The organism is Streptomyces sp. NPDC022910, assembly GCF_055561075.1.
This window is the reverse complement of sequence record NZ_JBVHHL010000058.1, coordinates 1-51,607: the sequence shown is the minus strand read 5'-3', so window position 1 is coordinate 51,607 and position 51,607 is coordinate 1. Positions and strand designations below refer to the sequence as shown.

50 protein-coding genes and 9 pseudogenes are annotated in these 51,607 nt (G+C 69.3%); 28 read left to right on the top strand and 31 right to left on the bottom strand.

The window, feature by feature from the left end:
• The first annotated feature begins 65 nt into the window (after positions 1-65).
• The 4 genes from ACZ3TS_RS34930 to ACZ3TS_RS34915 all read left to right on the top strand — a co-directional run bounded on the left by ACZ3TS_RS34930 (position 66) and on the right by ACZ3TS_RS34915 (position 5,989).
• Complete coding sequence (locus tag ACZ3TS_RS34930; protein WP_467625833.1) at positions 66-956, top strand: IS630 family transposase; 891 nt, start codon at positions 66-68, stop codon at positions 954-956.
• 1,739 nt (positions 957-2,695) lie between these two features.
• A complete protein-coding gene (locus ACZ3TS_RS34925; protein WP_467625831.1) occupies positions 2,696-3,619 on the top strand; it encodes an acetamidase/formamidase family protein in 924 nt (307 codons plus the stop codon).
• A 322-nt stretch (positions 3,620-3,941) separates the two neighbouring features.
• A complete protein-coding gene (locus ACZ3TS_RS34920) occupies positions 3,942-4,091 on the top strand; it encodes a hypothetical protein (protein WP_467625830.1) in 150 nt (49 codons plus the stop codon).
• 101 nt (positions 4,092-4,192) lie between these two features.
• A complete protein-coding gene (locus ACZ3TS_RS34915; RefSeq protein WP_467625829.1) occupies positions 4,193-5,989 on the top strand; it encodes a gamma-glutamyltransferase family protein in 1,797 nt (598 codons plus the stop codon).
• A 79-nt stretch (positions 5,990-6,068) separates the two neighbouring features.
• Here ACZ3TS_RS34915 and ACZ3TS_RS34910 read toward each other — a convergent pair whose 3' ends face one another.
• From ACZ3TS_RS34910 to ACZ3TS_RS34875, 8 genes are all read right to left on the bottom strand, one after another.
• A complete protein-coding gene (locus tag ACZ3TS_RS34910) occupies positions 6,069-7,079 on the bottom strand; it encodes an ABC transporter ATP-binding protein (RefSeq protein ID WP_467625828.1) in 1,011 nt (336 codons plus the stop codon).
• The gene (locus ACZ3TS_RS34905) at positions 7,076-8,122 is read right to left on the bottom strand and encodes an ABC transporter ATP-binding protein (RefSeq protein ID WP_467625826.1); all 1,047 of its coding nucleotides are present in this window, start codon (positions 8,120-8,122) and stop codon (positions 7,076-7,078) included. The genes ACZ3TS_RS34910 and ACZ3TS_RS34905 overlap by 4 nt, the downstream gene beginning before the upstream one ends.
• Complete coding sequence (locus ACZ3TS_RS34900) at positions 8,119-9,027, bottom strand: ABC transporter permease (protein WP_467625825.1); 909 nt, start codon at positions 9,025-9,027, stop codon at positions 8,119-8,121. Before ACZ3TS_RS34900 ends, ACZ3TS_RS34905 begins: the two co-directional genes overlap by 4 nt.
• Entirely contained in the window at positions 9,024-9,980 is a 957-nt protein-coding gene (locus ACZ3TS_RS34895) for an ABC transporter permease (RefSeq protein ID WP_467625823.1), read from the bottom strand. The genes ACZ3TS_RS34900 and ACZ3TS_RS34895 overlap by 4 nt, the downstream gene beginning before the upstream one ends.
• Before the next feature lie 11 nt (positions 9,981-9,991).
• A complete protein-coding gene (locus tag ACZ3TS_RS34890; protein ID WP_467625822.1) occupies positions 9,992-11,605 on the bottom strand; it encodes an ABC transporter substrate-binding protein in 1,614 nt (537 codons plus the stop codon).
• Positions 11,606-11,739: 134 nt separating this feature from the next.
• Positions 11,740-13,347, bottom strand: coding sequence for an amidase family protein (locus ACZ3TS_RS34885; RefSeq protein WP_467625821.1), 1,608 nt, complete (start codon positions 13,345-13,347; stop codon positions 11,740-11,742).
• A 136-nt stretch (positions 13,348-13,483) separates the two neighbouring features.
• Entirely contained in the window at positions 13,484-14,146 is a 663-nt protein-coding gene (locus tag ACZ3TS_RS34880) for a hypothetical protein (protein WP_467625836.1), read from the bottom strand.
• 638 nt (positions 14,147-14,784) lie between these two features.
• The gene (locus ACZ3TS_RS34875; protein ID WP_467625819.1) at positions 14,785-16,563 is read right to left on the bottom strand and encodes a PucR family transcriptional regulator; all 1,779 of its coding nucleotides are present in this window, start codon (positions 16,561-16,563) and stop codon (positions 14,785-14,787) included.
• A gap of 194 nt (positions 16,564-16,757) precedes the next feature.
• Between ACZ3TS_RS34875 and ACZ3TS_RS34870 the strand changes: the two genes are divergently transcribed.
• The 7 genes and pseudogenes from ACZ3TS_RS34870 (at position 16,758) to ACZ3TS_RS34840 (ending at position 22,077) form a co-directional block, all read left to right on the top strand.
• Positions 16,758-17,198, top strand: coding sequence for a YflT domain-containing protein (locus ACZ3TS_RS34870; RefSeq protein WP_467625818.1), 441 nt, complete (start codon positions 16,758-16,760; stop codon positions 17,196-17,198).
• Positions 17,180-17,401: pseudogene (locus ACZ3TS_RS34865) on the top strand (hypothetical protein); the annotation flags it as partial. The gene ACZ3TS_RS34870 and the pseudogene ACZ3TS_RS34865, both read left to right, overlap by 19 nt.
• Positions 17,398-17,853: pseudogene (gene trxA, locus ACZ3TS_RS34860) on the top strand (thioredoxin); the annotation flags it as partial. The pseudogenes ACZ3TS_RS34865 and trxA, both read left to right, overlap by 4 nt.
• A 9-nt stretch (positions 17,854-17,862) precedes the next feature.
• On the top strand, positions 17,863-18,123 hold the full coding sequence (locus ACZ3TS_RS34855; RefSeq protein ID WP_467625834.1) for a UBP-type zinc finger domain-containing protein: 261 nt from the start codon (positions 17,863-17,865) through the stop codon (positions 18,121-18,123).
• Entirely contained in the window at positions 18,123-19,904 is a 1,782-nt protein-coding gene (locus tag ACZ3TS_RS34850) for an FAD-dependent oxidoreductase (protein WP_467625816.1), read from the top strand. Before ACZ3TS_RS34855 ends, ACZ3TS_RS34850 begins: the two co-directional genes overlap by 1 nt.
• Positions 19,905-19,951: 47 nt before the next feature.
• Complete coding sequence (locus tag ACZ3TS_RS34845; RefSeq protein ID WP_467625815.1) at positions 19,952-20,449, top strand: Hsp20/alpha crystallin family protein; 498 nt, start codon at positions 19,952-19,954, stop codon at positions 20,447-20,449.
• A gap of 68 nt (positions 20,450-20,517) precedes the next feature.
• A complete protein-coding gene (locus tag ACZ3TS_RS34840; protein WP_467625814.1) occupies positions 20,518-22,077 on the top strand; it encodes an FUSC family protein in 1,560 nt (519 codons plus the stop codon).
• Here ACZ3TS_RS34840 and ACZ3TS_RS34835 read toward each other — a convergent pair.
• Both ACZ3TS_RS34835 and ACZ3TS_RS34830 read right to left on the bottom strand, forming a co-directional pair.
• Positions 22,051-22,587 carry a phosphate-starvation-inducible PsiE family protein gene (locus tag ACZ3TS_RS34835; RefSeq protein WP_467625812.1) on the bottom strand — a complete coding sequence of 179 codons (537 nt, stop codon included), beginning with the start codon at positions 22,585-22,587 and terminating at the stop codon, positions 22,051-22,053. The genes ACZ3TS_RS34840 and ACZ3TS_RS34835 overlap by 27 nt on opposite strands.
• A gap of 86 nt (positions 22,588-22,673) precedes the next feature.
• A complete protein-coding gene (locus ACZ3TS_RS34830) occupies positions 22,674-23,036 on the bottom strand; it encodes a MerR family transcriptional regulator (protein WP_467625810.1) in 363 nt (120 codons plus the stop codon).
• Positions 23,037-23,173: 137 nt separating this feature from the next.
• On the opposite strand from ACZ3TS_RS34830, the gene ACZ3TS_RS34825 reads away from it, so the two are divergent.
• Positions 23,174-23,929, top strand: coding sequence for an SDR family oxidoreductase (locus ACZ3TS_RS34825; protein ID WP_467625809.1), 756 nt, complete (start codon positions 23,174-23,176; stop codon positions 23,927-23,929).
• 295 nt (positions 23,930-24,224) lie between these two features.
• On the opposite strand, the gene ACZ3TS_RS34820 is transcribed toward ACZ3TS_RS34825, so the two are convergent.
• On the bottom strand, positions 24,225-25,088 hold the full coding sequence (locus ACZ3TS_RS34820; protein ID WP_467625807.1) for a helix-turn-helix transcriptional regulator: 864 nt from the start codon (positions 25,086-25,088) through the stop codon (positions 24,225-24,227).
• A 150-nt stretch (positions 25,089-25,238) separates the two neighbouring features.
• On the opposite strand from ACZ3TS_RS34820, the gene ACZ3TS_RS34815 reads away from it, so the two are divergent.
• Both ACZ3TS_RS34815 and ACZ3TS_RS34810 read left to right on the top strand, forming a co-directional pair.
• Positions 25,239-26,207 carry an SDR family NAD(P)-dependent oxidoreductase gene (locus tag ACZ3TS_RS34815; RefSeq protein WP_467625805.1) on the top strand — a complete coding sequence of 323 codons (969 nt, stop codon included), beginning with the start codon at positions 25,239-25,241 and terminating at the stop codon, positions 26,205-26,207.
• Positions 26,208-26,463: 256 nt separating this feature from the next.
• Entirely contained in the window at positions 26,464-26,658 is a 195-nt protein-coding gene (locus ACZ3TS_RS34810; RefSeq protein ID WP_467625804.1) for a hypothetical protein, read from the top strand.
• A gap of 219 nt (positions 26,659-26,877) precedes the next feature.
• Here ACZ3TS_RS34810 and ACZ3TS_RS34805 read toward each other — a convergent pair.
• Positions 26,878-27,527: pseudogene (locus ACZ3TS_RS34805) on the bottom strand (MBL fold metallo-hydrolase).
• Positions 27,528-27,597: 70 nt separating this feature from the next.
• On the opposite strand from ACZ3TS_RS34805, the gene ACZ3TS_RS34800 reads away from it, so the two are divergent.
• Positions 27,598-28,023 carry a MarR family winged helix-turn-helix transcriptional regulator gene (locus tag ACZ3TS_RS34800; RefSeq protein WP_467625803.1) on the top strand — a complete coding sequence of 142 codons (426 nt, stop codon included), beginning with the start codon at positions 27,598-27,600 and terminating at the stop codon, positions 28,021-28,023.
• A 227-nt stretch (positions 28,024-28,250) separates the two neighbouring features.
• Here the strand turns inward: ACZ3TS_RS34800 and rpsN are convergent, their stop codons facing one another.
• Positions 28,251-28,556 (bottom strand): 30S ribosomal protein S14, encoded by a 306-nt coding sequence (gene rpsN, locus ACZ3TS_RS34795; protein WP_467625802.1) that lies wholly within the window; start codon positions 28,554-28,556, stop codon positions 28,251-28,253.
• Positions 28,556-28,759: a large ribosomal subunit protein bL28 gene (locus ACZ3TS_RS34790; RefSeq protein WP_467625801.1), complete on the bottom strand. Its 204-nt coding sequence runs from the start codon at positions 28,757-28,759 to the stop codon at positions 28,556-28,558. Before ACZ3TS_RS34790 ends, rpsN begins: the two co-directional genes overlap by 1 nt.
• Here ACZ3TS_RS34790 and ACZ3TS_RS34785 point away from each other — a divergent pair.
• Positions 28,728-29,267, top strand: a pseudogene (locus ACZ3TS_RS34785) (CobW C-terminal domain-containing protein); the annotation flags it as partial. The gene ACZ3TS_RS34790 and the pseudogene ACZ3TS_RS34785 sit on opposite strands and share 32 nt — an antisense overlap.
• A 20-nt stretch (positions 29,268-29,287) precedes the next feature.
• Positions 29,288-29,524: a 30S ribosomal protein S18 gene (gene rpsR / locus ACZ3TS_RS34780; RefSeq protein WP_467625800.1), complete on the top strand. Its 237-nt coding sequence runs from the start codon at positions 29,288-29,290 to the stop codon at positions 29,522-29,524.
• Positions 29,525-29,610: 86 nt separating this feature from the next.
• Here rpsR and infA read toward each other — a convergent pair whose 3' ends face one another.
• From infA to ACZ3TS_RS34765, 3 genes and pseudogenes are all read right to left on the bottom strand, one after another.
• A complete protein-coding gene (infA, locus tag ACZ3TS_RS34775) occupies positions 29,611-29,835 on the bottom strand; it encodes a translation initiation factor IF-1 (RefSeq protein ID WP_467625798.1) in 225 nt (74 codons plus the stop codon).
• A gap of 73 nt (positions 29,836-29,908) precedes the next feature.
• Complete coding sequence (locus ACZ3TS_RS34770; RefSeq protein WP_467625797.1) at positions 29,909-30,706, bottom strand: GNAT family N-acetyltransferase; 798 nt, start codon at positions 30,704-30,706, stop codon at positions 29,909-29,911.
• A 251-nt stretch (positions 30,707-30,957) separates the two neighbouring features.
• A pseudogene (locus ACZ3TS_RS34765) lies at positions 30,958-31,137 on the bottom strand (GTP-binding protein); the annotation flags it as partial.
• 6 nt (positions 31,138-31,143) lie between these two features.
• On the opposite strand from ACZ3TS_RS34765, the pseudogene ACZ3TS_RS34760 reads away from it, so the two are divergent.
• Positions 31,144-31,513, top strand: a pseudogene (locus ACZ3TS_RS34760) (cation efflux transmembrane domain-containing protein); the annotation flags it as partial.
• 35 nt (positions 31,514-31,548) lie between these two features.
• Here the strand turns inward: ACZ3TS_RS34760 and ACZ3TS_RS34755 are convergent.
• From ACZ3TS_RS34755 to ACZ3TS_RS34725, 7 genes are all read right to left on the bottom strand, one after another.
• On the bottom strand, positions 31,549-32,007 hold the full coding sequence (locus tag ACZ3TS_RS34755; protein WP_467625795.1) for a Fur family transcriptional regulator: 459 nt from the start codon (positions 32,005-32,007) through the stop codon (positions 31,549-31,551).
• A gap of 13 nt (positions 32,008-32,020) precedes the next feature.
• Positions 32,021-32,899 (bottom strand): metal ABC transporter permease, encoded by an 879-nt coding sequence (locus ACZ3TS_RS34750; RefSeq protein WP_467625794.1) that lies wholly within the window; start codon positions 32,897-32,899, stop codon positions 32,021-32,023.
• Positions 32,896-33,807, bottom strand: a complete 912-nt coding sequence (locus ACZ3TS_RS34745) for a metal ABC transporter permease (protein WP_467625792.1) — start codon at positions 33,805-33,807, stop codon at positions 32,896-32,898. The genes ACZ3TS_RS34750 and ACZ3TS_RS34745 overlap by 4 nt, the downstream gene beginning before the upstream one ends.
• Positions 33,794-34,735, bottom strand: a complete 942-nt coding sequence (locus ACZ3TS_RS34740) for a metal ABC transporter ATP-binding protein (RefSeq protein WP_467625791.1) — start codon at positions 34,733-34,735, stop codon at positions 33,794-33,796. Before ACZ3TS_RS34740 ends, ACZ3TS_RS34745 begins: the two co-directional genes overlap by 14 nt.
• A 9-nt stretch (positions 34,736-34,744) precedes the next feature.
• Complete coding sequence (locus tag ACZ3TS_RS34735) at positions 34,745-35,722, bottom strand: metal ABC transporter solute-binding protein, Zn/Mn family (protein WP_467625790.1); 978 nt, start codon at positions 35,720-35,722, stop codon at positions 34,745-34,747.
• A 313-nt stretch (positions 35,723-36,035) separates the two neighbouring features.
• Positions 36,036-36,428, bottom strand: a complete 393-nt coding sequence (locus tag ACZ3TS_RS34730) for an SCO5389 family protein (RefSeq protein WP_467625789.1) — start codon at positions 36,426-36,428, stop codon at positions 36,036-36,038.
• A gap of 135 nt (positions 36,429-36,563) precedes the next feature.
• Positions 36,564-37,523, bottom strand: a complete 960-nt coding sequence (locus ACZ3TS_RS34725) for an ATP-binding protein (protein WP_467625787.1) — start codon at positions 37,521-37,523, stop codon at positions 36,564-36,566.
• Positions 37,524-37,690: 167 nt separating this feature from the next.
• On the opposite strand from ACZ3TS_RS34725, the gene ACZ3TS_RS34720 reads away from it, so the two are divergent.
• The gene (locus tag ACZ3TS_RS34720) at positions 37,691-38,071 is read left to right on the top strand and encodes a hypothetical protein (protein ID WP_467625786.1); all 381 of its coding nucleotides are present in this window, start codon (positions 37,691-37,693) and stop codon (positions 38,069-38,071) included.
• Here ACZ3TS_RS34720 and ACZ3TS_RS34715 read toward each other — a convergent pair.
• A pseudogene (locus tag ACZ3TS_RS34715) lies at positions 38,064-38,431 on the bottom strand (ArsR/SmtB family transcription factor). The gene ACZ3TS_RS34720 and the pseudogene ACZ3TS_RS34715 overlap by 8 nt on opposite strands.
• Before the next feature lie 104 nt (positions 38,432-38,535).
• Here ACZ3TS_RS34715 and ACZ3TS_RS34710 point away from each other — a divergent pair.
• Positions 38,536-38,736, top strand: coding sequence for a hypothetical protein (locus tag ACZ3TS_RS34710; protein ID WP_467625785.1), 201 nt, complete (start codon positions 38,536-38,538; stop codon positions 38,734-38,736).
• A 261-nt stretch (positions 38,737-38,997) separates the two neighbouring features.
• Here the strand turns inward: ACZ3TS_RS34710 and ACZ3TS_RS34705 are convergent.
• Positions 38,998-39,309: pseudogene (locus tag ACZ3TS_RS34705) on the bottom strand (GNAT family N-acetyltransferase); the annotation flags it as partial.
• Between the two features lie 216 nt (positions 39,310-39,525).
• Complete coding sequence (locus ACZ3TS_RS34700; protein WP_467625784.1) at positions 39,526-41,211, bottom strand: ribonuclease J; 1,686 nt, start codon at positions 41,209-41,211, stop codon at positions 39,526-39,528.
• A gap of 364 nt (positions 41,212-41,575) precedes the next feature.
• Here ACZ3TS_RS34700 and ACZ3TS_RS34695 point away from each other — a divergent pair, with 364 nt between their 5' ends.
• From ACZ3TS_RS34695 to ACZ3TS_RS34675, 5 genes are all read left to right on the top strand, one after another.
• A complete protein-coding gene (locus tag ACZ3TS_RS34695) occupies positions 41,576-42,223 on the top strand; it encodes a transposase (RefSeq protein ID WP_467625783.1) in 648 nt (215 codons plus the stop codon).
• A gap of 323 nt (positions 42,224-42,546) precedes the next feature.
• Positions 42,547-42,750, top strand: coding sequence for a cold-shock protein (locus tag ACZ3TS_RS34690; protein ID WP_467625782.1), 204 nt, complete (start codon positions 42,547-42,549; stop codon positions 42,748-42,750).
• A gap of 339 nt (positions 42,751-43,089) precedes the next feature.
• Entirely contained in the window at positions 43,090-44,583 is a 1,494-nt protein-coding gene (locus ACZ3TS_RS34685; RefSeq protein ID WP_467625781.1) for a DEAD/DEAH box helicase, read from the top strand.
• Between the two features lie 46 nt (positions 44,584-44,629).
• Positions 44,630-45,034: a CBS domain-containing protein gene (locus ACZ3TS_RS34680; RefSeq protein ID WP_467625779.1), complete on the top strand. Its 405-nt coding sequence runs from the start codon at positions 44,630-44,632 to the stop codon at positions 45,032-45,034.
• 50 nt (positions 45,035-45,084) lie between these two features.
• A complete protein-coding gene (locus tag ACZ3TS_RS34675; RefSeq protein ID WP_467625778.1) occupies positions 45,085-45,393 on the top strand; it encodes an SCO5918 family protein in 309 nt (102 codons plus the stop codon).
• Between the two features lie 104 nt (positions 45,394-45,497).
• Here the strand turns inward: ACZ3TS_RS34675 and ACZ3TS_RS34670 are convergent, their stop codons facing one another.
• Positions 45,498-45,857, bottom strand: a complete 360-nt coding sequence (locus ACZ3TS_RS34670; protein WP_467625777.1) for a hypothetical protein — start codon at positions 45,855-45,857, stop codon at positions 45,498-45,500.
• Between the two features lie 46 nt (positions 45,858-45,903).
• Positions 45,904-46,277: pseudogene (locus ACZ3TS_RS34665) on the bottom strand (ATP-binding protein).
• Between the two features lie 994 nt (positions 46,278-47,271).
• Here ACZ3TS_RS34665 and ACZ3TS_RS34660 point away from each other — a divergent pair.
• Complete coding sequence (locus ACZ3TS_RS34660; protein ID WP_031144137.1) at positions 47,272-47,610, top strand: MerR family transcriptional regulator; 339 nt, start codon at positions 47,272-47,274, stop codon at positions 47,608-47,610.
• A 243-nt stretch (positions 47,611-47,853) separates the two neighbouring features.
• The gene (locus ACZ3TS_RS34655) at positions 47,854-48,057 is read left to right on the top strand and encodes a cold-shock protein (protein WP_467625775.1); all 204 of its coding nucleotides are present in this window, start codon (positions 47,854-47,856) and stop codon (positions 48,055-48,057) included.
• A gap of 414 nt (positions 48,058-48,471) precedes the next feature.
• On the opposite strand, the gene ACZ3TS_RS34650 is transcribed toward ACZ3TS_RS34655, so the two are convergent.
• Both ACZ3TS_RS34650 and ACZ3TS_RS34645 read right to left on the bottom strand, forming a co-directional pair.
• Complete coding sequence (locus ACZ3TS_RS34650) at positions 48,472-49,104, bottom strand: SCO2400 family protein (RefSeq protein WP_467625774.1); 633 nt, start codon at positions 49,102-49,104, stop codon at positions 48,472-48,474.
• 608 nt (positions 49,105-49,712) lie between these two features.
• The gene (locus tag ACZ3TS_RS34645) at positions 49,713-50,066 is read right to left on the bottom strand and encodes a hypothetical protein (protein WP_467625773.1); all 354 of its coding nucleotides are present in this window, start codon (positions 50,064-50,066) and stop codon (positions 49,713-49,715) included.
• Positions 50,067-50,339: 273 nt separating this feature from the next.
• Here ACZ3TS_RS34645 and ACZ3TS_RS34640 point away from each other — a divergent pair, with 273 nt between their 5' ends.
• Positions 50,340-51,509 (top strand): protein kinase domain-containing protein, encoded by a 1,170-nt coding sequence (locus tag ACZ3TS_RS34640; RefSeq protein ID WP_467625772.1) that lies wholly within the window; start codon positions 50,340-50,342, stop codon positions 51,507-51,509.
• The last annotated feature ends 98 nt before the right edge of the window (positions 51,510-51,607 follow it).

Genomic DNA, 51,607 nt, shown 5'->3' with positions numbered 1-51,607 from the left:
CACCCCGACGACATGACCACGGATCCTGCCGCACCCACCCGCGACCTGTCACATCGTCAGGAGCCATGCAGGTCACCGACCTTCTGAATGCTTACACTCAGGTGCCGCCGCAGGTGCGGGCCCGGGTAATCGCTTTGACGAGGATGTCCCCGCCGGCGGAATCCGGCCTGTCGCACTGGTCGACGCGGACGCTGGCTGACCATCTGAAACGGCGGGAAAGCGTCTCGATTTCCTGGCATTACATCGCCCGCATCTGGCGTGAGGAGAGTCTGAAGCCGCACCGCTCGGGCACCTTCAAGATCTCGAAAGACCCGGCGTTCGCGGAGAAGGTCGCCGATGTCGTCGGTTTGTACCTGGCCCCGCCCGGTGGCGCCGTGGTGCTGTCGATCGACGAGAAGACGCAGGTGCAGGCCCTGGACCGGACCCAGCCAGTGCTGCCGGTGGCCTTCGCGGCCATCGAGAAGCGCACCCACGACTATGTGCGGCACGGCACCACGAACCTGTTCGCCGCGCTGAACGTCACGACCGGTGAAGTGCTGGGCGAGTGTAAACCGAACCGGAACGGAGCGAGCTTCCTGGCGTTCCTGAAGAAGGCCGTCAAGCCGCATGCGGGGAAGGAAATCCATGTCGTCCTGGACAACCTCTCCACGCACACCACTCCGGACGTGAAGGCTTGGCTGGCAAAAAACCCACACGTCCACTTCCATTTCACCCCCGTCGGATCCTCGTGGTTGAACCAGATCGAGATCTGGTTCGGGCTCATCACCCGACAGTCCATCCGCCGCGGCACGTTCGCAAGCGTCAACGTCCTGGTCAAACAGATCCGCGACTACATCAACTCCTGGAACGAGAACCCGAGACCCTTCATCTGGACCGCCACCGCCGACGAGATCCTCGCCAAGGTCCAACTCGTCCAGACCAGCGTGAAGAAACTCGTCAATAACAACTCGAAGTAACGCAATCAGGATCACGAGACACTAGTCCGTACGTGATGCCGGGAAGGGCATGAACGTAGGGGAGTGGCGAGTCGTGAGTGACTTTAGGTCCGAATAAGATCTTGCGGAAGTTCTCCGAAAGGAGCTTCTTTGGTGTCCCGGGAGCGAGGTCGTTGTTATTTCGGACGAGTTCCGAGGAGGTGAAGTCCAGGCCCTCGGCAAATGGGGCGAGTGTTCTTCAAGCCGTCGTAGTTGCACGGGGTTTGACGACGCTCGCCGTCAGTTGTGAGGTACTTGAAATGTAAAATCAACACGAGTGAGCGTCTCAGCCTGCGCACGGCAAACCAGAATAAATACTCCCGGGCAGGACGTCGCGGAGCATTTGGCTCCTCCCGTTTTCGGGTCCACTGATGCATTTTATTTGCTTTCGTTTCCATCTCTTTTCCCTCCCTGTACTGAGCCTTTGTCTGCACCGAGGCCGGTACGGTGCTGACGGGGCGTCAATCTCGATCTTGCATGAGGGGCCGTCAGCTTGCTGACGGCCCCTTTCTGCTCATTCAGAGCGGAGATTTCTGCTGGTGGGTAGGTCGAGGGCCCGGCTGTCACCACGGGTGGGCGCCGGGTTCCACGGCTCCGGGGTGGTGCTGCTCGCAGGGGCGGGACGCTGCTGGTCAGCCAGGGTCGGGAGGGCATCGAGCCGGGCGAGGGCGCTTGTGATGTCGTCGGTCCAGGGCCAGCGCTGTGCCAGGCGGAGGATGCGACGGTGGCCGCTGGTGACGAGCTGGGCAGCGGCGGAGAACAGCCGTCAACGCCAGCTCAGGGTCGCGCCGGAGACGGTCTTGGTTTCAAAGAAGTCTGCGGCCAGGATGGCATCGGCCTGGGAGCGGAGGAAGGCGGCCCAGGACTTCCGCATCCTTGGCCACAGGACCGCGCAGCACGGCAGCGGGCACCTTGGTCAGATTCCGGACGAGTGCGGTCACGATGGACAGCAGTATCGAAGGATCATCCCAGACGCCGTGCGAGCCCTGGAGTTGGCTGGGGAGCTGCAGTCAGACCCAGAACCGTATTTTCGAGCGGGACAAGGCCAGACGCGGCAGCACGGCACATCATGGTGCCGCCCGCGCCCTGCCCACGTGAAGACGGCGAGGGAAAGATCCAGATCCGGGGCCTGTGATCGACGATCAAGGCGCCTACCTGGCCGCTCCGGCTGCCGTGACGCCCAGTCCGACGATCACCGGTAACAAGGCGTTGACATGGCAGAAAAAGACAGGAGTCTAAATGGGCCAGGCGCCTGGCACTGAGCGGGGAGCCAACCTCGGACCATTGGATCGGAGCCATGGCACAGTCGCAGGAGCACGGCGGAGACCCGCGGTGACCGCCGGCCTCGCCATTCACCCACGCCCACGACTCCGCCGGACCTCCCGGCCCGGAGCCCGGAACCGCCAGGCGACCTCGGCTCCCGCCCCGTCACCGCGGACGGCCTCCAGGTGACCGCCGGACACCGCGAACCGGCGCACGGCAGCGCGAACGACCCGCTCGCCGGTCCACGCCGCCGGAACACCGCGGCATCACCGGCGCCGAGTTCCCCTCCCGATGCCGGTCCGGCGCCCGGCCGCGGCCTGCGCGCCTCCGCGCCACCGAAGACCTGCCGCTGGTGACGACCGGATGCCGCCAGGGGTATGAACCGCTCTCGCCGGCAGCCCGTCGGCCGAGGGAGGCAGCCCACCGCATCCCGACTCCGCTCGAAAGGTACTCCGACCTTGGCCGAATACCGACTGGACCCGACACCGGAGACGGTGACCGACGTCTTCTCCCACGAACTCTCCCCGGTGTTGAGCGTCGACCCGGGGGACACGGTCGTCGTCCGTTCCCTGGACGCGCACGGCTATCTCGAACGCCAGAAGACCCCCGGCGAGGCCCGGCCGAAGATGTTCGACGACTCGCGCGGGCACTGCCTGGCCGGACCGATCGAGGTGCGCGGCGCGCGACCCGGGACGGCCCTCGCGGTGCGCCTGGAGTCGCTGACCCCCGACGAATGGGGCTGGACCGTCGCCGCCGCGCACGACACCCCGCTGAACCGCCGGCTGGGGATGGGCGGCACCGACCCGTCCTGGCTGCTGTGGGAGCTCGACACCGAGCAGGGCACCGGCACCAACCAGTACGGACACACCGTCGGCCTGGCACCTTTCCTCGGCGTCATCGGGGTGCCGCCCGCGGAGCCGGGCGAGCACTCGACCGTCCCGCCCCGGGTGTACGGCGGCGGCAACATCGACTGCCGCGAACTCGTCGCCGGCTCCACCCTCTTCCTTCCGGTCACCGTGGACGGCGCGCTGCTGTGCGTCGGTGACGGCCACGCGGCCCAGGGCGACGGAGAGGTCTCCGGGACCGCCATCGAATGCGGCATGACCACCCGCTTCACACTGGACCTGGAACCCGCCCCGCCGGTTCCCACCGTGCACGCGGTGACCCCGACGGGCCGGATCACCTTCGGTTTCAGCGAGGACCTGAACGAGGCCTCCGCTCAAGCCCTGGACGCCATGCTGATCTGGATGCAGGCGTCCTACGGTCTGGAGCGGGCTGCCGCCCTGGCCCTCGCCAGCACCACCGTCGACCTGCGGGTCACCCAGGTGGTCAACCAGGTCTGGGGTGCCCACGCGATACTGGCGAACGGAGCTGTGCGGTGACCTGGAGGCCGGTTCTCCGCCGAACCGGTCGCCGCGGGACGGGCGTTCGCGTATGTCTACGCCGACTGGGGCTGAGCCAGGACTTCTATCGCCAGGGACTGCACCTGTCCGCGCTGGGGGCGCCGGATCTGGACACCTGCCTGATGACGGACCGGCAGGACAGGTTCGGCGCGCACGCGGTTCCCGACCTCCACGCGCAAGTGCTGACCTCGTTCCACGCCGACATCAGCGACAACCCCCAGTACGGCGGGGACCTGACCGCCGCGCTCAAGGCGATCAGCGCGAAGGTGCTGCTGCCGGGCGAGACCGACCCGTACTTCCGGTGGCCGACAACGCCGCCGACCTGCCGTACCTGGCTCACGCCGAACTGTGGCGCGTTCCAGCATCTGGCCACTGCGTGGGGAACCCGGCAGGCATTCCCGAGGACTTCGCCTTCCTGCGGGACCCCGTGCGCGACTGGCTGGACCGCTGACACATCCGGGGCGGCGCGGCACCCTGACCCGCCCCAGGGTTCGTCCGCCGCCGCCCGCCGGGGGTGCGCAGCCAGACCTCTACGAGAAGGAGGCTTTCCCCTTGTTCACCACCCGTCCCACCCTGCAGGGCACCTTCGGCATGGTGTCCTCCACCCACTGGCTGGCCTCGTCGGCGGCCATGGCCGTCCTGGAGGACGGAGGGAACGCGTTCGACGCCGCGGTCGCGGCCGGATTCGTCCTGCATGTCGTCGAGCCGCATCTCAACGGTCCCGGCGGTGATCTGCCGCTCATCTTCGCACCGGCCGGCGCCGAACCGACCGTGATCTGCGGTCAGGGCCCCGCGCCCGCCGGTGCCACCATCGCCCACTACGCAGGGCTCGGCCTGGAACTGGTCCCGGGCACCGGCCCGCTGGCCGCCGCCGTGCCCGGCGCGTTCGACGCCTGGATGCTGCTGCTGCGCGACCACGGCACCAAGCGCCTCGCCGACGTGCTCGAGTACGCGATCGGTTACGCCGAGGAGGGGCACCCGGCCGTCGAACGGATCGGCCTGACCGTGGAGTCGGTGCGCGAGCTGTTCGAGAACGAGTGGACCACCTCCGCCGAGGTCTATCTGCCCGGCGGCAGGTCGCCCGCGGCCGGCGCGCTGTTCAAGAACCCGGCGCTGGCGGCGACCTGGCGACGGATCATCGCCGAGGCGGAGGCCGCCGGATCCGGCCGGGAGGCCCAGATCGACGGGGCCCGGCGCGCCTGGCGGGAGGGCTTCGTTGCGGAGGCGCTGGCCGAGTTCGCCGCCAAGCCCGTCATGGACACCTCGGGCGAGCGGCATGCCGGCACCCTGACCGGCGAGGACCTGGCCGGCTGGTCGGCCGGCTACGAGTCCCCCGTCACCTACGACTGGAACGGCTGGACGGTCGCCAAGGCCGGTCCGTGGAGCCAGGGTCCGTCGTTCCTGCAGCAGCTCGCCCTGCTGCCCGAGGACGTCCCGGCGTACGGCAGCCCCGACTACGTCCACACCCTCATCGAGGGCACCAAGCTGGCGATGGCCGACCGTGAGGCCTGGTACGGCGACGCGGCCGACGTCCCCCTGGACGACCTGCTGTCGGACGACTACAACGCCGCACGGCGCGCCCTGATCGGTGAGACCGCTTCCAGAGAACTGCGTCCCGGCAGCCCCGGCGGCCGGGACCCCCGGATCGCCAAGTACGCGCTGCACGCGGCCCTGGGCGGGGCCACCATCGCCGGTCCGGCGGCCGTGGGCGCCGGTGAGCCGACCGTCGCCAAGGACGGCTCGACCCGGGGCGACACCTGCCATCTGGACGTGGTGGACCGCTGGGGCAACATGATCGCCGCCACCCCGAGCGGCGGCTGGCTGCAGTCCAACCCGGTCGTTCCCTCCCTGGGCTTCCCGCTCGGCACCCGGCTGCAGATGAACTGGCTGGAGCCCGGTCTGCCCAACTCCCTGACGCCGGGACGCCGCCCGCGTACCACGCTCTCCCCCTCGATGGCACTGCGCGGCGGCACTCCGGTGATGGCGTTCGGCACCCCGGGCGGCGACCAGCAGGACCAGTGGAGCTTCCACTTCTTCCTCGCGGTCGCGCTGCGCGAGCAGGTGCGCGGCGGGCTGGATCTGCAGGGCGCCATGGACGCGCCGAACTGGCACACCGACAGCTTCCCCAGTTCCTTCTACCCCCGGGGCACGCAGCCGGGCGGTGTGACGGTGGAGGAGCGGATCGGCGAGGCCGTGATCGAGGACCTGCGCCGCCGGGGCCACGATGTGACGGTGGCCGAGCCCTGGTCGGAGGGGCGTCTGTGCGCCGTCGCCCGGGATCCCGAGCAGGGAGTCCTGTCGGCCGCGGCCAACCCGCGCGGCATGCAGGGCTACGCGGTCGGCCGGTAACGGCAGTCGCGAACACGACACGAGGGGCCGCCCCTGCGGGTGGCCCCTAGTGTCGTGGGCTGCGGGATGCTGCCCGGGATCAGCCGGCCACGGCGGACGATCCCGGCTCCGCCGCCTTTTCCTCCTGCGTACCGGCCGGATTGACCAAGTGGCAGGCGACCGCGTGGCCGGTGCCGAGGAGTTCCGGCGACCGGGTGCGGCAGATGTCCACCGCGACCGGGCAGCGGGTGTGGAACCGGCAGCCGGCCGGCGGGTCGATCGGGCTGGGGATGTCGCCCCCGAGCACGACCCGCTCCCTCCGGCGCTGTTCGGCCGGGTCCGGCACCGGAGCGGCGGACAGCAGGGCCTGGGTGTACGGGTGCTGCGGATCGCTGAAGATCTGCTCGCGGGGCCCGGTCTCCACGATCTTGCCGAGGTACATCACCGCGATCCGGTCGGCCAGGAACTCCACCACCGACAGGTCATGGGTGATGAACAGGCAGGAGAAGCCCATGTCCTGCTGGAGGTCGCTGATCAGGTTGAGCACCGACGCCTGGACCGACACGTCGAGCGCGGAGACCGGTTCGTCGGCCACCACCAGTTTGGGCTCCAGCACCAGCGCGCGGGCCAGGCCCACGCGCTGGCGCTGCCCGCCGGACAGCTCGTGCGGGTAGCGGGTCCGCATCTCCGCGCGCAGGCCGACGCGTTCCAGCATCGTCGCGGCCCGCTCGTCCGCGTCGCGGCCCCGCGCCACCTTGTGGGCCAGCAGTGGTTCGCTGACGATCCGACCGATCATGAAGCGCGGGTTGAGCGAGGAGAACGGGTCCTGGAAGACCATGTGCATGTCGCGGCGGAGCGGCAGCAGCATGCGGCGCGACAGCCGGGTGATGTTGCGTCCGTCCAGCGCGACGGTGCCCGAGGTGGGGTCGGTCAGCCGCAGGACGCACTTGCCGATGGTCGACTTCCCACTTCCTGACTCCCCCACCAGGCCCAGCACTTCGCCCCGGCCGATGGTCAGCGACACACCGTCGACGGCGTGCACGACCTTGCCGCGGCCGCCGGCCGGATAGTGCTTGACCAGGTCCGTCACTTCGAGGACGTTCCCCTTCACCGGCCACCTCCTGGAGCGGGTACTTCGGTCACCTCGGGACCTTCGAGTGGTTCTGGCGCGGCGGATTCGCGTGTCACCGGGTGGAAGCAGGCCGCCAGATGACCGTCCCCGTGTGCGGTGAGTTTCGGCCGGGAGGCGGCGCAGTCGTCCTGCGCGGAGGCGCAGCGCGGGCGGAAGGCGCACTCGTCCGGGTCGGCGAACGGCCGCGGAACCATGCCGGGGATCTCGGTGAGGCGCCGTCGGCCGTCCGCCGCGGTGGTGGCGGCCGACGGGATCGCGCCCATCAGGCCGACCGTGTACGGGTGCCGCGGCCGGCTGAACAGCTCCTCGACCGGGGCCTGTTCGACGGCTCGGCCGGCGTACATCACCACCGCCCGGTCCGCGATGTCGGCGACCACCCCGAGGTCGTGGGTGATCAGGATGACGGCGGTGCCCAGCCGGTCCCGCAGATCGCGGAACACGTCGAGCACACCAGCCTGGATGGTGACATCCAGGGCGGTGGTCGGCTCGTCGGCGATCAGTACCCGGGGCGAACAGGCGACGGCGATGGCGATCACCACGCGCTGCCGCATCCCGCCTGAGAGCTGGTGCGGATACTCCTTGATCCGCCGGCCGGGGGCCGGTATGCCCACCAGGTCGAGCAGTTCGACGGCGCGGTCACGGGCTGCCGGCCGGGACAGGCCCTCGTGCCGGCGCAGCACCTCGGCGATCTGGAAGCCGATGGAGAAGCCCGGGTTGAGGGACGTCATCGGTTCCTGGAAGACGACCGAGACGTCCTTGCCCCGTACCTCCCTCATCTCCTTCTCGGTCAGGTCCGTCAGCTCGCGTCCAGCCAGCCTCACCGAGCCGGACAGCTTGGTGGACCCGGGCGGCAGCAGCCGCGGTACGGAGAGCGCGGTGACGGACTTGCCGGACCCGGACTCGCCGCAGAGCGCGAGGATCTCTCCCTGCTCCAGCTCCAGCGAGACCCCTTTGACGGCATGGACGTCTCCGTCTTCGGTGTCGAAGGACACCTTGAGGTCGGCGATTTCAAGGAGGCTCATCGGCCACTCCTGGGATCGAGGACGTCCCGCAGGCCGTCCCCCAGCAGATTGAATCCGAGGGTCGTGATCGCGATCATGACACCGGGCCAGACGGCGAGCCCCGGCGCCTGGTCCAGGAACTGCTGGGCGTCGGTGAGCATGACCCCCCAGGAGGGCGTCGGAGGCTGTACGCCGAGGCCCAGGAAGGACAGGGTGGACTCGCCGATGACTGCGGCCGGGATCCCGACGGTGGCCTGCACGATCAGCGCGTCGGCAGCGCTGGGGAGCACATACCGGTACAGGATTCCCATGTCGCCGACGCCGTCCACGACGGCCGCCGCCACATAGTCGGTCTCGCGGGCGGCCAGCACCTCGCCCCGGGTGATCCGGACGATCCCGGGGATCTGGGCGACCCCGAGCGCGATGACGACGTTGCGCAGCGAGGGCCCCAGGATGGCGGCCATGCCCACGGCGAACACCAGCGCGGGGAACGCCAGCACCACGTCGACCAGCCGCATCACCACCGGGTCGAGGACCTTGCGGTAGAAACCGGCCACCAGACCGACCGGCACGCCGACCACCATCGCCAACGCGGTGGAGAAGACCCCCGCCTCCAGCGAGGTACGCGCGCCGTGGGCGATCCGGGCCAGGACGTCGCGGCCCAGGTCGTCGGTGCCCAGCGGATGGGCGCCGGAGGGCGGAGCCAAGGTCGCCGCGTAGTCCTGGGCCGCCGGGTCGCCGGTGACCAGCGGCCCGACGACGGCGAGCACCAGGAACAGCGCGACCATCACCAGTCCGGCCATGGCCATCGGACGGCGTCGGAAACGCCGCCACCGGCGGGCGAGGTGGCTCGCCCGTCCGGGTGCCTTCGCGGGGGCGGGTTTCTCCTGGTCGCCCGATACCGGGGAGAGCAGCTGTTCGGTCACCGGGCACCTCCTGACAGCCTGATCCGCGGGTTCAACAGTGCGTAGGCGACATCCACCAGGAGGTTCACCACGACGTAGCCCACGACGGTCACCAGCACCACGGACTGGATGACCGGATAGTTGCGGTCCAGCACGGCATCGACGGTCAGCTTGCCGAACCCCGGGATGACGAAGATCGACTCGGTCACGACCGCACCGCTGATCAGTTCCCCGAGCTGGAGGCCGAGGATCGTCACGACCGTGGTCAGGCTGTTGCGCAGGGCGTGCACCCCGATGACCTTGCCCTCCGCGATGCCCTTCGCGCGGGCGGTTCTGGTGTAGTCGGCGGCCAGCGAGTTCAGCATCGCCGCCCGGGTCTGCCGCATCAGCACCGCCGCGAACCCCGTGCCGAGCACCGCGACGGGCAGGATCAGCCGGCGCAGGTTCTCCACCGGGTCGTCGGAGAACGCGACGAACCCGGAGGCGGGCAGCCAGTGCAGGTTCACCGCGAACAGCAGGATGCCCAGCAGACCCAGCCAGAAGTGCGGAACCGAGAGCCCGACCAGGCCGAAGGCGGTGGCGACGTAGTCGGCCGGCCGGCCCCGGCGGGCGGCTGCGATCACACCGGACAGCACGCCGATGCCGATCGCCACGATCATGGAGAGCAGGGACAGTTCGAAGGTGATCGGCAGCCGCTCCATCAGGATGCCGACGACCGGCAGCCCGTCCTTGGTGGACCTGCCGAGGTCACCGTGGAGCAACTGCCCCAGATAGTCGACGTATTGCAGCGGCAGCGGCTTGTCGAGACCGTACTGGTGCCGGATCGCGGCGATCACATCCGGCCCGGCCTCCTGCCCGGCGAGCACCCTGGCGGGGTCGCCGGGCAGCGCCCTGATCCCGAAGAAGATCAGGACGCTGGCCAGGAAGAGGACGATGACCGCCGCTCCGGCACGGCGCAGAACGAACAGGGCCACGAAGGATCGCCCTACTTGCCGTCCGCCGTGTAACCGGCGGTCCTGAAGCGCGGGAGTCCGTCGGCGTAGTACTCCACGCCGGCGATGTTCTTGTTCAGACCCATGTAGTACTCGGAGTGGTAGAGGTAGATGATCCCGCGCACTTCCATCAACCGCTGGACCGCCTGGGCGTACAGGGCCTTGCGCTTCGCCGGGTCGGACTCGGCGGCCGCCTGCGCGATCGGCTCGTCGATCTTCGGGTCGGTGACACCGCTGTAGTTGATGGCGCCGCCGCCGGTGACCAGGCTGGTGAGGTTGCCGTCCGGGTCGACCCGTCCCGACCATGCCTCGACCATGGTGTCGAAGGTGCCTGCCGCGCCTTGCTCCAGGCCGGTGGCGAAGTCGATCGGCCGCACCTTCACGGTGAAGCCGGCCTCCTTGGTCATGCTCTGGATGACCTGGCCGAGCCTGATGTCCGTGCTGTCGTCGGGCACCTGGAGGGTCACCGGGATGGGCGTCTTGACCCCGGACTGCTTGACCAGTGCCTTGGCCTTGGCGACATCGTGCGGGGTGCAGGTCGTCTTGGTGCGGAACTCGCTCTTCAGCGGGATCGGGCTGCAGTCCGGCTGGTAGAGCCCGTTGTATACGGCCTTGTTGATGGCCTCGCGGTCCAGGGCCAGTTCGAACGCCTCACGTAGCTCCGGATGCTGGGCCAGTGGTGTGTCGACCTTGCCGGGCGGCTTCGTGGAGCCGTTGGCGTTGGAAACGTTGATCTCGATCGAGCCGAAGCCGAGCCCACCGCCCGCGACCACCTTGAGGTTCGGGTCGCTCTCCAGCCCGTTCACCGAGGTGGTGGCCAGGCTGTCGGCTATCTGGATATCGCCGGACTTCAAGTTCGCGGCTCGCACATTGGGGTCAACAATGATCTTGTAAACGACGCGGTCGAGCTTCACCTTGGACTTGTCGTAGTAATAAGGCGACTTCTTGACCACGATCTGGCTGCCGGAGGTTCGGCTCTCGAACTGAAACGGTCCGGCACAGACCGGCGCGGTACCGAAGTTGTCACCAAGCTTGTCGAGCGCGGTCGGCGACATGATCATGCCGGCGCGGTCGGCGAGCTGGGCGGTGAGCGGGGTGAACGGCTTCGACAGCGTGAGTTTCACCGTGGTCGGGTTCACCACGGTGACACCGGAGACAGAAGCCAGGTCCTGCCGGCGGGCGGACTTCGACCACGTACGGTGCCGGTCCAGGGACTTCTTGACCGCCGCCGCGTCGAACGGCGTGCCGTCGTTGAACTTGATGCCGCTGCGCACCTTGATGGTGGCGGTCTTGCCGTCCGCCGACATCTGCGGAAGCGAGGTGGCCAGCATCGGCACCAACTTGGACTGGGCGTTGATGTCGTAGAGCTTGTCGCAGATGCTCGCGAACACCTCACGCCCCACCAGGGTGGTGCCGGTACTCGGGTCGAGCGCGTCCGGGTCCGCGTTCAGCGCGATGGTGAGCGTGCCGCCGGTCTTCACGGCGCGGTTGTCGGAGGCGGCACGGGAGGGCGCCGTGGTGGTGCCGCCGCTGTCCGAACTGGAACAGGCGGACAGAGCGGTGAGGGACGCGAGGACGAGTGCGGCTGTCAGCCGGCGGACTTGCATGGACGAACTCCTTTTCACCGACCGCGAGTCGGTGGATGTGCGCGATCCGGTAGGGGCGGGGGCGGCGCAACCGCACCCGGCGCGATGCTCGGGTACGGGAGTACAGGGGTACGGCGGGTAAGGCGGCGGGTCGTCTACAGAGCGGCGGAACGGAAGAGGCTGGGGTTGACCGCCGAGGGGGGCCTGCGGAGCTCGGTCGCCTGCTCGAAGTCGTAGGCGTAGCCGATGAGCGTCGGCTCGCTCCACGCCTGGCCCAGGAAGGCGATGTTGAACGGCCTGCGATTGGCGGCCTGGTACCCGGCGGGGACGCTGACCGAGGGGTAGCCGGCCTTGGCCCCGATGACCGCACTGCCCGAGTTCGGGAACAGCAGGGCGGTCACGTCGTGTTCGCGCATCAGCGCGTCGATGCGGTCCTTGCTGTCCGCCAGGTCCTGGGCCCGGTCCGCCTTGTACTTCACGGTGTCGGCGCTGTCCGGGCCGAGGTCGACGGCCTGCGAGGCGGCCGCGAGTACCTGGCCGAACTTCAGCGCAGCGTCGGCGTGCGCCTCGTTGTAGGCGATGACATCGGCCAGCGTCTTCACCGGGGCGTCGTCCGGCAGCCGCGACAGGTAGGCGTTGAGGTCACGCTTGAACTCGTAGCTGAGCACCGAGGAGTCGTCGAGATAGTGGGTGGGGGCGTCGAGTACGACATCGACGAGGACGGCGCCGCGCTCCTCCAGGGCCGTCAGCGCCGCGTCCCACAGGGCGCGGTTGTCGGTGCCCTCGTCGGGCGCCTGGCTGGTGACCACACCGACCCTGGCGCCGCTCAGGGCCGTGTCGGACAGGTCCTCGGTGAAGTCATGGCCGACGAGCGGGTTCTCCGCGGTGGCCGGGTCCTCCGGGTCGGTGCCGGTGAGGACGGTGAGCAGCGCGGCGGCGTCGGCCACCGTGCGGGTCAGCGGGCCGGCGGTGTCCTGGCTGGCGGCGATCGGCACGATCCCGGTGCGGCTGATCAGCCCGACGGTCGGCTTGATGCCGACGGCGGAGTTGGCCGCAGCCGGGCTGAGGATGGAACCGGCCGTCTCGGTGCCGATGGTGACGGTGGCGAGGCCCGCCGCCGCGGCGACACCGGAGCCGGCGCTGGAGCCGCTGGGCGTCTGGCTGGCGTCGTACGGATTGACCACCTGCCCGCCCAGCGAGCTGTAGCCGCTGGGCATCCCGGTGGTGAGGTAGTTGGCGAACTCGGTGAGGTTGAGCTTGCCCAGGACGACAGCGCCGGCTTCCCGCAGCAGTTCCACCAGGGCGGCGTCCCCGCCGGGACGGGAATGCTCCAGGGCCAGCGAACCCGCCGTGGTGGGCACGCCCGCGACGTCGATGTTGTCCTTGACGAGCACGGGAATGCCGAGCAAGGGACTGCCCGGGCCGTCGCTCTTACGCCGTTCGTCGGCGGCCTTCGCCTCCTTCAGCGCGTCCGGGTTGACGGCGCGCACCGAGTTCAGCGCGGGCCCGTGCACGTCGACCGCCTCGATGCGGTCCAGATAGGCCTGGGTAAGCGCGGCGCTGGTGATCCGGCCGGACTCCAGCAACCGGGTCAGCTCGCCCACCGTCGCCGTCTCCAGGTCGGCCGGGAAGGGTCCCTCGGCCGGCTCGGGTTCCGAAACGGCCGCCTCGGAACCGGACTCCGCGGTGGTGGGCGCGGATCCGCCGGAGGCGTCCGGCAGAGCGCGGGTCAGCTGACCATGGCGAGCGGTTACCAGACGCATGAGCCGATCGGTAATGATGTCGCGCTCCCAACTAGGCTCGTTTTCAACGACCCATCGGGCGTTCATGGAAGCCGCGATGTGTCTCAGCGCCATTTCCCGTCGGAGACGATCGTGTTGCCAAGTCGTTCTTGAACCGTCAGATAGGTGGAATTTCGCGCCGGCTGCCCGGAACCATCACGGCATCCCCACTAAGGGCTTGCAGATCAACAAGGTGCTGCACTACCGATCGACGGAGCAGGACTTCGCCTCGTTCGCTGACCTGGCGCGTCCTGTTCGCCTTCACCGCGATCGCCTTCACCACCGTCGCCGTCGAAGTGGTCGATGCCCTCTCCGACGGACTGTTCAAAGCCGCCAACCTGGATATCGCCACGGCGGTCCGCCTGGGCTGCAACGCCCGCTCCGCGAAGGGTGTCGAGCGATCCTCGCTGCCCAGCGTGTTCAAGCACAACCTGCTGGGCCGTACCTGGACGGGTACGCCGGCGAGGGCCGCTACGGAAGTGGCGAGTCCGGATCGGCAGAGATCGCCATGAAGGTCGCGTCCAAACACCGCTCTCAGCACGATCTGCACTGGACGTGCTTCTTCACCGAGGTTGACGCCAAGTCGGTGGCCCGTCTGGAGACGGTCGCGGACATCTACCGCAAGCGAGGCGTCGACGCGCGGGTACCACCAAGCATCCCGGGCGCGGGCTACCGAGTCACCGAACACCCACAACCCGTGCTGGCGCCACGTGCCGAACACCAGGTGATACACGGGCTTGTGGTGCGGGGCCCGGGCCACCGGCACGGACCGCACCAGCATGCCGGTAGCGTCTGCCAGGCGCCGCGCGTAATCCGGTGCCTGCTGGCCCAGCGCATCGGACAGCTCACCGAACAGATCGAGTCGACGTCAACCCGGGATGCTGTTCATCACAAAAGGAGCGTCACCCGGGCCTCGACATCGCGTGGCTGTGTGCAGCGGCGGAGGAGATCTTCTCCCAGATTTCTCTCACGGACCGCGAGGTGCCGCAGCGGTAGCACCTGACACATCGCGTTGGATGGGCGAGTTTGCAGCCTGCTTCAGGGCGCCTTGGTGGGGGCGCCGCCCGCCACGCGCTCGGCGCGGACTTGGCGGAGCATGCGCAGTACTTCGTCGAGGACGTTGTCCGGCTTGTCCGTCTCCAGGACGAGTGCCGCTTCTCCATGCCGCGGCGGACCAGGCGATGGACCACGCGGCCCGGGCCCACCTTGAAGAGATCGCTCAGCACTTCCGCCGGCGCCCGCCCCGGTCCGCGGCCCCTCCGCCGGCCGCCACCGCGCCCGCAGTCGCTGATTCCGTCTGCGGACCGGGCCGGCCCGCCGAGACCACCAGCAAGGGCTACCCACCCACTGCAGCGCTGTCGCAGGGCAGCCCGACCAACTGCCGCCCGGTATCGCTTGCACAACAGTTCTAGCAGAGCATCAGCAGGGTCCGCCCAGCACGATCTTCCACACTCGGGTCGCCACCTGGAGGTTGAGCCGGTCCTCGACGTTCGCGAGGTCGTTGCCGCTGATGTCGCGGATGCGCTGGAGCCGATAGCGCAGCGTGCTGCGGTGGATCGAGAGGGATTCGGCGGTCTCGTCGTAGTTGCCGCCGCAGTCGAAGTACCGGGACAGGGTCTCCACCATGGCCGCGTGGTGCCGGGAGTCGTAGTCGATGAGCTGCCCGAGCCACTCGTGGACGAACCTCTCCAGTTCCCGGTAATCGTTGCCAGGTCCCAGGATGCGGTAGAGGCCAAGCTCGTCGAAGAACGTCGTGCCGTAGCGCTCGCGGGAGTGGCGGCGCACGTCCAGGGCGCGCTGCGCCTCCTGGTAGCGGCGGGGGATGTCGTCCAGGGAGTCGCAAGGGGCGCTCACCCCGATCGTCCCGGACCGTGTCCCGGTCTCCCGGGCGAGCGCCTCGTACAGCGCGCGGGTGTGCGGCCTGTCGTCGGCGACCAGGACCACGTGGTCGGAGCGTCGGGTCAGCAGCGAGCGCATGCCCACGGCAGAGGCCGCCCGGCCCACGGTCTGCGCGAAGGAATCGTCCGCAGTCCGGTTCGACCACTGCACCACGACGATGTAGTGGCTGCGGTGCAGGTCGTGTCCGACGGCCTCGGACCGGGCGTAGGCGCTCGCCTCGTCCGTCCCTGCCAGGAGGTCGTCGACCAGCTCGCGGTGCAGCCTCAGCTCCACTTCGGCCAGATTGCGCAGGTGCGCCATCTCCAGGGCGAGCGACGTGGCGGCGTGTTCCATTGCGAACACGGTGTGCTCATCGGCCTCGCGCCGGGCATCGACCAGGGCCAGCACGCCCAGGATCTCGCCGTGGGGGCGGACCAGGGTGATCAGCCGGTCCTTGATCCGCACCGGCCCGATCTCTCGGGCGACGGCGTGCAGCATTTCGTCCTGGCGCACGGGGTCCGGTTCCGGATAGGGATCGGGGCGGCTGGGGCCGGTCCAGGACCTCAGCCGACCGAAGCGGTCCTCGACCAGCGCGGGGAGTCCGGTGAGCCCGTGCAGTGCGCGGGTGACGGCTTCCTCGCCGCCGCCCGAGGCAGCGACGTCGGTCATGAGCGCGTGAACGGCCCGCTGGTACCCCAGCTCGGCCACGACAGAGATCAGCTGCCGCTGGAGGGCTGTGCGTTCCTCCCTGAGCCGGTGCAGCTCCAGCGCGTCCTCGCGTTGGCGGCGGTGTGCGAAGGCGACCGACAGAGCAGCAGCGGTGTGCCGGACGAGTATGGCGAGCAGGGGGCGCTCGGCCTCGGTGGGCTGGCGGTGCGACGTCACCACGAGGTAGCCGTGGAGTCTCTCAAGTCCGCGCAGCCCCAGCGCCCGGCCCCAGGGCCTGCCGGGTACGGTCACAGGTCCGTCCTGCCCGGCCAGCTCCCGCACCCTCCGGTCCACGGCCAAGGCATGGATCCGCCCGTTCGTCGGGCTGGGGACCAAATCGCTGTCCACCCTGAGGTATCCGGCCTCCGCGCGGTATGGCCCTGCGGCGGCTATGTGGTCCATGGCCAGGCGCAGGATCTCGCCTTCGTCCCGGGTGTCGAACAGGGCGCTGGAGAGCACCATCAGTGCGTGGAGGGCATGGTCGGCTGGGGTTGGGGGTGGGTGGGGCCCTCTCCGCGCGGCCATGGGGGGCCGTCCGGCGCTGCCCCACGGAAGGCTGCCCTCCCGGCCGGAGCGGCGGCGGTACAGATTGTGTGCCCGGCTGCCAGCCATGGGATCATTCCGTTCTCCCGGGCCTTCACGGAGGCGAGCGGTGCTTCGGGTACCCGCTCTCGGGCCGACTCATCCGAGATATTCGGATTCTTCCTCCGTACTCGTGGGGCGACCGGACCCGTGCATTTCTGACCCGCCAGGCGCAGGCGTGGAGCCATTCGGCTCGCCAGCCTGGGGAGTGTTCGAAACCCTCCGTGCGCACCGGCAGGAAGGGCTGGGCGATGATCGAGCGGCATCGCAGGGCGGTTGCCTCGTACAAGACGTACCGGGAAGCCGAACGCGCCGTTGACCTCCTGTCTGACCGTGGGATTCCCGTGGAGAGGGTGACGATCACCGCCCAGTACATACGCGTGGTCGAGCAGGTGATCGGCCCGATGAACTACGGCAGGGCCGCCCTTCACGGGACGGCGAGCGGTGCGCTCCCCGGTGTCCTGATCGGCTGGCTGTTCGGCCACGCGAACTGGCTCGGCCCCGTCGTCTCCGCCCTGCTCCTCGCCCTGTACGGGCTGATCTTCGGAGCTGTCGTCGGCGCGCTGTACGGCATGCCGCTGCACGCCCTGCAGGGCCGTCGCCGGGCTCTCGCCTCGCTCCGCTCGATGCAGCCGAGCCGGTACGAGACGTGGCACGAGAGTTGATCGCCCACCAGGGCTACGACCCGGTGTACGGGGCCCGGCCGCTGCGCCGCTACATCTCCCACGAGGTCGAGACACTGGTCGGGCGCGCCCTGCTGCGCGGTGACGTCCAGGACGGCGCGACGGTGCGCGTCGACGCCGAACACGGAGAGCTGGTGGTCACCTACGACCAGCCCGAGGACGTGAAGGGAGCGAGGGCGGCGTGAGTACCATGCAGGCCACCAACGTCACCTGCCCGCACTGCGGGCGCACCAACCGGGTACCCGTGGCCGCCGAGGGCCGCCCCAGGTGCGGCAACTGCAAGCAGCCGCTGCCGTGGATGGCCGACGCGGGCGACGACGACTTCACCGAGGTCGTCGAGCAGGCCACCGTGCCCGTCGTCGTCGACCTGTGGGCCACCTGGTGCGGCCCCTGCCGCATGGTGAGCCCCGCGCTGGAGGAGGTCGCCGCCGATCTCGCAGGAACGATCAAGCTGGTCAAGGTCGACATCGACAAGAACCCGCGCCTGGCGCGGCGGTTCGAGGTCCAGGCCGTACCGACGCTGCTGGTCCTCGACAAAGGACAGACCATCGCCCGGCAGTCGGGTGCCGCACCTGCCCCTGCCCTGCGGCGGTGGGTGGAGCAGTCGATCGCGGGCCGCGAACCGGCCGGGAAAGGGTTATCAGCCGTGACCGTACGAACCGACCCACACCTCGCCCTCGTACGCCCCGTCACCCCGCGCGCCCCGGGGTGCGAGGAATGCCTGGCCACGCGTTCCCCCTGGGTCCACCTCAGGCTCTGCCTGACCTGCGGCCACGTCGGCTGCTGCGATTCCTCGCCGAACCGGCACGCCCGCCGCCACGCCGCCGCCGACGGCCATCCGATCGCGGCGTCGCTGGAGCCCGGCGAGGACTGGCGGTGGTGCTTCGTCCACGAGGCGTTCGTGTGATGCCCGGCGACGAGACGCGGCCGGGCGCGGCGCCTGTGCGGGACGAGGCGGAGGAGAGCGTCCCCTTCGAGACCCCCGACATCTACGGTGCCTATCCCCGCCTGTCGGACGAACAGATGGCCCGCCTGGCGCAGCATGGCCGGCGGCGCGCGGTTGACGCCGGTGACGTGCTGATCCGGGAGGGGGAGCGGTGCGAGACGTTCTACGTCGTCCTCAGTGGCTCGGTCGCCATCGTCGAGGGCTACGGCACGCCGGGCGAACGCCTGCTGCGTGTGCACGGCCCTGGCCGCTTCATCGGCGAACTCGGCCTCCTGAACGGACAGGTGGCCTTCTACACCGCCGTGGTCAGGGACCCCGGCGAAATCCTCGCCCTGTCCATGGATCAGCTGCGTGACCTGGTGACCCGGGACTCCATCCTTGGTGATCTGGTGCTGCGCGCCTGCCTGGGCCGCCGTGCCCTGCTCGTCGGGCAGGGCGCCGGTTTCCGCATCATCGGCTCGCGCTACTCGCCCGACACCCGGCGGCTGCGCGAGTTCGCCGCCCGTAATCGGCTGCCGCACCGCTGGATCGATCTGGAGACGGACGAGGAGGCCGAGGCGCTGCTGCGCCGCTTCGCGGTTGGTCCGGAGCAGACGCCGCTGGTGATCTGGCGGGACACGACCTTGCTGCGCAATCCGAGCAACGCCGAACTGGCCCGGTTCATCGGCCTGCCGCCCCTGCCGTCGGGCAACGGCCGCGGCGATCTCCTCATCGTCGGCTCAGGTCCGGCCGGTCTCGCCGCCGCGGTGAACGCCGCCTCGGAGGGCCTCGGCACGACCGTGGTCGAGGCGATGGCCACCGGCGGCCAGGCCGGGACGTCCTCCCGTATCGACAACTGCTTCGGCTTCCCCTCCGGCATCTCCGGCGCCGAACTCACCGAGCGCGGGGTGCTCCAGGCGGGCAAGTTCGGCGCCCGGATCAGCGTCCCGGCGGAGGCGGCACGGCTCGAACCGCGGGACGGCCACTACGCCGTCGGGTTCGCCGACGGCAGTGAGATCACCGCCCGGACCGTCGTCCTGGCCACCGGCGCCCGCTACCGCCGCCTCCATGTGCCCGGCATCGAGCCGTTGGAGGGCGCGAGCGTCCACTACTCGGCGACCGTCTACGAAGCCCATCAGTGCCGTACCGACCCGGTGGCGGTGGTCGGCGGCGGCAACTCCGCGGGCCAGGCTGTGCTCTTCCTGGCCGGGTACGCACCGCAGGTGTATCTGCTCGTCCGTGGGCCGAGCATCGAGGCGCACATGTCCCGCTACCTGATCGATCAGATCGAGCGGCACCCGCGGGTGCGCGTGCTGCTGCACACCGAGATGACCGAGGCACTCGGCGACAAGGCGCTGGAGGCGGTCACCGTGGTCGACCACCGTACGGGCGAGCACCGTCACCTCGCGGTGCGGGCCTTGTTCGTCTTCACCGGCGCCGACCCCCACACCGAGTGGCTGTCCGGCGCGCTCGCCCTCGACGCACGCGGCTTCGTGCTCACCGGAGCGGAGGCGCAGGCCTGCTCCGTTCCCGAACTGTGGCAGAGCCAGGGCCGCGACTGCCTGACGTTGGAGACCAGTCTGCCCGGCGTCTTCGCCGCCGGCGACGTCCGCAGCGGCTCGGTGAAACGCGTGGCCTCCGCGGTCGGCGAAGGTGTGATGAGCATCCACTTCGTGCACCGCTACCTGGGCCACACGGCCGCGCCCGGCGGCACCGACAGCTCCCCGCACACCCGTCCGAAGGAGTCCGCTTGGCTCGCATGACACCCAGCGGGCGACGAGATCACGAGAAGGAGAAGGAGGCGATGGGAATGACCACGCCCGTCCGGCGCCCCCGCGGTGGCGCAATGCAGGACAGGCCCCTTGGCTGGGCACGCAATCCGCTGACCGAGTTCGATCAACTGCTCAGCGAGATGAGCGGACTGATCGAATCCACGGTGGGAGGCGCGGCGCCCGCAGTCGCGTGGACACCCCTGGCGGATGTCACGGAGTCCGACGACGCCTTCCACGTCGAGATCGAACTCCCCGGCGTCAAGAGCAAGGACATCAACGTCGAAGCGAACGGCCAGGAGTTGGTGGTCACCGGAGAGATCAAGGAGAAGGAACGCAAAGGCGTCCTGCGCCGGAGCACCCGCCGCACCGGAGCCTTCGAGTACCGGCTGCGGCTGCCCGGAGAGGTCGACACCGAAAAGATCAGTGCGCAGATGTCGGACGGGGTGCTCACCATCACCGTCCCCAAGGCCGAGGTCGCAAAGCCCCGGCACATCGAGATCAGCGAGACGAGTGAAAGCACCGAGAGTAGCGGCTGAGACGCGAGCGCCGCGGTTCCGGGCACCCATCCGGCACCGCGACCGCCCCGTTCGACCCGGAGCCGTTGATGACGGCCCGGGACGCGGCCGCCGTGACGCCGTCACAGGCCCGCACCCGTCCCCCCGTCCTCCACGGCCCCCGGGGGCTCGCCGAGCGCATTCGGCCGGTCGTCGCCGCGCTCGCCGACCCGGACGTCGGCGCCCCGGCGGAGGGCCCCGGGCGGGACCGCGCGCGGGAATTGCTCGACGCGGCCGCCGACGTCCTGGACGCGGCCGCCCGTTCGATCCGCCGCGGCACTCCCGCCGAGGTGCCGCCCAGGAGCGCGGACGTCCTGCGCGTCGACGAGGAGCACGAGGTGCTGGAGGGCCCCGCGCGGCAGGCCGCCGAGCGGCTCGTGGAACTGTTCGGCGAGGCGTTGGAGGTCGCCGGGAGCGGCGGCGCGCGCGGGAAGACGCCCACGCCGCCCGGCCCCGCGAGCGCCCAGTTCCTGGTGCGCCCGACAATGTTCCGGCTGCTCCCGGTCGTCGTCCGGGCGGTCCGCCGTGAGCTCCGCCGGGACTCGCCCGTGTTCCGGCACGCCGTCCGCCTGGCGGCGGTGGCCACGCTCGGCTGTCTGATCGCCGCCCGGCTACCCCTGGGCCACGGCTACTGGGCGCCCATCGCCTCGGTGATGGTGATGCGGCCGGACTTCCACCGGACGTACGCGCGTGCGGTGGCCCGTCTCGCCGGAACCCTGGCGGGGGTCGCGCTCGCCACCGGGATGGTGCGGGCCCTGGGTCCGGACGCCCATGTGTTCGGCGCGCTGGCGGTGGTCTCGGCAGGTCTGTCGTACACGCTGATCCGTACCGGCTACGCCTACTCCCAGTGCTTCACTGCCGCGTACGTCGTCTTCCTGCTCGGCATGGGCGGCCAGGCATGGGAGCAGACGGTCCCGGAGCGGGTGGTGCTCACCCTGCTCGGCGGGACCCTGGCAATGCCGGCGTACGTGTTGTTCCCCGCATGGGAGACGCCCCGGCTGCCGGGCCGGCTTGCGGACTGGCTCGCCGCCAACGGCCGCTACGCGGCCGCAGTGCTCCGCAGCTACGCCGAACCGACCAGGGAGCATCGCGCCGACATGCGCAGGGCCCTGCTGGCGAGCAGGGAGGCACGTGCCGCCTGGCAGGAGGCCTACGACCAGGCAAGGCATGAACCGGTCCGCCCCAGGGGGCTGACGTCGCGCGAGGCGCAGGAGGCGCAGGAGGCGCTCAAGCGGTTCGGCCGGGCGGCGATGCTCATGGAGAGCCACGTCCCGCGGGCCGACGGCCGTTTCGTCCCCGAGGCGAAGCGGTTCGCCGAGGCCCTGGAGGCCGACACCGAGCAGGCGGCAGTCGACGTGCGCGAGCACAGGAATCCGGACTGGGGGCACGTGGAAGAAGCGCTCCACGCGTGGGAGGGCGCCGCCGGGGACCGGAGCCCGGTGGTGCGGCGCGGGGCGGAACTGCAGAAGCGGGCCCTGGAGGACCTCGCGACGGCCGTGAGCCGCACACCCCTGGAACGGGACGTCGGCTCTGCTCGCGAGGAGCAGCGGGTGCGGGCGGCCGTGGCTGCGGAAGGTGACGGATCAGGACCCGCGGACCGGGGTGGGTGACGGCTCCGGCGACGGGGAGCGCCGCGCCTCCTGGAGCGGGAAGTAGTCTCCCGGCCGCGTCGAGCGCCGCCACACGTACACCGCTGTCGCCATCACGAGGATCAGCCCCGCCAGGATGAGCAGTTCGATCCCCTCCACGTTCCACCGGAAGGACTTCTCCGCCTCGGCCGTCACGATGAGCACCTTGCGGATGCCGGCAATCAGGCCGACAACGAGGAACGGCTCCGCGTCGAGGGTCTGGTTCCTGATGGTGAGGCGGACGGTGTGGAGCAGTTCGGCCACGATGAACAGCACAAGGCCGTTGTCCAAGGCGGAGAGAACGACCGTCTCCTCGCTGTACGGCCCCTGGATCGACCTGATGACGTCGTGGACCACCCCGGCGGTCAGGAGCCCCGCGAGCAGTACGAGAAGCGCCGCGACGACGAGGTGGATGCCGTCCTCGATGAGCTGCAGAAGGCCCTGTACCCGGCCGCCCTCGATCTTCGGGAGAATGGGTCGCACAGTCAGCATGCTAGGGGTGCCCCGGCCCGCAGGCGCGTCGTGCTGCCGAACGGGTGGACGGGCGGGTGGACGAGCGGATCCTCCCCGATGCGTGATCAGCTGGCCGGTTCCTCGGCCTGGCGTGCAGTGGCTTCCGCTATCAACGAGGTGAGTCTGTTGCGGGTGACCTCAAGCGACCTGGCCTGGGCGTCGATGCGGTCCCGTTCCTCCTGCAGCCTGGCCACCATCGCGGCGGTGACGAAGCCGCTGTGCACACAGGGCAGCAGCTGGCGAATCGATGGGCTGTTCAAGCCCGCCGCGAAGAGGGCCTGGATCCACCGCACGCGTGCGACCGCGTCGTCGGCGTAGATGCGCTGCCCGCTGGCAGTGCGCTCCGAGGTGAGCAGGCCATGCTCCTCGTAGTAACGCAACGAGCGCGTGCTGACTCCGGCAGCTGCTGCGACTTCACCGATGCGCAACCTCGCCCTCCTCCGGTCCGGTGACCATGTCCGACGTGCACTTGCCCTTGACGCTAGCGTCAAGTCTTAGCGTAGCGGCTGCAGGGCCTTGGGCCCGCGTGACTGTTTCAGGAATTTCCGAGAAAGAAAGCCGGAGCATGCAGATTCAGAACAGCGTCGCGCTCGTCACCGGAGCGAACCGTGGCATCGGTCGCGCCTTCACGCAGGAGCTGCTGCGCCGCGGAGCGGCAAAGGTCTACGCGGCGGCCCGAAATCCGGAATCGATCGATCTTCCCGGCGTCGAGCCGCTGCCGCTCGACATCACCGACCGGGGCCAGGTCGAGGAAGTTGCACGCGTCGCGTCGGACACCACGCTGCTCATCAACAATGCGGGGACCAGCAGCTACGCTCCCCTGGTCACCGGAGACCTGTCGGACATCCACCGCGAGATGGACACCAATTACTTCGGTGCTCTGCATATGGTGCGCGCCTTTGCGCCGCACCTGGCGGCCAACGGCGGTGGTGCCATCCTCAACGTTCTGTCCGTCATGGCCTGGCTCGGCTACGAGAACTCCGGGGGCTACAGCGCTTCGAAGGCGGCGATGTGGGCCTTGACCAATTCCACCCGCATCGAGCTGGCCGGTCAGCGCACTCAGGTGACCGGCCTGATTCTGGCCAGCACCGACACCGACATGATGGCCGGGTTCGACGTGCCCAAGAACCGGCCTGAGGACGTGGTGGCCGCGGCTCTCGACGGTGTACAGGCCGGAGCTCTGGAAGTCATCGCAGACGCCCAGAGCGCCACGGTCAAGGCAAGCCTCGCGAAGGATCCCGCGGAGACCTATCCGCAAGCGGTCCCGCATCGTTGGTGTGTTTCTGGCTTCGTGCCCGGAGCAGCTGGCTCACGGCAGTAGGCGGCGGCGCGGCGACCACGTGCGGAAGACCGCGGGGACGGAGCGAAGAGAGTGGCCTGCCATCCGCGGGTTGTCGGCCAGGCCCATATCCGCGCTTCTTCCGATCCAAGCCGTGAGTGGTGGCCGAAGGCCACGAAGGACTGGTTGCAGCCGGGTGTCCCGGTTGCTTTACGCCCTGCTACGCCGGTACCCACACACGGTGACCGGTGTCACCTGGGTGACCTCGATCGAGGGCCTCTAGTGGTCCGCGGCAGTGAGATTGCGCAGTCGGCTGGGCGAGCCCAGCAGCCGTCGCTCAGGGGAGCGTGGCCGCGGTACGGCCACCTGTGACACGAAGAAGGTCCAGCTTCCCCGCGTCGCTGCTTCCGGTCGCTGCCGTGTAGGTGACCATGCGCAGGTCCGCGCCCGGGACGATGAGGACATCGCAATCAAGCAGGATGTCGCCGATCTCCGGATGCCTGATCGTCTTCTGCTCGCTCGCGTGCGGGGTCGGCGACGCCGTGGCCCAGTGGCGGGCAAAGGCGTCGGACGATTCCCGCAGCTCCCGCACGAGGCGATCGAGCCGGGCGTCTGCAGGGTAGCGCGAGGTGGCCTCCTTGAGGTCGGCGACGATCGACGCCGCGAAGGCGTCCGCGCCGCGCTCGGACCGGATGGGGCGCAGCGCGGCGCGGGCCGGGCCGTCGCCGAACAGGGCACGGGCGATGTTGCGCTCACCGGCCGGGAGTTCGGCAGCGTCGCCGTGCAGGGCGCTCCACATGGTGTTCCACCACACCAGGGTCCAGTCGGCGGTGAACACCCCGATCGGGACGTCGCCCAGGCGCGCGGCGAGCCGCTGGATGCCCGGCGGCACATGCGCGTTGACCGTCCCGTCCTGCGGCGGCAGCAGGCCGGCGCTGCGGTACAGCTGGTCGCGCTCGGCGCGGGAGAGCTGAAGGGCCCGGGCCAGCGCGCCGACGACCTGGGCCGAGGGGCGCTTCGCGCGTCCCTGTTCCAGGCGCAGGACGTAGTCGACCGAGAGCCCGGCCAGCTGCGCGAGCTCCTCGCGGCGCAGTCCGGGGGCACGACGGCCGTCCGTCACGGGGAAGCCGGCGTCGGCCGGGGAAAGGCGGTCGCGCCAGCCGCGCAGGAAGGCGGCGAAATCCGAGCGTGAGGAAGCCATGACCTCATTCTCGCCGTCCGGCGCCGTATCAGCCTGGGTACTGCCAGTCCTAGTGACGGGGACGGCACTGGTTGACGGTGGCGCGAGCGGCGACCTTGGTGGTGCGACACCGACCGGGTGCCCACCGACTGACCAGTGAAGGAGCCTCCCATGAAGCACACCATCGTGATGACGGGCGCGAGCCGCGGGATCGGCCGCATCGCCGCCGAGCAGATCCTGAGCCAGTCGCCCGACGTGCACCTCCTCGTCGTGGCCCGCGACTCCTCCGGCGCCCAGCTCGCCGCGGAACTCGCCACGGGCGGGCACACCGTCTCGCACGTCTCCGCGGACCTCGGCTCGCTGGCCAGCGTCCGCTCGGCCGCCACCGAGATCCGCGACCGGCTCGACCGCGGTGAACTCCCGCCGCTGCGCGGCTTCGTGGGCAACGCGGGCGTCCAGTACACGAACGCGCTCACCGAGGGCCCCGATGGATTCGAGGCCACCTTCGCCGTCAACGTGCTCGCCAACCACCTGTTCGTCCGCCTGCTGAAGGACCACTTCGCCGCACCCGCCCGGATCGTGATCACCGCCAGCGACACCCACTTCGGCGACTTCAAGCACAACATGGGCATGGTCCCCGGACCGGCCTGGAACTCTCCCGACGCCCTCGCACGCACCGGCGCGTTCCCCAAGCCGCACACGACCACCGCAGGACGCACGGCGTACTCGACGAGCAAGCTGGCCACCATCTACCTCGTGCACGAGTACGCTCGCCGCCTGCCCGCCGGGATCGACGCCGTCACCTACAACCCGGGGCTCGTCCCCGGCACCGGCCTCGCCCGCAACGCGGGCCCCGTCTCCCGGTTTGCGATGCGCCGCATCATGCCGGTGATGACCCTCACCCCGTTCGCCACCAGCCGCACCGCCGCGGGCCGCTACCTCGCCGACGTCGTCCTCGGCACCACCCAGGCGCCGACCGGCTCCTACGTCGACCGCAGCCGCGAGGACCGCTCGTCGAACGAGTCCTACGACCCGCAGCGCGAAGGCGAACTCTGGGACGCCGCCGAACGGTTCACCGCCGCGTACACCGCCAGCGCGGATGCGTTCTCGGGTGACGTGCTGAGTGGTTCACTCCGATAGATCGAGCAGCGACACTTCAGGTGCTCCCACTCTCTCACTGCCTCGTTTGCTGCCCCGGCGTTCCACTCCTGGTCATCGAGACGATCAGCCAACCGACCGGCGCCCGCCACCCGCAAGACCGCCTCTCCCACGGTCCAGGTCGGGGGTCGTCGGGATCAGATGTACCGGCTGGCGCTGATTCGCCCGGTTAACCGCTGTCCGTCGTCGCGTGTTTCGGTGACGCCGACTGGAATCGGCAGCAGGTGGTGGGCGGGGAGTGGCGGACTGCGTCGACTACATCGAGCAGACCACCCGCCACGGCAGGCAGGTCGCCGTCCTCATCCCGCAGGTGGAACCCCTGCACAGCCGCTACCGGATTCTCCAGAGCCAACGCGGCATCCTCATGGCCGGCCTGCTGAGCGCCCGCAGCGACGTGGTCGTCTGCCTGCTCAAACTCCCGCTGAACCTGTGACCACCAGCCCTCACGTGACCACGTCAGCAAGTTGGCTTCGGTGGTTTGCGGCGGTGTGGCTTTCGGCGAGATTCTCCCCGCCGGCCCCGGATCGGTGAGACCACGACCAGCAGCTGCAGAAGTTGGGTGACGTGTTCGCCGGGCGGGACGCGGCTTCCCCCGCGAAACCGCCCGACACACTGTAAAGGGGCGGTAGTTACGCCTCCGGATGCGGGGGCCTCAGCCGATCTGGGCAGTCGCGCCTGAGGTCAGGCGGTGGTAGCGCGCTGCGACACCGGGGCCGTGGTCGCCCAGGAAGCCGCCGACCATCGCGGTGCCGATGTCGTTGAGGGCGCCGTCGTGAATGGCGTAGGCGTCCTGCGGGGCGACCTCCCGGACGTAGTCGATCAGGTGGCCGACGGTGGACCACGGGGCGTGCACCGGCAGCAGCAGCGTGCCGACGGTGGCGTCGGGGACGGTCAGGGCGTCTCCAGGGTGGAAGAGGACGTCGTCGATGAGGAAGCCGATGTTGGCGATGCGCGGGATGTCGGGGTGGATGACCGCGTGCCAGGTGCCGTGGACCTTCACATCGAAGCCGGCCGCGGTGAACGTCTCGCCTTCGCCGACGGCGGTGACCCGGGTGCCGAGGCCGTCCAGCTGCTTGGCGACAGCGGAGTTGGTCCAGATGTGCAGGGCCGGGTTGTGCTGAGCCGCCCGGCGCAGCGTCTCCTCCGAGAAGTGGTCGAAGTGCTCATGCGTGACCAGGACGGCGTCGGCGCGGTCCAGTGCCGTCGGCTCGGTCAGGCCACCCGGTCCACAACCAGGCGGCGACCGTCCTTCTCGATGCGGACGCAGGCGTGACCGAACTTGGTGAGCTGCACGGTTGGCATCCTTCCACTTGGGAAAACTATACAACTTAACTGTACACCTAAGTTCCGTGGATCCGGGTAGGATGCAGGCATGGACGAGGATGTGCTGGCCGAAGACCTGCGACAGTCGATCGGGGAACTGGTCCGAGCGGTGCGCGCCGTGGACACCATGCCTCCCGGGGAGGCGGCCGCACTCGGCTTCCTCGACCGAAGCGGCCCGCTGACCACGGCCGACCTCGCCCACCGACGCGGCGTGACGCACCAGTCGGCCGCCAAGTCCGTGAAAGAACTCATCAGCGACGGCCTGGTGCACACCGAACCCCACCCCAGCGACGGCCGCAAACTCCTCTTGCACATCACCGACGCCGGCCGCGCCCGCCTGCAGTACGAACGTTCGCAGCGCGCCCGCGCCCTCAACGCTGCCATTCGCGACACGTTCAGCCTCGACGAGCAACAGCAACTACGCGACTGCGTTGCCCTGCTGTCCCGCCTGACCGCACGCCTCGCCGGAAAGTGACCGGGCGGCGCCCGGTGACCTGGTGCAGCCATGGCAAGCCGACGCCCAGCCGGCTCCCGCACCACTCACGGCAGTTCGGACTGCGGTGGCTCCGTCGTGAAGAGCGGAGCCACCACCCCAGCTCGGCGGTGGACTTGATGATGCGCTCGGCCAGGGTCTTGGCGACGTCAGGCTTCTTCAGGGTGTAGATCGCGTCCTGTACGGTCCAGGTGGTCTGGCGTGCCGGGTCACCAACTGCTGTTGGTCACGCCAGGGAGCTCGCCCGCGTGGGCCATTTCGCGTACGCGGATGCGGGACAGGCCGAAGGCGCGCAGGTAGCCGCGGGGGCGGCCGTCCACGGAGTCGCGATTGCGCAGGCGGGTGGCGCTGGCGTCGCGGGGATGTCGGCGTAGTTTCCGCTGGGCGGCGGCGCGGTCCTCGTCGGAGCTTTCGGGGAACGCGATGATCGCCTTCAATGCGGCGCGGCGCGCGGCGTATCGGACCACGATGAGGCGCCGCTGGTCGTTCTTCGCGATCTTGCTCTTCTTCGCCATCAGACCTTCCCTCCACGGGCGCGGATGCGGGCCACCGCGGCCTCGATGCCGATCGTGTCGACCGTCTTGATGCCCTTGGCGGGCGCGAGCCGGACGTGCCGGCCTTCACTCGGCAGCCAGTAGCGCTTGCTCTGGATGTTGGGGTCGAAACGGCGCTTGCTCCGCCGGTCTGCTCTAGGGGCAGCGCTGTTGGCGGGCTTCAACGTGGCAGCGGCCGCCGCCCATGTGCATCCTGCGTGCGCGCTGCTGCCGCAATCGTGCGACGAGCACGGTGTGAGCACCTTCCTCTGGCGGCGCGAACGGCCCTTCCATCCGCAGCGCCTGTACGCGGCGCTTGAGGACCTGACCTGCGCCGCCGCGCGCAGCCGGGGGCGGTTCTGGCTGGCGGACCGCCCCGACACACTGCTGTCCTGGGACGCTGCCGGCGGCGCGCTGTGCGTGGAGTCGGCCGGGCCCTGGCTGGCAGCTCTGCCCGACGCCGCCTGGGAGATGGTGCCCGCCGAGCGCCGCCTCGCCGCCTCCGTGGACTGGCACCCGGAACACGGCGACCGCTGCCAGTACCTCACCTTCTCCTCGCCCGGCCTGGACCGCGACGGCCTGTCGGCCCTGCTCGACTCATGCCTGCTCACCGACGACGAGTACGCGGCGGGCAGGGGCCGCTGGAAGCAACTCCCGCACGCCTTTGACGACTTGCTTGACCAAGTGACCTGAAAGAGAGGACCGACCTCACCATGACTCGACGCACAAGCATCCGGCGTCAGACTGCCAAGCGTCAGCGCATCAACCCACTGGACGCCGCCGGCATCACCTACATCGAATACAAGGACACCGATTTGCTGCGGAAGTTCATCTCCGACCGCGGAAAGATCCGCAGCCGTCGGGTGACCCACGTGACGCGTCAGCAGCAGCGGCAGATAGCGCAGGCCATCACACGAGAGATGGCGCTCCTGCCCTATGGCTCCCGATAGGGCGATGGCCACGTGCGGGAGGCAGCAGAACCACCGCGGCTTCTGATTGTCCTACCGGATGGTCTCGAAGGCGTTGGCGCCTTCCGTTACGTCCTGTACCGGTAGCGGATCCGGCCGCGGGTGAGGTCGTAGGGGCTGAGTTCCACGAGCACTCGGTCGTAAGGGAGGATCTTGATGCGGTTCTTCCGGATCTTCCCGCTGATGTGGGCGAGCACCGTGTGCCCGTTCTGGAGCTCCACCTTGAAGGTGGCATTGCGCAGGCACTCGACGACGGTGCCTTCGGCTTCTACGCCCCCTGCTGCCTTTGTCATGGTCTCTCACTTCTCCCGTTCTGTGACGGCGAATTCGGTAGGGAACGGTCGCTCGGTGCGATGTGGCGGCGCGTCAGTGGCGGACGAGTTCCAGGGTGCTGGCCGCGCGCCGGGCACCGATGCTCTCGAACAGGGCGGTGGCCGCCGCGTTGGACTCGTTCACCTCGGCCCATGCCGAAGCGGTCCCGGAGTGGTGCAGCGAACCCAGCGCGTGGGCCAGCAGCGCCCGGGCGATGCCGCGGCGGTGTCTGTCGGTCCGGACGGCGATCAGTCCGATCCGTGGCTGCCGGGTCAGCGGTGCCACCCGGACCAGTCCCACGTACTGGTCCAAGTGCCTTGCCACCGCGTCCTTCGACGGGTCGATCAGGGTGGTCCCCGCCGGGCGGGGCAGTACCTCGGCCGGCATCGTCTGCCATCCGACGGTGGCCTCGACCTCGTAGCGGATGAGGCGGTCGAGGGCGCGCAGCGGGCCCTCCTGCGCCTCACGGGCGGGCACGATCGTCACGCCGGACGGGGGCCGTACCGAGCCGAGCCCGGTGATCTGCGGGTCGGTGCGCACGAGATAGCCCCACTCGCGGCGTGCGGTGGCGAAGCCGGCCCGCTCCCAGGCGGACCTCGAGTTGTGGTCGGCCTCGTCGACGACGGTGTACAGCGGTGTCGGCAGGTCCGCCAGCATCGCGTCGGCAATGCGGTCGAAGACCGCGCCGTGCCACGCGTCGATGCTTACGAAGAGCCGCCCGTCGGGCCGACACGAAGCGACGCCGCGGCCGACCGTCAGGTTGTCCTCCACAGCGTGCCACTGCGTTTCCGAGACCCGCGTGACCACAACCGGATGGTTGTCCGTGCCCGGAGCGGAATGCACAAAGTTCATAGGTGTTGCCTCTCAGGAGTGCCTTGTCTGAGGCGCTCCCGGCGACACCTACGTCAATCGCCCACCGTGACGACATGGGGGAGCACCCACATGGATACAGCCTTCATGGGTCTCGCCTCCTCGCGTTCTCTCACGGCTGCCCAGACGCTATCAGCGGGGGCCGGTCAGCCCAACGCATTTATCCGGAGCTCTTGGTGTCCATACCGGGCCGGGCGGCGCCGTGGCTGGGTTCGCCGCCCGGCCTGGGGTCATCAGGGGCCCGCCACGAGTTCGGGATGCTCATGCTCGCAGGTGTCGTCGATGCCGTAGGTGTCCCAGGTGGGGAACGGGTCCGTGGACGGCAGGCTCTCGCCGTGGGCCATGAGGCAGTCGGTCAGTGCCGCGTGCAGTGCGTCCGCGTGCAGGTGCGTGCCGATAAAGACCAGTTCCTGGCACTCGCCACGCGCTCCCTGCCCGGCATCGTGCTGGCTGCCCTCTCGCTCGCGGTCATGCCGGTCCTGTCCGCGGCCCAGCGCCGCGCCGGACGGGAACTCGGCTCCGCATCCGCCGTGGCCGACTCCAAGCAGAGCCTGCTGTGCACCTACCTGTCGGCGGTGCTGCTGGTGGGCCTTGTCGCGGGCGCCGTGTTCGGCTGGTCGTGGGCCGATCCGCTCGCAGCCCTGGTCATCGCCGCGGTCGGTGAAGGAGGGGCGCGACGCGTGGCGTGGGCAGGGGTGCTGCGCGACGCCGGCGGCCGTCGCGCCGGGCGCGGACCGGCGGGAGGCGGATGCCTGCGGCCGTGCTTCGGGGTGCGACTGCTGCCCTTGAGAGAGGACACTCCGGAGAGCGAGTGGCGCGGGCGTTCACCGGCGCTCGTCCGCCTCCGGCCCTCGGCCGCAGTCCGGGCACACCCCGGACAGCTCCACCGTGTGCCAGACCTTTGTGAACCCGGAGGTTTGCGCGATGGTGTCGGCCCAGTCCTCCACCGGGCCGGAGTTGACGGGCCGGCTCAGGCCGCATTCGGTGCAGATGAGGTAGTGGCGGTGTTCGGGTCCCGGGCGGTAGCGGAAGAGGCGTTCACCGCTGGTGTCGCGCACCATGTCGGCCCGGCCGACGCCGGCCAGGGCGGTCAGCGTGCGGTAGACCGTGGACAGGCCGACCGGCGAGCCGGCGGCGGCGAGCTGGTTGTGAAGGGCTTGGGCGCCGACGAAGCCGTCGGCCCGGATGAGCGCCTCGACCACGACGGTGCGTTGCTGGGTGAGGCGGCCGATCAGCGTGACGTCGTGCGACGGGGTGGGGGTCCACTGGCGGTTGGGTGCCATGGGGTGCCTTCGCTCATGCGCCGGTGGGGGCGGCGGTGTGCGTACCAGCCGTACGAGGATCGGAGGTGGGCCGTCGTATCAGGAACGTCGCGGCGTAGACAGCTGTGGCGGCGGCCATGATGGCGAAGCTCGGCGGCATCTTCGGCACCGCGTACGAGGTGAACAGCCCCACCCACATCTCCAGTACCGCCAGGCCGGCGGAGAGGGCGAGCGCACGGTAGGGGCGGTCGGTAACCCGGATCGCGGCTCCCGCCGGGGCGGCGAGCAGGCCGAGCAGGAGCAGGGAACCGACCGCCTGGGTGGCCTCGGCGGCGCTGATCCCGGCCAGGGCGAGGAAGCCGTAGCCGAGCAGCCGGACCGGTACCCCGCGGGCTGCGGCCACGGCCTCGTCGAGTGTGGCGAACAGCAGCGGCCGGGCGATGAGGACCACCAGCAGGCCGACCCCGGCTGCCACCAGAGCGGCGACGACTGCGCTGCTGGAGGAGATGCCGAAGATGGAGCCGAACAGCACACTCACCCCAGCGGTGCCGTTCGTGGTGCTGCGCGAGGTCGTGTAGAGCGTGATGAAGAACGCGCCCAGGCCCAGGATCCAGGAGAAAACGCTCCCTATGACCACGTCGTCGGGTCGCGCCTTGCGGCCGAGGGTGCCGAAGAGCAGCGCCATGGCGATGGTGGCGGCGAACAGCCCGAGGCGAAGGTCGGCGCCGAAGGCGAGGGCGGCCATCGCGCCGGTGAAGGCGACGTGGCTGAGCGCGTCGCCGGTGAAGACCTGGGCCCGCAGCACCAGGAAGTAGCCGACCAGTCCGCAGGCGGCGGCGATGGCGGTCCCGGCGAGGAAGGCGTGCAGGAAGAACGGGTGGGACAGCGGGGACGCGGAGAGCAGGACGGTCATGCGATCACCTCCTTGGCAGCGGGCGTGGCCCCGGCCCGGGTGCGACCGAGTACCTCGCGCAGCGAGCGCCGGCCCAGCGCGAGCAGGTATCCGGCGAAGGCGATGGTCGTCACGAAGAAACCCAGAGGGTAGGGCGAGTAGTAGGCGGCGGTCAGCCCTAGCCAGGTCGCGGCGAAGGCCAGCAGGACGGCCAGGGCCAGACTCAACGCCGGGCGGGCGGTGAGAACTTGCGCGGTGGCGGCCGGGATCACCATGAGGGCGAAGACCAGAAGGGTCCCGGTGATCTGGCTCGCCTCTGCGGTGGCCGCACCGAGCAGGACGAGGAAGACCACCGACAGGGCACGTACCGGCACCCCGCGCCCGCCGGCCACCTGCGGGTCGACCGACGCGAACAGCAGCGGCCGCCCGATCAGCGCCAGCACCGCGAGCACCACCGCACCGACCACCGTCAGAACGGTCACCTGGGAAGAGGTGATTCCCAGGAAGGTGCCGAACAGGATGGTCTGCGGACCCTCCAACAGCCCCCGGTACAGAGCGGTGAACAGGAACCCGGACGCGAGCAGGAACGCCTGCACCGTCCCGGTCAGCGCCGACTCCTCGTGCTCACCGCCACCCCGCAGGGCCGCGATGACCAGCGCGGCGGCCACACACAGCGTGAAATAGCCGTAGACCGCGCTGAACCCGAGCAGAAGCGCCCCGGCGGCGCCCGGGAAGGCGACCGCGGAGACGGTGTGCGCGGCGAACGTCTGCCGCCGCAGCACCACGAACCACCCCACGACCGCCGACACCACGGCCACGACCGTGCCCGCGCGGAACGCGTTGACCATGAAGGGGTAGGACCACATGTCCTGGAAGTCGGTCAGGAGGTTCCACGACCAGGTTGGTGCCCCTGTCTCAGCCAGCAGCATGACCGCTCCCCGGGGTGTCGTGCCGGTCGGTGTGCACGGCCGGTGCCTCCGGCTGGCCCACCACGACCAGCCGCCCGTCCGAGGTCTGCAGCACCTCGACCGGAGTGCCGTACAGCCGGGTCAGCGTCTCGGAGGTGATGACCTCGGTCGGTGTGCCTGCGGCGGCGCCGCCCTCGGCCACGTACACCACCCGGTCCAGGTGGTGCAGTATCGGGTTCACGTCATGGGCGACCATGACCACCGACACGCCCTCGTGATGGCAGATGCGCCCGATCAGCGCCGCGACGGCGCTCTGGTTGGGCAGGTCGAGGCTGTCCAACGGCTCGTCGAGCAGTAGGAGTTCGGGCCTGCGGACCAGTGCCTGGGCGATCAGTAGGCGCTGCTGCTCGCCGCCCGAACACTGCCCGATGGGCCGGTGTGCGTACGCCGACGCCCCGACCAGCTCGATCACCTCGTCCACCCGCGCGCGGGCGGACCGCCGACGCGCGCTCGGGAACGGCAGCGGCACCCCCCACCGGTCACCGTCGAGGCCCATGCGCACCACATCGACACCGCGGATGCGCAGATTGGCGTCGAAGCTCCGCCGCTGCGGCAGGTAGCCGATGCGCTCGTTGGCCTGCCCGGGCCGGGTGCCAAGCACGCGTACCTCGCCGGCCGCTGTCGGCAGCGCGCCGAGCAGGACCTTGATCATGGTGGACTTGCCGACGCCGTTGGGGCCGAGCACGGCGGTGAACTCGCCGGCCCCGATGCGAAGGTCCACACCCGACCACAGCGTCCGGCCGCCGACCCGCACGGCGGCCCCGTGCAGGGCGACCACCGGATCGCTTCCTGTTCCCGTGGCCGTGTCGTGCCCGCCGCTTCGGCGGCTGGGGACGGTGTGGCCGCTGGTGTGTGTGACGGCTTCGCGGGCCTTCGCTATCGGGTTCATGACTTCAGTTCACTTCCCGGTGGCCTTGGCCAGGGCCTGCTCGATGCCCTGCAGCTGGGTGGTCTGCCACTGCTGGAAGGTGGTCCCGGCGGGGGTGAGGGTCTCGGTGACGGTGGCGACCGGGATGCCCTGGGCCTTGGTCTCCTTGACCTGTGCCTGCACGTCCGGTGTGGAGTTCTGGGAGTTGTAGACGTAGATCTTGATCTTCTTGTACTTGATCTGCTGGTCGATGGTGGCTTTGTCCTTGGCCGTGGGGTCGGAGCCCTCGCTCATCGCGTCTAGGAACGTCTCCGGGGTGAGCATCTTCAGCCCCAGGCCCTCGGCGAGCGGCGTGACGATGGACTCGGAAGCACCGATCGGCGTGCCCGCGTACTTCGCCTTGATGTCGGCGATGAGCTTGTTGTAGTCGGCGAGCGTCTTCGTCTCGAAGGTCTTCTTTTGCTGGTCGAAGTAGGCCGCGTCGGCCGGGTCGATCTTCTTGTAGTCGGCGGTGATCTTCTCGATGACCTGGTGGACGATGTCCGGGGAGTACCAACGGTGCGGGTTGCCGCCCGGCTTGATACCGACCAGGTCGCCGACCTTGAGCTGGGTGCGTCCGCTGCCGGGGTTGGCGGCGAGCAGTTTGTCGGCCCAGGCGTCGTAGCCGATGCCGTTGACGATCGTGTACTGGGCGCCGGCCACGGTGCGGGCGTCGGCGGCGGTCGGCTCGTAGTCGTGCGGGTCGGTGGCCGGATTGGTGATGATGCTGGTCACCTTGACGTGGCTGCCGCCGAGCTGGGAGGCGATGCTGCCCCAGAAGTTCTCGGCTGCCACCACCTGGATCGTTTTGCCCGAGCCGCTGTCGCCGCCGGTCGCGGCGGTGTTGCTGGTGTGCGAGGAGGAGGTCGAGCAGGCGGTCGCCGTTACGGCCGTCAGGGCGGCCGTCGCGGTGACCAGTGCGATCCTCGCGGTCGGCCGGGCGGAACGGGAGGCGGGGGCGGTGGACATGCGGGAGCTCCTTCGGGCGATGCCGGACGCGCGGCGGACACGCGCCGACCGTGTGGCGACATCTTCGACGCTAGATGGAAATGATTTTCAGATCCATGCCAGATGAAAACCGTTGCCATCTTTTGACCGTGCGTACGACTGCTCGGGGGCTGCGCACGTAGGGGGTGCGGCGGATGCCGCCGGGGCAAGCGTTGGCGGCCGTCGCTCACGAGGACCGGGTGTCCTGGTGGACGGCGGCCGCCGAGGGGACGAAGTGGCCGGCCTGACTGTCGAACGCCGGTTCCGGCAGTCGGCGGTCGCGACCGGCAGTGGTTCAGCAGTCCCGGAACTCCGGTGACTGGTTGAGGATCTGCGCCCGGAGCGAGGTGAAGCGGATGTGGGTCTCGCCGCCGCGTGCCTCGGGGTGGAAGGCGGCGACGCGGTGGCAGTTCTGGAAGGCGAGGGCGATGCCGAAGTGGCGTTCCAGGCTGGAGCGGATGGCGTCGCTGGACAGGGCGCGCAGGAGCTGGCCGCGCTCCTTCTCGGAGGGCGGCGGGGTCTGGTTGTCGGCGAACTCCGCCGTGCCGGACCGCAGTTCCTCGGCGAGGCGGGCGATGAGGTCGTAGGCGTACGGCAGGGAGGTGCGCACCGTTTCCATGAAGTCCTGCTCCCGTACCTCGCCGTTCTCGGCTTCGGCGAGCAGTTGCGGGGAGACGTCGAGTGACATGAAGGGCTGTCCTGTTCTGTGGTTCTTTTGGTGGAGGGGATGGGGTCAGTAGTCCGGAGGCCAAGCCCCACCCTGTTGGCCTGTAAATCGAAGGCGGATCGGGGTTCTCGACCTTGGACGCGATCTATTTACGAATCAGGCGGAGACGGTCAGGGCTGCGGGGCCGTGATGGAAGTCCGGGTCGACCTGGGCGGCGAGGTCCTGGCCGGTGGCCTCGTTGGCCCAGGCGGCGGCGTTGCGCAGGTGGAACTCCACGGCGTGCTTCTGGAAGGCCGCCCAGTCCTTGGGGCGGGCGTCCAGGGCCGCGCGCAGCAGGTCCAGGGTGCGGGTGTTGTGCGGCTCCAGCTCGCCATGGCCGCGGCCCTGTTCCTGGGCGCGTACATAGGAGGACTGCGCGAAGTGCGCCAGCAGATCGTCGCCGACGTGCTCCTTGAGGAAGAGCAGGTCGTCCTCGCCGGTGACCTTGTTGCCGACGACGGCGATGGGGATGCCGAACTCGGCCGCGTGGTCCCGGTACTGGCGGTACACGGAGACGCTCTTGCGGGTCGGTTCCACGACCAGGAAGGTCATGTCGAAGCGGGTGAACAGCCCGGAGGCGAAGGCGTCGGCGCCGGCGGTCATGTCGACGACGACGTACTCGCCGGGGCCGTCCACGAGATGGTTCAGGTACAACTCGACCGCGCCGAGCTTGGAGTGGTAGCACGCCACGCCGAGATCGCCGTCGTCGAAGGCACCGGTCACCATGAGCGGTACGCCGCCGACCTCCTGGACGTGGTGGCTGTGGATCTCATCGTCACCGAGCAGCCGCAGCAGCCGGGAGCCGCGTCCGGGCGGTGTCGTCTTGACCATCGCCTCGCGCGACGGGATCCGTGGGTTCGTGCCCCTCAGGCAGTCCTTGATCTCACCGGTGCGCGCGCTGAGCGGCGGCGCGGTGAAGACCTCCTCCTCGTCGAGGCCGAGGGCGTAGGCCAGGTGCTGGTTGATGTCGCCGTCGATCGCGACGACCGGCGCCCCCCAGTGCGCCAGGTGACGGGAGAAGAGGGCCGACAGGGTCGTCTTGCCGCTGCCGCCCTTGCCGACGAAGGCAACACGCATGGCTAGCCACTCCCTGTATTGAAAATGGATGTCATGAGCATAGGCTGGTGGTGCGGCTGGGTGCTGTCAAATCACCAGTGCCTCAACTTGCTGATCGATACGGCGTGTTGGGGTTCCCCCGGCGGCAAACAGGGGATCCCTTTCACCCATACGGAGGAGACGCGGAGATGAGCGATACCGCAGACGGCCGTCAGAGCCGCCCTTTCACCCTCGTGGTCTGCGGCTCATGCCGTGCCGCCGCGAGGGGGCGGGCGATGGACGGGCTACGCCGTGCGGTCCGGGAGTGCCCGCACGGGGTGATGGTCTCCACCGGTTGCCTCGAGAGGGTGCTGCACTGCCGCAGGGGCTGCGGGCTGCACGCCGCCGTGCAGCCGTGCGGGGTGGACCGCAGGCCCACTGGGGCCGTCGTACGCCTCGGCCCGCTGGTGACGGAAGCCGACGCCGAGGCGGTGGGGACCTGGCTGCGGGCTGGAATGCCCGCCGACGGCACATTGCCGGAGCGGCTCCGCGCCGCCCCGGCGCCCCAGCAGGTCGCCCACCTCAACTGACGGGCTGGTCGCGCACGCCGAGGCGCAGGTGCTCGATATGGTGGACGGCCTGGTCGAGGAGTTGGGCGACATGGTCGTCGTAGAGGCTGTAGACGATGCGCCGGCCGTCGCGGCGGCCGGTGACCAGGCCGAGGGCGCGCAACAGGCGCAGTTGGTGGGAGACGGCGGACTGTTCCATGCCGATGGCGGCGGCGAGTTCGCAGACGGGTACGGGCGTTGCCGCAGGGTGGTGAGGATCAGCAGGCGGGACGGTGTGGCGAGGGCCTGGAGCGTCGTGGCGACGGAGGCGGCGGTGGCCTCGTCGAGCCGGGCGGCCGCGAGGATGTCGCGGCCGCCGGCGTCGAGGTCATCGGCGTGCACGGGCGCGGGCCTCGCGCGGCGGGCGGATGAGCTGGAGCGCCAGGGCTGGCGGTGGTTCGGCGATGCCGGGTCCGCCCGCCTGCGCCCAGCGCAGCAGGTCGTCGGTGGTAGAGCCTCCCGCCGGTCTCGTCGCGTACGACGTCCACACCGCCGTCCGCCTCCTGCTCGCGCAGGGCGCGGTACACGGTGGTCAGGCCGATCGCGTGGTCGCCGACCACCAGAAGGCCGTACAACTCCTGGGCCGACACGAAGTCCTGGCAGCCCGCGAGCCGGCCGCAAGGTCCTGGTCGTGGGTGACGGCGTGAGCGATGCGACGGTGGCGGCGGCGTCCGGCCGCAGCTGGTCGGCGATGCCCAGAACCCCGGCCGGCGTGCCGTCGGCCACCACCAGGATCGCGGTACGCCCGCCGTCCTCCAACTCGGCGACGACGGCAGTGTGCGCGCCCTCGGCAACGGACAGCAGTCGGACGGGGGAGCTTGTCCAGCGCCACCGCGCCGGGCCCGCCACCTGGTCGTGCAGAACCTGGTCATCGCCGCGGTGTTCATCTCGCGCAAGGACGGGGTATTGGACGGCTGCTCGTCACGCACATGCAGTTCGAGGCCCGTGCCGCCGGGCTCCCACGAGTCAGAGACCTCGCCGTTGACGACGCAGTCTTCCCGCAACGTCCCTTCACGCACGAAGCCGAGCTTCTCCAGCACGCGGGCAGAAGCCACGTTGCGCGTATCGGTCTCAGCTTGGACGCGATTTAGGTCCAGCGTGTCGAATGCCCACCGCAGCAGAGCGCGCGCGGCCTCGGTCGCGTAGCCGTGGCCCCACGCTGCATCGTCGAAGCAGTAGCCCAGTGACGCGCTGCGGTAGTCCGGATTCCACCTGTTCAGGCTGATGCCGCCACTACTTCAGAGACCGTCCCCAAGGTGGGACAACCCCGGGTGAACTGCGGGGCTTTCGCGCCTCCAGTCCTCGGGACGTGTTCCCGATGACTCATCATGTGGAGCGCGTTGCCACCCCGGCCTCCCGGGGTGGCTGCTGACTCCCGTACCCGACCTTGATGCCCGCGGGCCGCGGAACCGGGGACCGTGCTGCCGGGCTGTGGCTCAGGCGTCGATGATGACGGGGATGATGAGGGGCTTGCGGCGGTGGGTGCGGAACGCCCAGTTCGCCACGGCGCGGGCGAGGAGTTGTTCGAGTTGGCGCGCGTCTCCGACGCCTTCCTCGGCCGCGGTGGCCAGGGTCTTCTCGATGACGGGGATAACCGGCTCGAAGGTGGTGTCGTCGTGGACGAAGCCGCGGGCCAGGAAGTCGGGGGCCTCGGCGAGGGCGCCGGTGTCTGCGTCGACGATCGCCACCACCGTGACCACGCCTTCGGCGGCGAGGGTGAGGCGGTCCTTGAGGGACGCTTCGGTGGCGCCGCCGACTTCCATGCCGTCCACGTAGACGTTGCCGGCGGGGACCTTGCCGGTGATGGATGCGCGCCCGTCGACGAGGTCGACGACGACGCCGTCCTCGGCGATGACGACCCGGTCGGGGTCGACGCCGGTACGGATGGCGAGGTCGCCGTTGGCTCGCAGGTGGCGCCATTCGCCGTGCACGGGCATGACGTTGCGGGGTTTGACGATGTTGTAGCAGTAGACGAGTTCGCCGGCGCTGGCGTGCCCGGAGACGTGCACCTTGGCGTTGCCCTTGTGGACCACGTGGGCGCCGAACCGGGTGAGTCCGTTGATCACCCGGTAGATGGCGTTCTCGTTGCCGGGGATGAGGGAGCTGGCGAGCAGGACGGTGTCGCCCTTGCCGATGCGGATCATGTGGTCGCGGTTGGCCATCCGTGACAGCGCGGCCATCGGTTCGCCCTGGGAGCCGGTGCTCACCAGAGTGATCTTGTGGTCCGGGAGCTTCTCCAGCTCCTTCGTGCTCACGACCAGACCGGAGGGGACCTTCAGGTAGCCCAGGTCGCGGGCGATGCCCATGTTGCGGACCATCGACCGGCCGACGAAGGCGACCTTGCGGCCGTGCTGGTGGGCGGCGTCCAGGACCTGCTGGATGCGGTGCACATGGCTGGCGAAGCTGGAGACGATGACCCGGCGCGGCGCGGTGCGCATCACCTGCTCGATCGCCGGATTCAGCTCACGCTCGGAGGTGGTGAAGCCGGGTACTTCGGCGTTGGTGGAGTCGGTGAGGAACAGGTCCACGCCCTCCTCGCCGAGGCGGGCGAAGGCGCGTAGATCAGTGATGCGGTCGTCGAGAGGGAACTGGTCCATCTTGAAGTCGCCGGTGTGCAGCACCATCCCGGCCCGGGTGCGGATCGCGACCGCGAGGCTGTCCGGGATGGAGTGGTTGACCGCCACGAACTCGCAGTCGAAGGGCCCGAAGCCGCGCCGGTCGCCCTCCCGCACCCGCACCGTGCGCGGGCGGATGCCGTGTTCCTTGAGCTTGGCGTCCAGGAACGCCAGCGTCAGCTTGGAGCCGACGACGGGAATGTCGGACCGCTCGCGCAGCAGGTACGGCACGCCGCCGATGTGGTCCTCGTGGCCGTGGGTGAGTACCACGGCGACGATGTCGTCCAGCCGGTCCCGGAGCGAGGTGAAGTCCGGCAGGATCACGTCCACGCCGGGCTGGGTCTCCTCGGGGAACAGCACGCCGCAGTCGACGATGAGCAGCTTGCTCGCATGCTCGAAGACGGTCATGTTGCGGCCGATCTCACCCAGACCGCCCAGGGCGACGACCCGCAACCCTTCTGCGGGAAGGGGCGGGGCGGCTTTGAGCTCGGGGTGCGGATGACTCATACGTTGACGTTACCCGGAGAGCGGGACGGGGTGATCCATTGCCTGCATGACCTCTTCTCCCCGACGGAGCGGGACATGCGCAGTGGGTGCCCCGGGACGATCGGATCACGCCGGTGGACGGCCCGGGCATGCATTCACGGCCGCTGAAGAAGCGAGGTTGAACGTGATGGCGACCTTCGCGATCCGTTGTGGTCGGCCAGAGTCGGATTCAGGGTGCTCTATGGGCTGGGCTTGAGCATGTTCTGCGGGCAGTGCCGACCCGAACCTGCGGGAAGAACTGGCCGGGCTGGGCAATGCAGAACTCTTCCGTACCTGCGCACGGTTCGCCGACGACAACAAGAGTGACGGGAACGGGGAAGAAGCGGTGCTGCAGGCCACCCGCATCACCCTGTGCCTGCTGGGCCAGCGCATCGGACAGCTCACCGAACAAATCCGGGATCTGGAAGACCGACTGGCCCGGATCGTGGAACACCACGCGCCGCAGCTGCTCACGGTGGTGGGTATCGGTCCGGACACGGCCGTCACTTTGCTGATCACGAGGGGGGAACGGAACCCGGAACGCCTGGGCAGTGAGGCGTCCTTCGCCGCGCTGTGCGGGGTCAGCCCTGTCGAGCGTTCCTCGGGGAGTCGGCAGTATCGTCGCCTCAACCGTGGCGGCGACCGGCAGGCCAACGCCGCCCTGCACGGATCGTGCAGACCCGCCTGCGCGTCGACCCGCGCACCCAGGGCTACTACGAACGCCGCATCAAGGAGGGCAAGACCCGACCCGAAATCGTCCGATGCCTCAAACGCTACGCTGCCCGGAAGTCTTCCACCTGGTCAGACCCACACAGCCATGCCCCCCCGTCATAGGGGCACAGCACGACTCCATCAAGGCTGCTGCGGTGATCACTGGCTCAACACATCACCGCCGACCACGCACGGGCTCGCCGGCGCCGAGCCGGTCGCTCGCGTTCGGCGGCGTCTCCTCGGAGACCTGCTTCCTGCACGGTCTCGGCGAGCTGGTCCATAGGGGAGCCTGCCCGCTCTTCCCGGAATACTGCAGGCTAGCGAATCAATATCTGTTCCCGTGAGGTGAGAGTTTGACGGACCATGCAGTGAGAGTTTTTGCCGCGATAAACTGAGTGGCATTAAGTAACGTGCGCAGGCCGTTCCGGCATGCTACTGTCGAGCTCAGTTGCAGTTGTGGTTACCAGAACTTCAAGTGCCCCCGCTCGGCTCCTGCCGGTGGGAGCACTTTTGTATTTCCGGTCACTTTCCGGGCGGGGTAATCATCGCGGCGACACGGCGTTCGCGCAGTGCGGATTCCGGGTATTGCCCCAAAGGAGATATGACATGGCCGCTGGCACTGTGAAGTGGTTCAACGCGGAAAAGGGCTTCGGCTTCATCGAGCAGGACGGTGGCGGCGCTGACGTGTTCGCCCACTACTCGAACATTGCCGCGCAGGGCTTCCGTGAGTTGCGCGAAGGCCAGAAGGTGACCTTCGACATCGCGCAGGGCCAGAAGGGCCCGACGGCCGAGAACATCGTTCCGGCCTGACGCTGACGCGCATCTTGTAGCTGGGGCCCGCATCCTTCGGGGTGCGGGCCTCAACTGCACGATCTCCGCAGCGGGTTTCACCCGCGGACGACGCGGAGGAATCCGCGGTCCTGCGACGCGGGGTTCCTCCTTCAGGATGCAGTCCCATCCTGAAGAGCTGCGCCGCAGTCGACCCGGATCTCAAGGTCCTCATCGCGTCACCCGTTTCAGTATCTGTGCCCCGGAGATTTCCGCCGGCCAGCTCTGCTTTATTTTGCCATCGGTTCATACATGTAATTCTCCATGCCGCTCATTGCTGCGGGGATTCCTTGATATGTGCCACATCGAGGAAGGTTCCGCATGAACCGCACGCTTACGAACGACCGCTCCGCCCGCTCCCGTAATAGCAGTTCCGACGCCGGAAAGGGCGCCAGCCGCTTCGGCTCGCAGGCACCGCGCCGTTCCGGCGGGGCCGCCCGTTCCGGCGGTTACGGCCGCCGGCCCGCCGCAGTGCAGGGGGAGTTCGCGCTGCCCAGGACGATCACTCCCGCGCTGCCCGCCGTCGAGGCGTTCGCCGATCTCGACATGCCCGAGCAGCTGCTGGCCGAACTCGGCAGGCAGGGGGTGACCGCACCGTTCCCGATCCAGGGAGCGACGCTGCCGAACTCCCTGGCGGGACGTGACGTCCTGGGCCGCGGGCGCACCGGTTCCGGCAAGACCCTCGCCTTCGGCCTCGCTCTGCTCGCCCGCACCGCTGGACAGCGTGCTGAGCCCCGCCAGCCGCTGGGATTGATCCTCGTACCGACGCGTGAGCTGGCGCAGCAGGTGACCGACGCGCTCACGCCGTACGCCTGTTCCGACAAGCTGCGGCTGGCCACGGTGGTGGGCGGGATGTCGATCGGCCGGCAGGCCGGCGCGCTGCGCGGCGGGGCCGAGGTCGTCGTCGCGACGCCCGGACGGCTCAAGGACCTCATCGACCGTGGCGACTGCCGGCTGAACCACGTGGGCATCACGGTCCTGGACGAGGCCGACCAGATGGCTGACATGGGTTTCATGCCGCAGGTCACCGCGCTGCTCGACCAGGTGCGTCCGGAGGGGCAGCGGATGCTGTTCTCCGCCACCTTGGACCGTAACGTCGACCTGCTGGTGCGCCGCTATCTGACCGACCCCGTCGTGCATTCGGTCGACCCGTCGGCCGGTGCGGTCACGACGATGGAGCACCACGTCCTGCACGTCCACGGCGCCGACAAGCACGCCGCCACGACCGAGATCGCCGCCCGCGACGGCCGCGTGATCATGTTCCTGGACACCAAGCACGCCGTCGACCGGCTGACCCAGGACCTGCTCAACAGCGGGGTACGGGCTGCCGCGCTTCACGGCGGCAAGTCGCAGCCGCAGCGCACCCGCACGCTGGCGCAGTTCAAGACGGGGCACGTCACCGTGCTGGTGGCGACCAACGTCGCGGCGCGCGGCATCCACGTCGACAACCTCGACCTCGTCGTCAACGTCGATCCGCCGACCGACCACAAGGACTACCTCCACCGCGGCGGCCGTACCGCCCGCGCCGGCGAGTCCGGCAGTGTCGTCACCCTCGTCACACCGAACCAGCGCCGCGGCATGGTCCGCCTCATGTCGGACGCCGGAATCCGGCCACAGACCACCCAGATCCGCTCGGGCGACGAGGCCCTGAGCCGGATCACCGGTGCCCAGGCCCCGTCCGGCATCCCGGTCGTCATCACCGCTCCGGTGGTCGAACGCCCCAAGCGCAGTTCCTCCTCCCGAGGCCGACGCCGCCCCGCTTCGGCGACCCGGCGCACCCCCGTACACAAGTCCGTCTTCGACGCGGCGGCCTAGAACCTTCGTGATCAGGAAGTCGGCCCGTCTCTGCAGGAGGCATCTTTTGACGCTGGTTCAGACGCAAGCCCGCCCGGCGGACGCCAACCCCCCGCGCAGGACGGTGGCTGAGGTCATGGACGCGGCCGGACCGCAGGTCTGTGACGATATGAGCGTCGAGGTGGCGCTGGCCGTCATGGCCGCCGCCCGCACGGGCCGACTGGCCGTCTGCGACCAGGACGACCAGCGCATTGGCCTGGTGACCCGAATCGACCTCACCGCAGTCCGCGACAGCTCCTACTACACGGACCGCGTCCGCCTGCGCGACATCCTCGGCGACCACGGCTCGTTCACCTCACCTGCGACCACGATGGCCGAAGCCGAGCACGCGATCCGCACCCGTCGGCTCGGTGCCCTGCCGGTCGTCGACGAGCAAGGCAGCGCCCCGGGCATCCTCGCCCTCTCCCGCTGAAACGCCTCACCCCTGGTCGGACCGTTCTCCCCTTCTCCTTGTGAGGCCACATGCGCTGCGTCATCGCCCGCTTCCCCTTCGAGCTCACCAAGGGGGGCGTGCTGGAATCGATGAAGGGCATCAAGCCCGAACCGGTCACCGGCGAATCCGTGACCATCGGCCGTCGTCACTATCCCGTCAAGCAGGTCGGCCAGGTCATCACCCGCCAGGACCGCCGTGACTTCAGCGCCGCCGAAGTCCTCCGGGCCATGGCTCAGCTCGGCTTCACCTGCCGCGCGCTCCCCAAGGCCGCGCCTCTGGGCATCCGCGGCTCGCTGCAGCACGCCTCCGCGATGCTCGGCACCCCCGTCACGGTCTGACCGGGTAAACAGGCACGAGCCGACACCTGACCAGCAGTGTGGGCCCGACCGGTAACCGGTCGGGCCCACACTGCTGGTCAGCGGGTTGCCGTCGCAGTGATTGTTCAGCGGTCGGAATAGCTGAAGTCGCCCACGGTCCAGGCGCTGACGTCCTCGATCGCAACCCGGTACATCCCGCCCGTCTCCGGGATCCCGACCGTGCCCTGCAGGATCCGGGCGACATGGAAGTGCAGATGCGTGGGCGGCCCGTCCTTCTTCGCAGGGGTGTCGAAGACGGCGGCGAACTCGCCCAAGCGGTCCGAGTCCGTCAGTACCTCCGAGACCCTCTGTCGCCACACTGCTTCGGGAGCCAGCCGACCGGTGATGACAGCACCACCGGTGACCACGGTCAGGGACATCTGGTTGCTCTGGCCGGACTCCACCAGGGCGGCGACGTCAACCAGCAGTTTGTCAGGCTTCGACACGAGGCAGATTATATTCACCGGCCATCCGGCTGCTTGAGCGGTGACGCTACCGGGCAACGCAGGCGCTCACGGTCTTGCCGCCGGATGCCCGGCGGGTGACCGTCGTGGCGTGGGCGAGGCGGTTGACCATGGGCCAGCCGAAGCCCCCGATGCCGCCGTTCAGGTCGGGGGTGCGCGTGCGCGGCGCATGCCGACTGCCGTCGTGGACGGTCACCTCGATGGCGTCGTGGTGCGCAGTCAGTTCCAGTGTGCAGCGGCCCCGCCGTGGCACAGGGCATTGGTGACGAGTTCGGACACGACCAAGACCACAGTGTCCGCTGCGTCAGGGGCCAAGGCCGGCTGCCGCAAAGCTTCGAGGAAGGCCCGTGCCGTATCGCGTGCGTCGGCAACGGCCGTTGTGGAACGACGGCTGCTGCGCAGGCAATCATCGTGATCATCGGGTCACCCTGGTCTCTGGATCGCCCATGCCCTGCCCGTGCCTACCCAACCAGAGATGTCCAGTGTTGTCCGGTGCCCGCCGACGGCAGCCGCGGCGCAGTCGGCGACATCACGCTCAGCCCGACGTGCTGTGCGGCGGTCGGTCACTCCTGGCGCCGGACTGAGCCTCGGAGCTGCTTGAACCATCCATGGACCGGTCGAGGCAGACCGGTCGAGGCGGATTACCTCATCTTCGAGCGCGCGGAAATCTATGCCGGCTGGAGTAGACATTGGGTTGTGGTGTGGCTATGGTTTCTCTCGTAGCCGAGATCGAGGGAGGCCCGGCAGAGATGAACTGCCGGGCAGTAGTACAGCAGTTGCAGTTTGCAGGGCGGTGCGGTGGTGGAGTTCCGAAGCCAGAGCGGTTGCAGGACGGTGACGGGACTGACGACCGGACCGGGTGGCCCGCACTGATCAGGGGCCGCCATGAGCAGTACCGCAGTGGCAGTACCCGTAAGTGAAGGTTCGCAGTACCCAGCAGTGAAGTCAGTGAGCAGTACCTCGGTGAAGGCGTCGGCTGCGGGCGCGCGCACCGGGAGGTTCGGCAGTGGGGTTCTAAGCCAGGGCAGACGCAGGATGGGCGACGGGGCTGGCTGCCGAAGAGTGGCGCTGTTCGAGGCCACCAGCAGTTCGCAGTACCAGCAGTACGCAGTTCCCGTAAGTGAGTAGTTGATCAAAGAGGGAAGAACGGAGGAGCCGAGCGCCATCAGGATCGCCCGGGCGGAAGTCTTGGACCCGGGTACCGCAGGACATCGATAGTGAGGTGGTCTCCGGTCAAGCAACCGCGATCCCCGCGCCCCCGACAGCATCTCGGTCGGGTCTGCGGAAACAGATGGCCGGTGCAGTATCAGGGCTGGCAGATGGTGTAGTAGTTCCTTCGGGGCCCTGGTGCCAGTACGGCGCCAGGGCCCCTCCACGCGTTCCACAGAGAGGTGCAATGACAGCAGACGACACGTTCGGCCGTCTCGATGACGACGACTACCCCGCCTACACCATGGGCCGGGCCGCCGAGATGCTCGGCACCACACAGGGCTTCCTCCGCGCCATCGGCGAAGCCCGCCTCATCACCCCACTCCGCTCCGCAGGCGGCCACCGCCGCTACTCCCGCTACCAGTTGCGCATCGCCGCCCGCGCCCGGGAACTCGTCGACCACGGGACCCCCATCGAGGCCGCCTGCCGGATCGTCATCCTCGAAGACCAGCTCGAGGAAGCCCAGCGCCTCAACGCCGAATATCGTCGTGCCGCCGAATCAGCGAATCCAACGGCAGCAGCATGAGATGAGCGTGCCTGTCAGCGTCGGCGGGCACCGCACGCACGGTCTCGGTGTGCGGCGTGATCGTTTCCTGTGGTGACGCGGTGTGTGGGCGTGTAGCGTCTGCGTCAGCTGTCGTGGTTCGGAATTCCCTCTTGCCCGCGCCTCTGGTGTGGGCGTTTTGCTGTGCTGTGCCGCAGGGACCAGGGCGATCACCTCCGCCTCTCACATGGAGTGCGAGGCGTTCATCGACTGGAAGGCACGACCATGGCTACGGGTACTGTGAAGTGGTTCAACGCGGAGAAGGGCTTCGGTTTCATCGCCCAGGACGGCGGCGGCCCGGATGTCTTCGCGCACTACTCCGCGATCCACTCCACAGGCTTTCGTGAGCTCCAGGAGGGTCAGGCCGTGACGTTCGACATCACCCAGGGCCAGAAGGGTCCGCAGGCCGAGAACATCAACCTGGCCTGACCTCGCAGAACTGCCCGCGGGATCGCGCACACCGCGTCCGGTGGCCTCCGCCCGTGCGGGCCCTGCCGCCGACCCGGACGAAGGCGCCTGCTCTCGTGCCGGGGGCACAGATCAGGGGCCGCGCAGCAATGGCTGCGCGGCCCCTGATCTGTGGAGGCCCGAGGCCGGTGCGACTGCGGCCCGGAACTTCCTGACCTCAGTCGCTGCAAGCGTCGTCGGGTACGGGAGCCGCATGTCCTGCGCGGCTGCCGTGCAGCTTGGTTACGGTGCAGAAGGACCTGGAATTCGTAGCGGGGACTCATGGGCTCTGCGTCCTCTCCCTTCCGTCGACCGGGGCCGTTGCTCACGGGCTGACACACGGCTCGCGAACTCCGCTCCCTCGTCCCGCCCGGGAACGGCCGGGTGCAGGCGTGGTCAGCCGAGGCACAACCCGAGCAGGCAGACCTCCGTCGGCGACGTCGACGCCCGTGAAGGGCTGGTGGTCTGGGACGCGTTCGGCTTCGTGCCGTCGCCTGTCGCGGGCGCCGGTTGCTGTTGCGCCGTCGTACCGGAGCGGTCGGAGGTCGTGTCGCTGGCGGCCGGGGCGGTGCTCTGCGGCTGCGGGGTCGCCGTCGCGGCCGGGCGGCCAGGAGCTACGGCGTCCGGCCGGGCGACGGGTGACGTCGCGCGGGACGGTGCCGCGAGGGACTGCTGCCGCGGCGCGTTGGTCGTCATTGGAAGCTGTGGCTGGGAAGCGGCGCGTGACGGCTGGTGGATGTGCTGAGCGGTCCCCGGTGCGGCAGCCGGTCGGTTCTGCTCGGGCGTCTGCTCCTGCCCGGCACCTGCCCTCGGGTCGTCCGGCGCCGTGGCCGCCTGCACCCGGTCCGTGGCGTGCCGGTCCATCATGGCGATGCTGAGGCCGCCTCCGACGAGTGCGACAGCGCTCGCGACCGCTGCCCGGCGCTTGTTCTTCCTCCAGCGGGCCAGTCGGCGACGGCGTGCCGCACGCCCCTGCCGCGCGGGCGGCAGGGGCTCGGCATCGGCGGCGACGCGCGGGGCCACGTCCATGGCAGTGCTGGACTCCGCCTCGCCATCCGGGAGGCTGTCTTGTCACGTGACGGAGGCCGCAGGGCCCCGGTGGGCCCTTGTGGCCGGTCCGGCGCTCGTCATCGCCGGGGGGCCGAGCCGCTGTGGCCGTCGGCGGCGGGCGGGGCGATGTCCGGGGCGTAGGCGCCGCACCCGGGGTACACCAGTGCGCCGTTGAGGTGCCGACGGCATGAGGAACATTAATCCATCTGCGGTTTTCCGGTCTTCCTGGTTCGACGTGGCGTCGGCCGGCCTGGGCCACGGCTTGGGCCTTGGGTGAGGACAGGGACATGCGGACGTACCCGCGCCGAGGCTCACCGCTACGGCGGCGACCCGCGCCACTCCGGCTGACCAGCCGCAGCGGCTCCGGTGCTGCCGTCCCAATGACGGGCTTGCTGACCCGCGTCCCGTCCGGGCAGCAATTGCGCTGCCTTGTGGTTTGTGTGTTCCGCGGCGCGTTGAGCTTCGGCGACGACGTCACCCCGCTCGCGTATCAGGTCCTCATAGATCGGCGGGTGATCGTTCTCCGTTGAGCTGTGTGTCATGGTCGGCTCACTCTCATGGCGATCGATAAAGCGGCCGGTCCACTCTCAGGCTCGGTTGAGCCGCGCAGCGATCCCGTGGCCGATCAGCAAATAGATGGCGGCCGGTAGGCCGTAGTTGAGGACAACGCGCAGCCACTCTGTGTCCATCGTGAAAATGTCCTGTGACCACCAGGACAGCCAGCCCGCCGTGCCCCGCACGAATTCGACGAACACGTTCCCGCGGTTCGCGTCGAGCAGGAACAACAGGATCCACAGGCCCAGCAGGCCCGCCGCAATGTCGGCGATCGTGCAGATCGTGATGGCCGTACGCCGTGTGGTGGCCTGACGGTGCAGAGAGCGGTCCGAACCCGGCGGCTCGTTGTATGCCTGGTATCCGGGAACCGGGTCGATGTTTCTCACAGGAATATCCGATCTGACGTAGTGCCGTGTCTTCGCGCTCGCGCCAGGGCACCCAGATTCCGCCGGTCGGTACCCCGCTTCTCCCTACTTCTGCGTTCCGCATGCACCGCAGCGTTACACCGACGTCTGGGATGTCCCGAATGTGTCCGCCTATATAGACACGTGCCTGCATGTTCGTACGCCAGGGCAATTTTCCGGACGGAATGGAGGAGTGTGATTCGGGTGCCGTCGCAGTCCCCGGCCGCCGGTATTCGCGTATTTCATGACCAAGTCATGAAGAAGTTCAGGGGCATTCCTTCACACGGTTGTCGGTCTCGCAACCATTCCCAACTGCTGCATGCCGCAGAGGCGGAGGACGCCGAGCGATTCCGCCTGGAAGCGCAGATCGCGGCCCGGCTCAACCACCCCAACGTCGTGGGCCTGTACGACTTCGGCTCGCACCATGACCAGCCCCACCTGGTCATGGAACTCGTCGACGGCTGGAACCTGGCCCAGGAACGCTCCCTGCGCGGCGCGCTGGCCCCGGCCGAGGCGGCAGCCATCGCGGCCCAGGCGGCTGCCGGCCTCTGTGCGGCACACCAGCAGGGGGTGGTCCACCGGGACGTCAAACCCGCCAACGTGATGTTGACCACCGACCGCACGGTGAAGATCACCGACTTCGGCATCGCACGCTTCGCCGAGCAGGCCGCCAGCGGCCTGACCGCCACAGGCAAGATCATCGGCACTGCCGACTACCTGGCTCCGGAACGTGCGTTGGGCCGTCCCGCGCAGACCGCGTCCGACGTCTACTCCCTCGGATGCGTCCTGTACGAACTGCTCACCGGGCGGCCTCCGTTCAGCGGAGCCACGTCACTGGCCGTGGTCCAGCAGCACGTCGGTGCCACACCGGCACCGCCCGACCGTCTGCGCCCCGGCATACCGCAGCCGCTCTCGGACTACGTGCTGCATATGCTCGCGAAGGACCCGTCCCACCGGCCCACCGCCGAGCAGGCAGCCGCCTGGCTGGCCACGCAGAGCGGGACACCACGACCGGCCGAGCTCGATGGCACCACCCTCATGCCCACCACGGCAATTCCATCGTCTCCGGCCCCGCACGCCGGTGAATCCCGCGTCGGCACGCACTCCCGCCCCAACGGTCGCCGCAAACTGGCCTCCAAAGCCGTTCTCGCCGGCTTCGGCCTCGCGCTGTTCGCCGGGGCCACGGCCCTCGGCGCCTCGCTCAATTCCGGCGCCACGGCACCTACGTCTCCGGCCTCTCCCTCACCCACCCACATCGCACCAGCACCCGCCGGTCGGACCTCGGCATCGACGCCATCGCCTGCCCCTCCGTCCGCCAGGACGTCACCCAGGCCGGAGCGCGGCGGCGACAAGGGCGGTGAGTGGTCGGGCAAGTACGACGAAGGGAAAGGAGGAAAAGAACGGCAACGGCACTCCGAAGACTGAGCCTCTCGGCGACGGGTGAAAACGGACCGCTGATCGGCGGATGAACGGTGACCCACTTCGCGATCTTCTGATCATCCTGATCTTCTTCGAGGGTCAGG

Coding starts and splice junctions, on each gene's coding strand:
- ACZ3TS_RS34690 (WP_467625782.1), top strand. CDS start 42,547: ATGGCCGCTGGCACTGTGAAGTGGTTCAACGCGGAAAAGGGCTTCGGC.
- ACZ3TS_RS34770 (WP_467625797.1), bottom strand. CDS start 30,706: ATGAACTTTGTGCATTCCGCTCCGGGCACGGACAACCATCCGGTTGTG.
- ACZ3TS_RS34700 (WP_467625784.1), bottom strand. CDS start 41,211: ATGAGTCATCCGCACCCCGAGCTCAAAGCCGCCCCGCCCCTTCCCGCA.
- ACZ3TS_RS34815 (WP_467625805.1), top strand. CDS start 25,239: ATGAAGCACACCATCGTGATGACGGGCGCGAGCCGCGGGATCGGCCGC.
- rpsN (WP_467625802.1), bottom strand. CDS start 28,556: ATGGCGAAGAAGAGCAAGATCGCGAAGAACGACCAGCGGCGCCTCATC.
- ACZ3TS_RS34840 (WP_467625814.1), top strand. CDS start 20,518: ATGACGGCCCGGGACGCGGCCGCCGTGACGCCGTCACAGGCCCGCACC.
- ACZ3TS_RS34675 (WP_467625778.1), top strand. CDS start 45,085: ATGCGCTGCGTCATCGCCCGCTTCCCCTTCGAGCTCACCAAGGGGGGC.
- ACZ3TS_RS34745 (WP_467625792.1), bottom strand. CDS start 33,807: ATGCTGCTGGCTGAGACAGGGGCACCAACCTGGTCGTGGAACCTCCTG.
- ACZ3TS_RS34880 (WP_467625836.1), bottom strand. CDS start 14,146: ATGCTGGTGCGGTCCGTGCCGGTGGCCCGGGCCCCGCACCACAAGCCC.
- ACZ3TS_RS34720 (WP_467625786.1), top strand. CDS start 37,691: ATGAGCGATACCGCAGACGGCCGTCAGAGCCGCCCTTTCACCCTCGTG.
- ACZ3TS_RS34875 (WP_467625819.1), bottom strand. CDS start 16,563: ATGGCTGGCAGCCGGGCACACAATCTGTACCGCCGCCGCTCCGGCCGG.
- ACZ3TS_RS34725 (WP_467625787.1), bottom strand. CDS start 37,523: ATGCGTGTTGCCTTCGTCGGCAAGGGCGGCAGCGGCAAGACGACCCTG.
- ACZ3TS_RS34930 (WP_467625833.1), top strand. CDS start 66: ATGCAGGTCACCGACCTTCTGAATGCTTACACTCAGGTGCCGCCGCAG.
- rpsR (WP_467625800.1), top strand. CDS start 29,288: ATGACTCGACGCACAAGCATCCGGCGTCAGACTGCCAAGCGTCAGCGC.
- ACZ3TS_RS34750 (WP_467625794.1), bottom strand. CDS start 32,899: ATGACCGTCCTGCTCTCCGCGTCCCCGCTGTCCCACCCGTTCTTCCTG.
- ACZ3TS_RS34740 (WP_467625791.1), bottom strand. CDS start 34,735: ATGAACCCGATAGCGAAGGCCCGCGAAGCCGTCACACACACCAGCGGC.
- infA (WP_467625798.1), bottom strand. CDS start 29,835: ATGACAAAGGCAGCAGGGGGCGTAGAAGCCGAAGGCACCGTCGTCGAG.
- ACZ3TS_RS34820 (WP_467625807.1), bottom strand. CDS start 25,088: ATGGCTTCCTCACGCTCGGATTTCGCCGCCTTCCTGCGCGGCTGGCGC.
- ACZ3TS_RS34850 (WP_467625816.1), top strand. CDS start 18,123: ATGCCCGGCGACGAGACGCGGCCGGGCGCGGCGCCTGTGCGGGACGAG.
- ACZ3TS_RS34825 (WP_467625809.1), top strand. CDS start 23,174: ATGCAGATTCAGAACAGCGTCGCGCTCGTCACCGGAGCGAACCGTGGC.
- ACZ3TS_RS34640 (WP_467625772.1), top strand. CDS start 50,340: ATGAAGAAGTTCAGGGGCATTCCTTCACACGGTTGTCGGTCTCGCAAC.
- ACZ3TS_RS34800 (WP_467625803.1), top strand. CDS start 27,598: ATGGACGAGGATGTGCTGGCCGAAGACCTGCGACAGTCGATCGGGGAA.
- ACZ3TS_RS34890 (WP_467625822.1), bottom strand. CDS start 11,605: ATGCAAGTCCGCCGGCTGACAGCCGCACTCGTCCTCGCGTCCCTCACC.
- ACZ3TS_RS34650 (WP_467625774.1), bottom strand. CDS start 49,104: ATGGACGTGGCCCCGCGCGTCGCCGCCGATGCCGAGCCCCTGCCGCCC.
- ACZ3TS_RS34905 (WP_467625826.1), bottom strand. CDS start 8,122: ATGAGCCTCCTTGAAATCGCCGACCTCAAGGTGTCCTTCGACACCGAA.
- ACZ3TS_RS34755 (WP_467625795.1), bottom strand. CDS start 32,007: ATGGCACCCAACCGCCAGTGGACCCCCACCCCGTCGCACGACGTCACG.
- ACZ3TS_RS34835 (WP_467625812.1), bottom strand. CDS start 22,587: ATGCTGACTGTGCGACCCATTCTCCCGAAGATCGAGGGCGGCCGGGTA.
- ACZ3TS_RS34845 (WP_467625815.1), top strand. CDS start 19,952: ATGACCACGCCCGTCCGGCGCCCCCGCGGTGGCGCAATGCAGGACAGG.
- ACZ3TS_RS34655 (WP_467625775.1), top strand. CDS start 47,854: ATGGCTACGGGTACTGTGAAGTGGTTCAACGCGGAGAAGGGCTTCGGT.
- ACZ3TS_RS34730 (WP_467625789.1), bottom strand. CDS start 36,428: ATGTCACTCGACGTCTCCCCGCAACTGCTCGCCGAAGCCGAGAACGGC.
- ACZ3TS_RS34885 (WP_467625821.1), bottom strand. CDS start 13,347: ATGCGTCTGGTAACCGCTCGCCATGGTCAGCTGACCCGCGCTCTGCCG.
- ACZ3TS_RS34660 (WP_031144137.1), top strand. CDS start 47,272: ATGACAGCAGACGACACGTTCGGCCGTCTCGATGACGACGACTACCCC.
- ACZ3TS_RS34735 (WP_467625790.1), bottom strand. CDS start 35,722: ATGTCCACCGCCCCCGCCTCCCGTTCCGCCCGGCCGACCGCGAGGATC.
- ACZ3TS_RS34685 (WP_467625781.1), top strand. CDS start 43,090: ATGAACCGCACGCTTACGAACGACCGCTCCGCCCGCTCCCGTAATAGC.